This window comes from Nocardia nepalensis, from assembly GCF_048910785.1.
GTDB lineage: Bacteria > Actinomycetota > Actinomycetes > Mycobacteriales > Mycobacteriaceae > Nocardia > Nocardia nepalensis.
In genome coordinates this window covers 563293-620416 of record NZ_JBKBET010000020.1, presented here as the reverse complement: position 1 = coordinate 620416, position 57124 = coordinate 563293, and the positions used below count along the sequence as shown (strand labels likewise).

Genomic DNA, 57124 nt, shown 5'->3' with positions numbered 1-57124 from the left:
TTACGGCGATTCACCGACGAGCGTGCTGCGTCCCGGTGGGGTGGTGCGTTTCGATCCCGATAATCCCCAGCCAACGGTATTCGCCTCCGGGTTCACCATGCCCAACGGCGCCGCCTTCGACGCGAAGGGCGATCTGTACGTCGCTTCGAGTGGTGGTGTGATCCGGATCCGTCCGGACGGCAGCGTCGATGCGGACTGGACGGCGCGCGCGAAGTTCTCCGGCGCCAATGGCATTGTGGTGCGGGATAACTCGATCTACCTCAGCATGAACGGCAATCCGCTCGGCCGCATCGCGCGCTTCCCGGTCGACGATCCGACCAGCGTGACGGTGATCGCCGATTTGTCGGTCTCCCCCGGGATTGCGGACTTCGCCGACGATCTGCTCATCGACGATGCGGGCGTGCTGTACGTGACGACGCTGACCGGCCAGCTCGTCCGGGTCGATCCGAGCACGAATTCCGCATGCGCCGTGCTGACCGGCCAACCGCTGACATCGGTGGTCGCCGTGCCCGGCCGATCCGAGGAGTTCCTCGCCGGTACCGAGGGCGGCGCGATCCTGCGGATTCGATTGTCGCACTGAGCGAATGGGTCACCGGACGGGTGTCCACGGTGGCGCGGGATTCTCCGCGCCCGGTCCCGGCCGCACCTCGACGTCATGCGGCCGCAACTCCTCGCCGCAGCATTCGCACACCACTTTGGCGTGGGTGACCTTGCCGCAGGTGTGATGCACCAATTCCGTCGGCGTGCCATTGATCAGGCCGGTGTGCTTCTCGCCCCACGCCAAGATCGCCGCGATGACCGGATACAGGTCGATGCCGGCCGGGGTCAGGCGGTATTCGTGCAGCGTGCGCGACGGCCCGGAGGCGTATTCGCGGCGCTCCAAGATGCCGTAGTCGACTAGTCGGTTCAGCCGCTCGGTCAGGATATTGCGCGCGATGCCGGTCTTGCGCTGATAGTCCTCGAAGGTGCGGGCGCGGAAGTAGGCGGCACGCAGGATCGCGATCACCCAGCGCTCGCCGAGTACGGCCCCGGAGCGCTCGATCGCGCAGTTACTCGCCAGCAGATCGTCGTGTTTCATCGATTCCACGATAGCCGTTGCAATTCGCAACTACGTCGCCTAGGTTCTAGTTGCATGTTGCAACGACGCGCCTGGGCGCTCCTGGCCATCTGCGGGAGCGCGTTCCTCGCCTTCTTGGACACCTCGATCGTGAACGTGAGCTTTCCGGATATCGCGGCGTCCTTCCCGCAGGCCTCGCGCGCGCAGCTGAGCTGGGTGCTCGACGCGTACTTCATCGCCATGGCGGCACTGCTCGTCCCGGCCGGTGGACTCGCCGACCGGCTCGGCCACAAGCGCCTGCTGCTCTGGGGCACCGGCCTTTTCGTGCTCACCTCGATTGCCTGCGCGGCGGCGCCGAACTGGCAGCTACTCGTCGGCGCTCGGTCGTTGCAGGGGGTGGCCGCGGCGATCATCGCGCCGGTCTCGCTGGCCCTGCTGCTGCCCGAATTCCCCAACGAGCGCCGCGCGGCGGCGGTCGGCATCTGGGGTGCGGCGGCGGCGCTGGCCGCGGGGACCGGCCCGCCGCTGGGCGGATTTCTCATCGATATCGCGGACTGGCGCTGGATCTTCCTGATCAATATTCCGGTCGGGCTGCTGATCATCGCGGCGGGCCGGGCGGGGCTGCGAGAAAGCGAGGAGGACAACGCAACCGGACTGCCCGACCTATTCGGCGCGGCATTGTCCGCCGCCGGACTCGGACTCCTGGCACTTGCGATCATTCAGGGCGGCAGCTGGGGCTGGGTCAGCCTCGACACCATCGCATGCTTCGCCGCGGCGGCCGTGCTGATCGCTTGGCTGGTGCGCCGCTGCCTGGTGCACCAGCAGCCGGTGGTCGAGCCCGCCCTGATGCGCATCCCGAGCTTCGCCATCGGCAATCTCGGCACCCTGCTGTTCGCCATGGCCTTCTTCTCGATGATCCTCGGCAATGTCCTCTTTCTCACGGGCGTATGGCAATACAGCATCCTGAAGGCGGGCTTGGCCGTGTTGCCCGGACCGCTGCTGACCACCGTGGTCGCCATCCCCGCGGGCCGCATCGCCGACCGCTTCGGCCATCGCATGGTGATCATCCCCGGCACCATCGTCTACGCCATCGGACTGCTGGTGCTGCGCGGTAGTGGCGCCGATCCCGACTTCCTCACCACCTGGCTGCCCGGCCAATCCCTGGTCGGCATCGGTATCGGGTTGGCCTTCCCGGCCCTCGGCGCGGCCTCGGTCGCGGATGTTCCCGCGGATCGCTATGGTTCGGCCAGCGCCGTCGGGGCCGCCTTCCGCCAGTTCGGCGCGGTACTGGGCACGGCGCTGCTGATCGCCATTATCGGCACACCCACCACATTGCATGCCGCGCTGGACGCCTCCGACCGAGCCTTCTTCCTCGGCATCGCGGCCGCGCTCGCCGCCGGACTCGTCGCGCTGGCGCTGCGCCCGGTTCGCGCGACGGTCGATATTCCGGTCGCCGCCGAGGCGGTCGCCGCGAGTCCAACCGTCACAGCCGAGCCGATGATGCCATGATCACGCGCAACGAAACACTCGCCACCGCAACGGCATCCATACTGCGGGCCGTTCGCGCGATCGTGCGCACCACGCAAGCGCTGGCGCCCTCCGGCCGCCGTCGACTCATCCTGGAACTGCACGTGGCCGTCAGCCGCGCCCTATCCGACCTGGCTCTGGACACCCCGGACGACTTCCCGGCAGCCCGCGCCCGCGACCCGGAAATCCCTTGGGAGCTTTGGCATTACGTGTCAGCCGACCCCTGGGGGTGATCAGTCCTCGACGAGATCGGCGGGCGCGGCCTGCCGCCACGAGTCCAGCAGGATGTCGCGCAGTTCGGTGCTGTCCTCGATGGCGGACAGGCGAGCCCGAACCCAGGACGAGGATGCCTCGTGCGGCGGGACCCAGAATTTGTGCGGTTCGGCGGCGATGAGTTCTTCGCGGTCGTGTTTGGGGCAGCGGACCGCGAACGAGGTTTGATCGTCGGGGATGGTGACGAACATTTTGCCTGCCACGTCGAAGGTGGGGTGATGCCAGCGTTCCTTCTCCACGGTCTTGGGAAAGGACAACGCGATGCGGCGCACGTCGTCAGCGTCTAGCACGGTTCGGGCCTCCGGTTCGGAAATCGGACTTCTATCGTGCAACACCGTGGTGGTGGATGATTCCGCTAGGTGACGGCCTCGGTGATGCGGGTCGCGATCGCGCGCAGCCGGTCCACCAGCACCGGCGGTTCGTGAACCCGGAAGTCCGCGCCGAGATCGATGAGGCGGTACGCCAGCCAGGTCGGGTCGTCGTCGCGGATGACGTCCAGTAGGCAGGAATCGTCGTCGATGGCGGCGATATCGCCGGGCGAATCGCCCAGGCGGCCCGCGACCCGACCGATCGGGGCCTGGATCGTCACGCGGACGCGGAAAGATGGGGTGTACCAATTGGTTCGGCGGCCCGCGACATAGGCGGCCGGGTCGGCGGCGGGCAGCGATCGCGGGGTGCAGCGGGCACCGGTGGGCTGGGGCCGTTCGATGCGGTCGACGCGGAAGATGCGCCAGTCGTCGCGATCCACATCGTGGCCGACGAGATACCAGCGGCGACGGGATGGGACGAGGCCGACCGGTTCGACGTGGCGGCGGGTTTCGGCGCCGGATTCGCCGCGATACCCGAAACGCACACGCTCCCGGTTGGTTACGGCCGCGGCCAACGCGGTCAGCACCTCCGGATCGACGGCGGGTCCATCGTCGGTGTGCGGCACCAGGGCGGTGCCGAGCACACGCACCCGGCGGCGCAACTTCGCGGGCAGCACCTGTTCGAGTTTGGCGAGCGCACGGACCGAGGCATCCTCGATGCCCGTGATGGCCGATCCGGCGGCGGCGCGCAGCCCGACCGCGATGGCGACCGCCTCCTCGTCGTCGACCAGCAGCGGTGGCATCGCGGCGCCCGCCACCAGCCGATAGCCGCCGCTGGCGCCCATTGTCGCCTCGACCGGATAGCCGAGTTCGCGCAGGCGGTCGATATCGCGGCGCACGGTGCGATCGGTGACGCCGAGGCGGTCGGCGAGTTCACTGCCGGGCCATTCGCGTGGCGTCTGCAGCAGTGAGAGCAGGCGCAGCAGGCGGGCGGGGGTGTCGTTCATGATTTTCAGGATTCTAGACAAGTAGGACACAGATGGTCCTAGATGGCTTCTAGTGTCGCTTCTGTACCGAGCACAGCTGAGGAGACATACCGATGAATGACATCCGCCCCTTCCGCATCGACATTCCGCAGGCCGACGTCGACGATCTGATTGACCGGCTGGCCCGCACCCGCTGGTCGGCACAGCTGCCGGGCAAGGGCTGGGAGCGCGGCGTGCCGGTCGAGTATCTGAAGGAACTGGCCGAGTACTGGCGCACCGGATACGACTGGCGGGCACAGGAGGCGGCGCTGAACGAGTTCCCGCAGTTCATCACCGAAATCGAAAGCCTGGACGTGCATTTCCTGCATGTGCGTTCGCCCGAACCGGATGCGCTGCCGCTGATCCTGACCCACGGCTGGCCGAACTCGTTCGTCGAATTCACCAAAACCATTGGTCTGCTGGCCGATCCGCGCGCGCATGGACTCGATCCGGCGCAGGCGTTCCACGTCGTCGTCCCATCGGTGCCCGGTTTCGGGTTCTCGGAAGGGCCGAAGGACACCGGCATGACCGTGCGTCGCGTGGCCGAGATGTGGGTCGAGCTGATGGACCGGCTGGGCTATGACCGCTACGGCGTTCAAGGCGGCGATCTCGGGGCCTATGTCGTGCCCGAAATGGCCCGCGTCGCCCCTGATCGTGTGGTCGGTGTGCACATCGACGGCGGCATCGGCATGCCGACCGAGGCCGATGTGCCGACCATGACGCCGGACGAACGCGCCGAATGGGATCGGATGCAGGGTTGGATGAGCGGCGGCGTCAACCACCACACGCTATTGCGCGCCGCGCCACAGACTTTCGCGCACGCCTGGACCGATTCCCCGGTCGGCCTGCTCGCCTGGCTGATGCAGAAATTTCATGAATTCACGCCCATGGCCGAGCTCGCCGAGGATGTCATGGACCGCGACCACCTGCTGACCAATATCAGCCTGTACTGGTTCACCGATACCGCGGGCACGTCGTCCTGGCCGATGTACGACGGTCTCGGTGACGGCGGATTCGTCTGGCCCACCGGGCAAAAGCTGGTGCCGACCGGCGTCTACGCGGGCGGCTCCGCACTCATGCTGCGACTCGCCGAGCGCGACAACATCATTGCGCACTGGCCCGAGGGCAATACCGGAAACCATTTCGTATCGATGGAACTGCCGGATATGCACGTCGCCGATATCCGCGCGTTCTTCGGCAAGGTGCGCTGAGCGCTCAGCCGATCCGGTGCGCGATCTCGCCCGGCGCCACGGCCCCCGGGGCAGCGGGGGTCTGGCCGGCCGCAGGGGCCGCCTGCGGCTTATCGGCCGCGGTGGCCGGGGCTGGTGCGGGCGCAGGAGCGCCGGCCTCGGGCGCCGGGGGCGGCGGCGCGACCACCGGACGATCCGGCACGAAGAACATCCCGACCGTCGGCGTCATCACGCAGTGCGCGAACGGGTAGTCGATCATGCCCCACATCGAGGCGATGACCGTGCCGGGACCGCTGGCCACGGTCTTCGACAGCGTCGGCAGACCGTATTCGGTCCGGTCGTCGAGGGTGCTGAGGCCGCTCGCGCCGGTATTGACATTCAGCCAGGCCACCACCAGACCGGAGGACAGCGGCGAGCCCGAATGCGCGGGTGTCGCGCTGAAGCGCAGGGTGCCGGGCAGCGGGTCGACGGCGCCGTTGGGGTTGGCGCCATCGGTGGAGGCGGCGGCGATGATCGTGGTGACCGGGCCGATGCTGCCGCAGCCGAAGGTCGGCGCGGCATAGGCGAACGGAGTGAAAGCGGCTGAGACATTGCGCAATTCGGCGATATCGACCAGCTTGGTGAACTGGTTGAGCGCGCCGACGCCCGCCTGTGCGGCCGGATCGGGTCCGGCGGCGGTGGTGAGTTGTTCGAGTCCGGCGTCGACCGGGGAGGGCTCGGCGGCCGCCGTGCCGGTGAGCGTCAGAACCGCACCGATGCCGAGAGATGTCAGTGCCGCGGCGGCGCGTGCGATGGATCTGCCGTTCACTCGTTCTCCTCGATACCGAACACGGGGATAGCCCCGACCCACGTGCAGCAACGTACCAGGTCGCCGGTCATGCCGCCCAGAGAGTCGCGAGCAACCGCAGGCCCCGCGCGCGACACGGCGACGGCGCATACCCGACCCGACGCTGTGACCCACTCGACAGGGCGAGATTACCGGGGGGTAGGTTTGACCCGGACGTACGAGACACACCGGGAGATGTGTATGAAACTAAGTCTGACGCCGGACGAGGTGAGCTTCCGCGACGAACTGCGGAACTTCTACCGCACCGAGATCCCCGCCGACATCCGTGACCGCGTCAAATACGGCCATGAGCTGTCCCGCGAGGACATCGTCACCACCCACAAAATCCTCAACGACCACGGTCTGGCCGTGCCGAACTGGCCGGTCGAGTGGGGTGGCAAGGACTGGACGCCGATCCAGCGCCACATCTGGCAGGACGAGATGCAGCTGGCCTCGGTGCCCGAGCCGCTGACGTTCAACGCCCAGATGGTCGGCCCGGTGATCGCGCAATTCGGCTCGCAGGAGATCAAGGAACGCTTCCTGCCGCCGACGGCCGCACTGGATATCTGGTGGTGCCAGGGCTTCTCCGAACCCGACGCCGGATCCGACCTGGCCTCGCTGCGCACCACCGCGGTACGCGACGGTGACTCCTACATCGTCAACGGCCAGAAGATCTGGACCACGCTCGGTCAGTACGCGGACTGGATCTTCTGCCTGGTCCGCACCGATCCGACCGCGAAGAAGCAGGCGGGCATCTCCTTCCTGCTGTTCGACGTGAAGTCTCCCGGTGTCACGATCCGCCCGATCAAGCTCATCGACGGCGGCTATGAGGTCAACGAGGTCTTCTTCGAGAATGTCCGGGTGCCCGCCGACCAGCTGGTCGGCGAGGAGAACCAGGGCTGGACCTACGCCAAGTTCCTGCTCGGCAACGAGCGCACCGGCATCACCGGTGTCGGCCGCACCAAGGTCAAGCTCGGTGTCGCCAAGGAGTACGCGCGCCAGACCAAGTCGGGGGCTGGCACGCTGCTCGAGGATCCGCTGTTCGCCGCCCGGTTCGCCGAACTGGAGAACGAACTGCTCGCGCTGGAACTCACCCAGCTGCGCGTGGTCTCGAACTCCTCGGACGGCAAGCCGAATCCGGCCTCGTCGGTGCTCAAGCTGCGCGGTTCCGAACTGCAGCAGGCCGCGACCGAGCTACTGCTCGATATCGCGGGCCAGGACGCACTGCCGGTCGGCGCCGATGACATCGCCTCGCCCGGTTGGGCGCAGCGCAGCGGCCCCAGCTATCTGAATTACCGCAAGACCACCATCTACGGAGGCTCCAGCGAGGTGCAGCGCACCATCATCGCCTCCACGATCCTCGGATTGTGAGGCGCAGCCATGGATTTCGAACTCACCGATGAACAGGCCATGCTGCGCGACACCGTTCGCGACCTGCTGGGCCGCAACTACGATCCCGAGACCCGCCTGAAGGTCACCGACACCGAACTCGGCTGGAGCCGCGATGTCTGGAACCAGCTGGCCGAACTCGGCGTGCTCGGCCTGAGTTTCACCGAGGAGGACGGCGGCGTCGACGCCGGTCCGGTGGAGACGATGGTCGTGCTGGAGGAGATCGGGCGTCGGCTGGCGCCCGAGCCGCTGCTGGACGCGGTGCTGGTGCCGGGGGGTCTGGTCGCCCGGGTCGGCAGTGCCGAACAGCGGCAGCGGATTCTGCCCGAGGTCGCCGGCGGCACCAAGCTGCTGGCATTCGCGCATACCGAGCCCGGTGTGCGCTGGCCGTCCACCGAACTCGCGACCACCGCTGTGCAGGAGGGGGATTCGTGGGTGCTGACGGGACTGAAGAATCCGGTTCCGCATGGTGACAGCGCCGATGAGCTGGTGGTCAGCGCGGTGCTGCCGAGCGGCGGCATCGGACTGTTCCTGGTCGGCCCCGATGCCGCCGGAGTACAGCGCAAGTCGTATCGGACGGTCGACGGTCAGCGTGCCGCGCAGCTCGAATTCGACAAGGCCCCAGGCGAATTGCTCGGTGACAATATCGATGCCGCCGAGGCCGTGCGGGAGACCATCGGACATGCCCAGGCCGGGCTGTGCGCGGAGTCCATCGGTGCGATGGAGGAGGCGCTGCGGCTGACGACGGAATACCTGAAGACGCGCAAGCAGTTCGGCGTCACGCTGTCGAAGTTCCAGACGCTGACCCAGCGGGCGGCGAATATGTACGTCTCGCTGGAACTGGCGCGCAGCATGAGCCTCTACGCGAACGCGTCGCTGGCCGACGGCGCCAACGATCCGGTAATCGCCTCGCGGGCGCGACTGCAGGTGGGTCGCTCGGCTCGGCATATCGGCCAGGAGGCGATCCAGATGCACGGCGGTATCGGTGTCACCGCGGAATACCCGGTGAGCCACTACGTCGCCCGGCTCACCGCGATCGAGCGCACGCTCGGCGGTGGGCTGGAGCATCTGCGGGTGCTCAGTGACCGGGTCGGTGACTACGACCTGCCGGAGCTGTAGGGCGCGGTAGATACGAACGGCGGCGTGTGCGATTGCATGCGCCGCCGTTTGCTATTCGTCGTCGCCGTACGGGCGGCGTGTCGTGGTCGGCGACTCGTCGCTCGGCTCGGCGGTGGTCGGACGCGGCCGGGTGGTCGGCGTCGACTCGATCTCGGTGGTGGCGACCGGCGGCGGCCCGAATGACGGGGTGGCGGACAGTGTGGAGGTCTGCGGACCGTGGGTCGTGGACTCCGGCGAGGTCGAGGGATCGGTGAAGCCGACCGGCTTGCGCGGCGGTCCGGGGGGAGCGACCTTCCAGCTGGGCGATGGTGGGATGACCACCTTCGGTACCGCCGAGGTGGTGGTTCCGTAGCGCACGGCCGGGACCGGGTCGTTGGCGGACTTGATCGGTGGCGGTGCGACGTAGGTATCGTGCTTGCCGAGCCCGCAGGCGCCGATAAGCACGAGCCCGAGAGAGACCGCGCCCACGGCGATCGCCGGACCTGCGATCTTGGCCCTGCTGCTCTCCATCGGTGACACTCCTCGTAGTTCGAGTGGGGCTCACAATAATCGAGGCCGGTCGGCCCGGCCAGGTGAGAACACGCTGGGCACGCGCGATGCCAGCGCATATTTAAACATCGGTAGTCCAGATATCGAATTGGTCTCTTCGGCGTGTCGCGGGCACGTGTCGTAGTCGAACCACGTGCCGTGGCCGTAGCGTGTTGTGATCAAAGTTACGCGTGAGACGCCAGTACCTAGATGAGAGACGCGCGGTGCAATTCGCGCGACGGCAATACTCTGATCGGCGTCATCGAGGAGTTGATGATGGGAGCTTACTCGACAACTCCGTTGCGAGCCTCCGCCACGACCGCCGAGTCGGCGGCCACGGAAACCTCGCAGCAAGTCGTGTCGAACCCGCCGGTGCGCACCCTGTCCGCAACCCTGTTGCGGATAACGGCCTGGCTGATTTTCATCGGCGGCATCGCCGGAGCAGTGCTCGGCATCGCCGGACTACATGTCGAAATCACCGTTGCCGGACTGATTCTGGCGTGCACCGCCGGATTGGTCCTGCTCAAGCTGCGCGCCGACGGGGCCGGCCGGACCAACTGAATCGCGCGTCGCCGCGACACGGCGGCGCGGGAAAATTGCGAGCGCGCAGGGCCTTCGGGCTCTAGCGTGATTCGGATGAGGATCGAGATCACCGCCGATGCCGCGCGGTACCGGTCGGTCACCTTGGCCTTCCTGCTGCGTGATCCGTTGCGGCACACGGTGATCACCACGGGCGTCGCCAACCACCTGACCGGCATGCAGGCCGACGCCGAGCTGTCGCGATTCCTGTCGGTGCACGATGACGACGCGACGGTGATCGGCGCCGCCATGCGCGCGGCCGGACGCGGGATATATCTCGGCGAGCTGCCCGCGGGAAGTGTTGCGGCCGTTGCCGATGCCATGGCCGAGGTCGCGCCGGGTGTGAACGGTGTCGAGGGAGCGATCGACGACGCCACCGAATTCGCCGGGCACTGGGGGAAGCGGCACGGCGTGGATTTCGTGGAGGTGTACTCGACCCGCCTCTACCGGCTCGCGACACTGGATTTCCCCGATGTCGCCGGATCGCCGCGCCGCGCAACCGAATCCGATGTGGCGCTCTGTGTCGGCTGGACCGAGGCGATGCGCCTGGAGGCCGGTATGCCGCCACCGAGCCTGACCGCCATCGCCATCCGGAACCGGATAGCGACCGGACGCTGGTGGCTCTGGGAACGCGACGGCCGCCCCGTCTCCCTTGCCGCGCACCAGGTTCCGGTCTTCGGCTGGTCCCGGATCGGCCCGGTCTACACCCCGCCCGAGCAACGCGGCCACGGCTACGCCAGCATCCTCACCGCCCATGTGGCGCGCACTCTGCGCTGGAAAGGCCTGAACGTCTGCCTGTTCGCCGATATCGCCAACCCCACCTCGAACAAGATCTACCGCGCCATCGGTTTCGAACCCGTCCGAGATTTCCGGCACTACCAGTTCACCCCGGCCATAACCCTTCGGTGATCGCTGGTCGAACCTTTTGCGCTTCTTCAGGTTTCGACAAGATCAACGCTGAAGTCTGTGGCCATGACAAATTTCGCCGCACGGTCCAGCACACTTCTCGTTAGATGCGGCATCGTCGCCGCCGCCACCTCGCAGACCGGATAGCTATGTGCGACATAGCCACTGCGTGTGCGGCGCCCGTCAGGGGGCGGGCGTGATGACCCACTCGAAGGCGGAGGCTTCGGAGCGGGCGCCTTCGGCGGTGCGGGAGCGGTTGGGTTCGGCGAGTTCGGCCAGTAGGTCCTCGGTGAGGTCCACCATTGCGGCCAGGACCGGTGGGGTGAACCAGGCGGGGCGGGTGGCGAAGAGGATGTCCTCGGTGGCGGTGTTGCCGCTGGCGCCGGGGGCGAAGGGGCAGCCGCCGAGGCCGCCGAGCGAGCCGTCGACCATGGTGGCACCGGCTCGCAGGGCGGCGAGGGTATTGGCGACGCCCATGCCCCAGGTGTCGTGACCATGGAAGACGATGCGGCGCTGCGGGGTTCGATCGCGCACGGCCGAGATCAGTGCGGACACCTGGGCCGGGTGGGCTTGGCCGAGGGTGTCGGCGATGACGATATCGGCGGCGCCTTCGGTGCGCGGGTCGTTGGCGATGGCCAGCACTCGCTCCGGGTCGACGGGGCCGTCGAAGGGACAGGTGAAGCTGGTGGCGAGGCAGAGTTGGATCTCGCCGCCGGTCTCGTGGGCCAGGCGGACGGCGTCCGGCATGACGGCGACGCTGTCCTCGGTGCTGCGGCCGATATTGGCCTTATTGTGCGCATCCGAGACGGAGAAGCAGTACTGGAAGTTGCGCACGCCCGCGGCGGCGGCCTTCTCGATATGGCGTGGCGTGGCCACCCAGACCCAGCAGTGTTGCAGCTCTTCGGGAGTCAGCGCGTCGATCAACTCCATGGTGTTGGCCATCGGCGGCACCAGATCGGCGCGGGCCATCGAGCCGATCTCCAGCGCGGGCACGCCGAGGGCGAGCAGGCGGCGGACGATGTCCACCTTGCGCTCGACCGGCAGCACCTTTCCGGTCAGCTGCAATCCGTCGCGCAGCGTCACATCGCGCAGCATCACTCCTCCTCCCGTGCATCCCGGACCGGCGGCGCCTGACGCACATGCGGCGGGACACACATCACGCCGCCGCAAGGCTTCTCGTTACTCGCCGGGGTCGGGTGCACCGTCGGCCGGATATGGCCGGGCCCATGCAATTCGCGTGCGTTGCGTCCCGGCGGTCGACGCCTGCCGTATACCCGTCGCGTCATGCGGCCTCCACTCCGTTGATACCGGCGCGCATCACGCCTCCAGCCCGTCGATATCGGCCGCGCTCATGCCGAGCAACTCCGAGAGCACCTCGCGAGTGTGCTCACCCAGATCCGGGCCGACATTGCGGATGGGCAGGGATTGTTCGCCGATCACCGGCACGATGCCGGGGAAGCCGACCGTCTTCGGTTGCGGCGCACCGACATCCACCGGAAAGGGCTGAATCATATTGCGCGCCTTGTACTGTTCGTCGGCGACGATATCGGCGGCGGTGTAGATGGGGCCGCAGGGGATGGCCGCGGCCTCCAGCAGTTTCAGCGCCTCGTCCCGGGTGTGCCGCACGGACCATTCGGCAATGCACGCGTCGAGTCGTTCGCGATTGCGCCAGCGCCCGGCATTGTCCTGCAGCTCCGGATCGACGGCCAGGTCGGGACGGCCGATCACCTCCATATAGCGCTGGAAGATGGCATCCCCGTTGCCGCCGATAATGATGCTCGCGCCGTCACTGGTCGGGTAGGCATTGCTCGGCGCGATGCCCTCCATCCGCCCACCCACCCGCTCACGATTGATGCCGTACGCGAGATAGTCGGGGACGAGCGATTCCATCACCGACAGAATCGCCTCGTTCAACGCCACGTCGATAATGCGTTCCCCCAGCGGAATCGACGCGGTCGTGCGTTCGCGCTGGAACAGCGCCATCACCGTCCCGAAGGCCGCGTAGATGCCCGCGATCGAATCACCGATGGACACACCCACCCGCACCGGCGGCCGATCCGGATCGCCGACGAGTTCGCGCAGACCGCCGACGGCCTCCGCGACCGCGGCGAAACCGGGCCGCGCGGCCAGCGGTCCGGTCTGGCCGTAGGCGGAGATCCGGGTGATCACCAGATCCGGATTGACCTCGTTGAGCACCTCGGGGCCGAGGCCCCACTTCTCGAGCATGCCCGGCCGGAAATTCTCCAGCAGCACGTCACAGTGCCGCAGCAGGTCCAGGACGATGCCCCGGCCCGCCTCGGTGCGTAGATCCAGCGTGATCGACTTCTTGTTGCGGTTGATGGTGCGGTACAGCATCGAGGTATCGCCGCCGTAGAGCCGCCAGTTGCGCAGCTCGTCTCCGGCCTTCGGCCGCTCCACCTTGATCACCTCGGCACCGAAATCGCCGAGGATGCGACCAGCGGTCGGCGCGGCGATGTAATTGCCGAGTTCCAGGACGCGAACCCCGTCCAGCGGGCTGATACTCATGGGATCAGTCTGTACTATCGGGCCGCTACCGACTGCTTGCAGGTGGCTCGAAAGGGCCGGTAGCGATTGCTTGCAGGTCGCTCGAAAGGGTCCGCCCGGCAACAGACCGACCTCGCACTCGGCCGCAGCCCGGTTGGCAGCCGCACGGCCCCTCAACTGCCGCAGCACAATCGGAGGCACCACGGCTGCCGTGCGGTCGCCGTCACAACGCGAGCGGCGAAACTTCCTCGATGATCGAGTAGTGCTCGGCATTGCCGTGACGCACCGTGCTCTCGGCGCCGTCGACACCGACCGGGATATCGCCGGCGAGGGTGATCCGGGTCAGCTTTCGGGGCTGGCCGTCGTAGTCGTCGACCGCGTAGTGCTGGGTGGCGCGGTTGTCCCAGATGGCGACGTCACCGGGCTGCCAGTTCCAGCGGGTGGTGTTCTCCAGCCGGGTCACCCGGTCCTGGAACAGGCGGAACAGGGCCTGGGACTCGCTGGTGGAGACGCCGACGAAATGCTTGACGAAGTGCCCGACCAGCAGCGCGCGCTCCCCGGTCTCCGGGTGCACCCGCACCACCGGATGCTCGGTCTCGTAGAAATCGGACTGGAACTCGGCGCGGTAGGCGTCGGTGTTCGGGGTGCTCCGGTCGACATTGGTGGCGGCGTAGTCGTAGATATTGGTATGCACCACGCGCAGGTTCTCGGCCAGGCGCTTGAGCGGTTCGGGCAGCGACTCGTAGGCGGCGACGGTGGAGGCCCAGGTGGTCGATCCGCCATAGGACGGCAAGGTGACCGCGCGCAGGATGGAGGCCTTCGGGATCCGGTCGACGAAGGTGACGTCGGTGTGCCAGCTATTGGCGCGGCCGTACTGGGAGTCGATGGCCAGGCTCTTGACACCGTGCGAGGTAACCGTCGGGTGCGGGGTGGTCGGCGTACCGAGCAGCTGCGCGAACTCATACTGCCCGTCCTCGGTCAAATGGTCCTGACCACGGAAGAAGATGACCTTGTTCTCGAGCAGCGCGCGCCTGATCACCTCAACAGTGGCCGCGTCCACATCACCGCCGAGCCGCACGTTATCCACCCGAGCCCCGATGCGCGCGCCGAGCTTGGTCACCGTGGCGGTTGCGTAGTCGACCGTCATAGGTACCACCTTCGCTGGTTTGAAATCCGCTGATACGCCCCCGAGCACACCACCCACCCGCCCACCCCAACCAGCATTTCCGTCGCCCTGATCCCAACACCCCACCCCCGAGCCCGTCGACCGCAGTCAAATAGCCGCTCCCCACCCCCCGAACCACCTTTGACTACCCTCGCCGGCACCTCAGCCCCTGGGCCCGGGTGCGTCGGTCGAGAGGAGTCGAATGGCGGCTCCCCGCTGCGCCCATTCACTACCACCATTCGACTCGCCTCGAAACGCTCGAGAACGCAACCACAGCCAGTCGACCGAGCTGGAAGCCACGGGCCTGCCCACCCGACTGCGGAAGGTAAGTCGGGTACGGCACACGACGCGCCCAGCACTGCAACGGCAAAACCACGGAACGCCAAACCATCCGGGGTCCGGCACCCCGAGAAGTCGGTGCAGAACAACAGGACCTACCGCAGCCCACCCAACCCGAACGCCACCACCCACCCCCCTCAGTTGGACGTGTGATCACGTGGAATCTGTGGCGGCATCGCCCGAGAAGCCCCCGCCACCAGTGCCACCTGATCTTGATCGCCCACTTGTAGTGCTGGCCTCGGCAGGGGAGGGGAGGGTTAGCTGATGTGTTCTCGGAGGTAGGCCAGGTCGTCGGCGACGCCCTCGGCGGGGGTCTCCAGAACCACTGGGGCGTCCGCGGTGCGGCATACCTCCGCGAGCAGTTGTGGGTCGATCGTCCCGTCGGCGAAGTTGGCGTGTCTGTCCGCGCCCGAATTGAACTCGTCGCGGGAGGAATTCAGGTGCACGAGGTCGATGCGGCCGGTGATGGCCTTGATCCGCTCGACGACGCCGACGAGATCCTCACCGCCCGCCCAGGCGTGGCAGGTGTCCAGGCAGAAGCCGGCGCCGAAATCGCCGACCGCGTCCCAGAGCCGGGCGATCGAATCGAAATGCCGTGCCATGGCGTGGTTGCCGCCCGCGGTGTTCTCGATCAGGATCGGCACCGCGAAGCCGCCCTTCTCCTGCTGACGTTCGAACAGCTTGCGCCAGTTGTCGATTCCGGTGTCCAGCTCGGCGTCGGAGCGGACATGCCCGCCGTGCACGACCAAGCCGAACGCGCCGAGATCGGCGGCGGCCTTCGCCTGCTGCGCGACCGCGTTGCGCGAGGGCATGCGCAGGCGGTTGTTCAGGCTGGCCACATTGATCTGATAGGACGAGTGCACCACCACATCGATCGGACTGGCGAGGATCTCCTCGGTCCGCGGATGCGGGGTCGGCTTATCCCAGCTCTGCGGGTCGACGACGAACAGCTGGATGACATCGGCGCCGAGTTTTTCACCGAAGCCGATCGGATCGCTGTCGAGCCGGACGTGTGCTCCAATGCGCATGGGGCCGAGCCTATCGACTACCACCGACAGCGTCTGCGACACGGTCTCGGGGACCCGGCGAAAGGCCGGGACGGACGGCAACGAACATGTTGCGCCGGGGCCGCTCGAACAGATACATCGGTAGGATCCAGGTGCTCGACCCGAAATGGGGGGTGAATCCACTGTGCTGCGAACTGGCGACGTTTTCGCTGGCTACACCATCAAACGTGTACTCGGCCAGGGCGGTATGGGCACCGTATTCCTGGCCCAGCATCCGCGCCTGCCGCGCCTGACCGCGCTGAAACTGTTGAAGCGCGAACTGTATACCGATGCCGAGATCCGGCACCGTTTCGAGCGGGAGGCCGATCTGGTCGCCCAGCTCGACCATCCGAATATCGTGACCGTCTACGACCGCGGCGCCGAGGACCAACAGCTCTGGATCTCGATGCAGTTCGTGCCCGGCGCGGACGCCTCCTGCGCCGATGTCAACGTGCTCGCGCCGGGTCGCGCGGTGCAGATCATCGCTGATACCGCCGCCGCCCTGGATTTCGCGCACGCCAACGGTGTACTGCACCGCGACGTGAAACCGGCCAATATCCTGCTGGCCAAGGCGCCGATCGGACAGCCGGAACGGGTGCTGCTCACCGATTTCGGCATCGCGGGCATGCGCGACAACGATTCCACGCCGAGTTCGCCGGGAACCATTACCGCCACCCTGGCTTACGCGGCGCCGGAGCAACTGACCGGCACGCCGGACTATCTGGCCGATCAGTACTCACTGGCCTGCTCGCTGTTCTGGATGCTGACCGGGGCCGCGCCGTTCCACGGGATAAATCCCATGGCCGTCATCAACGGCCACCTGTACGGCTCGGTACCGTCGCTGCGCGGCTATCGGCCCGACGTGCCCCCCGGGTTGGACGCGGTGCTGGCGCGGGCGATGGCCAAACGGCCCGCGGACCGGTTCGACAGCTGTACCGAATTCGCCGTGGCGGCCCGGCGGGCGCTGGTGTCGTCGGCGGCACACCCGCATCAGGGCAACGGGCACCCGTATCGCCCGCCGGCGGGCTTCGGCCCCGAATCGCGTGCCGGCACCGAACCGCCACACCATGCCGTTGCGCCCCGGAATCCGGTGCCATCTGAAAACGCGGTGCCGCCCAACACTTCCGAGCGAGTCGGGAGCAGCAGGACCACCCGGCCGACCGAGCCGACCAACCGCTCCGAGCCGCAGTCGCCGAGATCGCCTCAGCCACGCCTGCCGCTGCCGCCGCGACGGTTGGCGCGACCGGGCACCATCGCCCTTCCCGACATCCCACGCCGCCCGGGGAGAACACCTCCGGGCACCGCACCGCGGCCTCCGCCATAGCCGTGCGTTGTCCGGCGTCGCACGCGATATCGATAAGTCGACGATAACCAGGGCTTAAGCGAATCCTGCTATGGTTTCGATGTTTTCCGTGGTCAGGTGGTCCTGATCGCGCATTCTTATGCTGTACGCCAGTGCACCGGTGGGTCCCGGTGGCCGGCGGGAAGTGGAGCAGACATGCTGGCCAGCGGTGAGGTATTCGCCGGTTATGTCATCGATCGGCAATTGGGTCGCGGTGGCATGGGTTCGGTATACCTGGCGAAGCATCCGCGACTGCCGCGGATGACGGCGCTCAAGCTGCTGAACCGGGAGATGTTCTTCGATAAGGAGGTGCGGGCACGGTTCGAGCGGGAGGCGGATCTGGTCGCACAGCTCGATCACCCGAATATCGTCACCGTGTACGACCGCGGCCTCGAGGACGAGCAGCTGTGGATCTCGATGCAGTACATCGACGGCATCGACGCCGCATCGGTCGATCCGAAGTCGCTGCCGCCGGAGCGCGCGGTCCAGATCATCAAGGAGACCGCGGACGCGCTCGATTACGCCCACGGCATGGGCGTGCTGCACCGCGATGTGAAACCGGCGAATATCCTGCTGGCCCGTTCCGGCGGCGGGCGCGGTGAGCGGGTCTATCTGACCGACTTCGGCATCGCGCGCCTGCGCGACGACACCGGACATCTCACCCAGACCGGCACCTTCACCGCGACCCTGGCCTACGCTTCGCCCGAACAGCTGACCGGCGCCTCGCTCGATCACCGCTCGGACCAGTACTCGCTGGCATGCTCGCTGTTCTGGCTGTTCACCGGGTCGGGTCCGTTCGCGGCGACCAATCCGGCCGCGGTGATCCAGGGACATCTGCAGGGCACGCCCCCGGCATTGAGCAGCGTCCGTCCCGGGCTGCCCTACCAGCTGGACGCGGTGATGGCGAAGGCCATGGCCAAGCGGCCCGATGACCGGTTCGCCTCCTGCACGGAGTTCGCGGTGGCGGCCAAGCACGCACTCACCAATCCGAGCGTCCCGTCGATGCCGATCGTCGGCGGACCGCGCCCGGGCACCGGACCGGCGATTCCGGTGACGGGTGGCCCGCGGCCTACCACCGGGCAGCCGATGCCCGTGACCGGCACGCCGCATCCGGTGACGAACGGGCCGTACCCGCAGACCGCCGGGCCGTATCCGCAGACCGCCGGGCCGTATCCGCAGACCAGCGGACCGCAGACCATGCAGCCGCAGCCGTTGCCGCCGACGACCGTCAATCCCGCCGCGCAGGGCACCCCGCGTCCGCAGCCGGTGCAGACCGCGCCGACGCAGCAGCAACCGCATCCGAGCAATCCCTACAACCAGCAGCAGCCACTCGGGTTCGCGGCCCCGCCCCGGCCGCCGATGAGCGGACCCCGACCGGCCGCACCGCCGCAGCGCAAATCGAATGTCGGGCTGATCATCGCGCTGTGTGTCGGTCTGGTCGTGCTGTTGGTGATCGTGCTCGCGATCATCGGCGCGGTATCGAGCGGCGGTTCGTCGACATCCGGCGGCAGCAGCACGACGACCTCGTCCAGTTCGTCCAACGGTGGCAGCGGCTCGGTCGACGCCACCGCCGCCGCGATCAGCAAAGAGTTCCCGCGCATGGTGCCCGCCAGTGAGTCGGATTCGGTCGGCTACAACGGCGCGAAGTGCAATGCCCACAAGACCGGCGATCTGACCCTGCCGACCCCCGGTACGCCGGACTTCGGGGCCTGGGCCGCGCAGTGGGATTGCTACGGCGGCGGCGACAACGACGACCCGTTCTACACCATCTACGTCTACAAGAACGCCTCCGACGTGCAGAAGGTGCTGAGCAATCTGCCATCGGACGCCACCAAGTCGACCGATACCAATGGCGGAAAGTCCTACACCAACTACAAATTCGTCAACGACGGGCCGAAGATCGTCACCGCGTTCACCGGTGACAGCAAGCGCGCCCAATTCCTGATGTACGCCGACGGTCTGGCGGGCGCACAGGACGCGGTCCTGCGCTGGTGGCGCTCGGCCCCGCTGAACTGATATCGAGGCACTGAACCGGGCGCGAGCGAAAATCGCTCGCGCCCGGTTCTGTTCGGCCCGTACAGTTCACGGCATGTTCGGCCACACCATCGCTCTGGAGTCCGCGGTCGCGGGCGCGATGGCGGCTGCCCTGGCAGCGTCCGCAGCAGCGGCTGCGGCGCACCTCGACGGCGCCCGAAGCTGACCTTCCCCGGGATGTCCCGGGACCTCTGACGGGGAAGGTGGCCCGTCGCAGAGAGGTCCCCCGGCGACCGCGCGGTCGCCGGAAGTCATTCCTAGTCAGGGAAACTCATGTCCAAGAAGACGTATGTGCGGACCAAGCCGCATCTCAATATCGGCACCATGGGTCATGTCGACCACGGGAAGACCACGTTGACCGCGGCCATTACCAAGGTGCTCGCCGAGCGCGGCGGCGGCAGCTTCGTGCCGTTCGAGCGGATCGACCGGGCGCCGGAGGAGGCCTCGCGCGGCATAACCATCAATATCGCGCACGTCGAATACGAAACCGCCACCAGGCATTACGCGCACATCGATATGCCGGGCCATGCCGATTTCGTGAAGAACATGATCACCGGTGCGTCCCAGCTCGACGGGGCCATCCTGGTGGTCTCGGCGCAGGACGGCGTGATGCCGCAGACTGCCGAGCATGTGCTGCTCGCGCGTCAGGTCGGGGTGGAGCACATCGTGGTGGCGCTCAACAAGGCCGACGCGGGGGATCCGGAACTGCTCGACCTGATCGAGCTGGAGGTGCGGGAGCTGCTCAGTGCCCAGGGGTACCCGGGTGCCGAATTGCCGGTTGTGCGGGTCTCGGGTCTGCGTGCGCTGGAGGGTGATTCGCGGTGGACCGCGGCACTGCTCGAGCTGCTGGACGCCGTGGACACCCACGTGCCGACGCCCGTCCGCTACACCGACGCGCCGTTCCTGCTGCCGGTGGAGAATGTCCTGACCATCACCGGTCGGGGCACCGTCATCACCGGTGCGGTGGAGCGCGGCCGGATCCGGCTGGGCGACCGGGTGCAGCTGTTCGGCGGCGAGGAGCTGACCTCCGTCGTCACCGGGGTCGAAACCTTCGGCCGGACGATGGAGTTCGCGGAGGCGGGCGACAATGTCGCGTTGCTGCTGCGCGGCGTGCAGCGCGGTCAGGTGCGTCGCGGTCAGGTCGCGGCGGCGCCGGACAGCATCGCGGTGCACAGTCGGTTCACGGCGCGCGTGTACCTGCTGGGTACGGCGCAGGGCGGTCGGCGCACGCCGATCGGCACCGGCTACCGTCCGCAGTTCTACGTGCGCACCGGTGACGTCGTCGGCAACGTCACGCTGCCCGACGGCATCGCGGTCGCCCGCCCGGGCGAAACCATCGACCTGACGGTCGAATTGGGCCGCCCGGTTCCGCTGGAGTGGGGTCTCGGCTTCGCCATCCGCGAGGGTGGGCGGACGGTCGGCGCGGGCACCGTGCTGACCGTCGGCTAGCGACCGAAGGGGTGGGGCGCGGTGCGATGACCACACCGCGCCCCACTGCACCTGACCGTCGTTTGCCAGCCCGATCCGGTGTCGGGCGTAGCGGCCGGATCGCGCCGTCGAGATCTGACCGTCGCTTGCCACAGACGGTGACGGCCTGATCTGGTGTCGGGCGTAGCGGCCGGATCGCGGCATCGAGGCCTGACCGTCGCTTGCCACAGACGGTGACCGCCCGAGATCCGGTGTCGGGGCCGGATCGCGGCATCGAGCGGTGGATCGGGCAGCGCCGTTGATTGGAAGTCGAGTAGTTCGCTACTCATGCTGGTCGATTGCTGCGCGGCGCACCATGGGACCGGTGCTCGGGTGCGCGGCCATGCCTGATGGAGGTCGGGCCGCGCGGTGAAAGGAGCGTCGATGACAACCTATTCAGACAAAATCGCGGCGGCGGATATCGAGTTCGAAGAGCGGATCCCCGAGGACCGCCGATGGGAAATCTGGAACTCGATCAATGCGCTGGTCACGCGTCGGATAGCCGAGAATGTGCGCCGTCGTGAACGGGCCGCCGAGGACCGCTTCCTTGCCGACGGCTTACAGGAGCCGCTTTTGGACCAGGTGCGCGCCAGTGCGCGCGGCGCCGACGCACTGCGGCTGGCTGCCGAACGCGCACGGACCGGGACACTCGACGTCAGCGAATTGCCGACAGTAAGCGCGCAGGATCCGACACAGCACGTATCGGTGGGAATGCTCGACTATCCGTTCGCCACGAACCGTGATTTCGAAGGACCGGCGACGCGGATCTTCTCGATTCCCTACGACTTCTCCTGGTCATGGCACGATCAGCATGGCAGCGCGCCGTTCAACCAGATCATCACACGCAGCAGCGGCCGTGCCGCACTCGACGCTCGGGTCGGTAACGCCCCGGGTGCGACCGGCAGTTTCGTCGCAACTCATGCGGGCTATGGGGTGAGCCTGCGTTCGGATCACCGTGTCGCCTGCATGGCCCGCTCGCTGCGGTCCACACACGACGTCGGCGCGGCGAGCGTCGGATTGAATGCCGACGCGACCGTCGAAGCCGGATGCGAGATGACGGTCATGCAGAACGGTCACCTGGTCACCATCGCCGTCGATAAGCGTTTCCGTGGTCGAATCAGCGGCTCGGTCGGCCATCCCACCGAGAACTACAACTACGACAACGGCGGTTTCGGCACGGGCGAAACGATCGAGGTGTTGTGGACCATGGAGGCCGACACCAACTACGAACTCAATGTCGGCGCCTGGGTTTTCGCCGAGACGCAGCACGGCATCGGGGGCGCCGGAGCGCAGTCGCTGATCGACGCGAAGATCATTCTGATGAGCCTTTGGCAATGACCTCCGTGGGTCGCCCGCCGGGGATTCGGGGGTGCGGGGCCGGGCGCTGAACCTTGCCGGCCGCACGCCTCTCGTAGTACTGTCCAGACACGTGTCCATCACGTGTGTGGACAGATATCCCAGGAGGATTTCCATGACCCTGGTCAAGCCGCTGCGGGTTTCCGGAGGCGATCACGAGCACGGGCATCTCGACGAATTCCGGGTCGACCCGCTGGCGCTGATGCGGCGGGTCCGTGCGGAATGCGGGGATGTCGGGGCCTTCGATCTGGCGGGGCGGCACGTGATTCTGCTGTCCGGTGCCGAGGCCAACGAATTCTTCTTCCGGTCCGGCGACGAGGATCTCGATCAGGCCGCGGCCTATCCGTTCATGAAGCCGATTTTCGGCGAGGGCGTGGTCTTCGACGCGAGTCCGGAGCGGCGCAAGGAGATGCTGCACAACCAGGCGCTGCGGGCCGAGCAGATGCGTGGGCATGCCGCCACCATCGGGCGCGAGGTCGAGCGGATGCTGGCGGGCTGGGGTGAGGAGGGCGAGATCGATCTGCTCGATTTCTTCGCCGAGCTGACCATCTACACCTCATCGGCGTGCCTGATCGGCAAGCGTTTTCGCGATGAGCTCGACGAGCGCTTCGCCCGGCTCTACCACGATCTGGAGCGCGGCACCGATGCGCTGGCCTATGTGGATCCGTACGCGCCGATCGAAAGCTTCCGCCGCCGCGACGAGGCCCGCCGCGAACTGGTCGAGCTGGTGCAGGGCATCATGGATGGCCGCGCCGCGAATCCGCCTGCGAGCAAGGAAGATCGGGACATGCTCGACATCCTGATCTCGATCGAGGACGAACAGGGGCAGCCGCGGTTCAGCGCCAGCGAGATCACCGGGATGTTCATCTCGATGATGTTCGCGGGCCATCACACCACCTCCGGCACCGCGGCCTGGTCGGTGATCGAATTGCTCAGGCATCCGGAGGAATTGCGCCGCGTCGTCGACGAACTCGATGAGCTCTATGCCGATGGTTCCGATATCAGTTTCGGTGCGCTGCGCCGGATTCCGAATCTGGAGGCGGTGGTCAAGGAGACGCTGCGACTGCATCCGCCGCTGATCATTTTGATGCGGGTGGCCCAGGGCGAATTCGAGGTGTGCGGACATCGCATCGCGCCGGGTGATCTCGTCGCGGCGACGCCGGCCATCTCCAACCGGATTCCGGAGGACTTCCCGAATCCCGATCTATTCGATCCGGAGCGCTATATCGATCCGAATCAGGAAGATATCGTCAATCGCTGGACCTGGATTCCGTTCGGCGCCGGACGGCATCGCTGCGTCGGCGCGGCATTCGCGCTCATGCAGCTCAAGGCCATCTTCTCGATACTGTTGCGGGACTGGGAATTCGAGATGGCGCAGCCGTCGGACAGCTATCGCAATGACCACAGCAAGATGGTGGTGCAGCTGCAACAGCCGTGCGCCGTCCGCTACCGCAGACGGCGAAAGGCCTAGGAGAACGACCGGTTACCCGAGTGTGAGCGGGAAGATTCTGCGCCCCAAGGTGTTCCGGATTCACTTGTAGTGTGAAGACATGATCACGCTCAAAAAGGAAGATGGCGCCGCTGATCTCAACGGCATCACCAAGCTGACGGTCGGGGTGAGCTGGGACCCGTCGGGAGGCACCAGCGGTGGTGCGCTCGGGATGCTGCGCCGCAAGCGCGGTGTGGACCTGGATCTGATCGCCATTCTCATGCAGGGCTCCGAGCCGGTGCGATTCGCCGGTCTCGACTCCCTCGACCCGCTGGGCAATGGTTCGGTCCAGCACACCGGTGACGAGCAGACCGGCGCCGCCTCCGGCGACGACGAAGCGGTGCATGTCACCTTCGCGAATGTGCCCGAGGCCATCGACGCCATCATCTTCGTGGCCGCCGCATTCAAGAAGGGCTCCTCGTTCGAGAAGGCCAACAACATCTCGTTCAAGATCTACGACGCGACCGGCGGCAGCACCCAGCAGGTGGCCGATATCTGGCCGTCGTTGCTCGGCACGGATAACGCCAATGCCGTGGCCAAGGCGTTCCGCAACGGCGGAGCCTGGCAGCTCGAGGTGCTCAATCGCAAGGGCAAGATCAAGCAGGGCGATAAGCAGGCCCTGCTGCACTTCGCCATGGCGTAGGCGAGCAGCCGGAGCTCGGACGACGAGCTCCGGCCGTCATTGCTACAGAACGGATTCGACCGCGGTCACCACGGCCGCGTCATCGGGCGTGGTCCGCGGCCGGAACCGGCCGACTACCGCACCGTCACGGTCGATCAGGAACTTCTCGAAGTTCCACTGGATATCACCGGCCGCGCCCTCGGCATCCGCGGTTTCCACCAGTGCGGAGTAGAGCGGGTGCCGCTGCTCGCCATTGACATCGGTCTTCTCCAGCAGCGGGAAGTCGACGCCATAGGTGGTCGAACAGAACTCCGCGATCTCCTCGGCGGTACCCGGCTCCTGGCCCATGAACTGGTTACAGGGCACCCCGACCACGCTGAAACCGCGGTCGCCATAGGTCTTCTGCAACTCGACCAGTCCGGTGTACTGCGGCGTCAGCCCGCACTTGGAGGCCACGTTGACCAGCAGTACCGCTTTATCGCCGACCAGTTCGCCCAGTGTGGCCGGGTCGCCGGAGAGGGTACGTAGTGGAATGTTGCGGATATTCATTCGTATCGCACCTGCCAGTTCTTGATTCCATTGATCCACCCCGACCGTAACCGTACCGGATCGGCGACCTGGCTGATCTTGGGCATCACATCGGCAATGGCATTGAACATCAGGTCGATTTCCAGTCGCGCCAGGTTCGCCCCGACGCAGTAGTGCGCGCCGGTGCCGCCGAATCCGACATGCGGGTTCGGGTCGCGCAATACGTCGAAGGTGAACGGATTCTCGAAGGCGTCCTCGTCGAAATTGGCCGAGCTGTAGAAGATGCCCAGCCGCTGGCCCTTCTCGATCTGCTGCCCACCGAGTTCGGTGTCCTCGGTCGCGGTGCGCTGGAAGGCGTTCACCGGGGTGGCCCAGCGGACGATCTCATCGGGTGCGGTCCGGGGACGCTGCTCCCGATAGAGCTCCCACTGGTCGGGATGGTCCACGAAGGCCTTCATGCCGTGGGTGATGGCATTGCGGGTGGTCTCGTTGCCCGCGATGGCCAGCAGGATGACGAAGAACCCGAACTCGTCCGAGCCCAGCGCCTCGCCGTCGACGTCGGCATGCACCAACTGGCTGACGATGTCGTCGACCGGACGGGCGCGCCGCTGTTCGGCCATGTTCCAGGCATAGCCGAGGATTTCGGCGAAGGCCGTATTCGCGTCGCCGTATTCCGGATCGTCGTAGTTCAGCGTCTGATTCGACCATTCGAAAAGCTTGTGCCGATCCTCATTCGGCACGCCGAGCAGTTCCGCGATGGCCTGCAGCGGCAGTTCGCAGGCGACCTGCTGGACGAAGTCGCCGCCGCCGGTTCGCTTGGCCTCGTGCACGATTCGCGCCGCGCGTTCGGCGAGCGCCGCCCGCAGGCCCTCCACCGCGCGGGGAGTGAATCCCTTGGAAACGATCCGGCGGATCTTGGCGTGTTTGGGCGCGTCCATATTGACCAGCAGGGCGCCGGTGAGTTCGATCTGTTCCGGTGTGACATCGTCGGGCAGCCGGATGATCGCGCCCTTCTGCGCGGAGGAGTAGATCTCCGGATTGCGCGAAATCTCCTTCACGTCTTCGTGTTTGCTCACCACCCAGTACCCGCCGTCGCGGAAGCCGCCGGAGGTCGCGTCGGGCTGTGCGCACCACCACACCGGCGCGGTGCGGCGCAGGGTCGCGAATTCCTCGACCGGCATGCGGTTTTCCCACAGCGCGGGATCGGTGAAATCGAAGCCTGCCGGGAAAGCGGGCGCTGCCATAGCTACCTCCTGGGTGAAAATCGTTTCAGCGCAACCTGAGTCGGCGCATGAGCCGTAGGGTCGTCAGCGTGGTCTTCAGCTGCTTCTCGTAGGGGAGTCCGGCGCGGGCCGCCATCACCTGGCGCTTCTGTACGCCGATATTCACGGTGTCGGTGTACTTGAGCAGGCCGTGGTCGCCGTGCCTGGTGCCGACGCCGGACTGTTTGACGCCGCCCGACGGCGTGGACTTGGCGGCGTAGGTGGTTACGAAGCCGTCGTTGATATTGATATTCCCGGCTTCGAGCTGGGCGCCGATGCGGTTGGCGCGGGCCAGGTCTCGGCCCCAGACGCTGGCATTCAAGCCATAGGCCGTGTCGTTGGCGAGCCGGATCGCCTCCTGCTCGTCGGTGAACCGGTAGACGCTGACCACCGGGCCGAAGGTCTCCATGGTCGCGTGCGTCATCTCGGGGGTGACGTCGGTGAGCACTGTCGGCTCGTAGAACGCCGGGCCGATATCCGGTCGTGCGTTGCCGCCGGTCAATACCTTCGCGCCCTTCGCGCGCGCATCCGCCACGTGCGCCGCGACCCGCTCCATATGCTGCACCGATACCAGCGAACCGAATTCCGGTGTGTAGTCGTAGGCCGCGCCGATCTTGGCATTCAATTCTTCTGCCGCCGTGACCAATCGGCGCACGAATTCGTCATAGAGCCGGTCCTGCACGTAGATCCGTTCGATGTGCATACAGGCCTGTCCCGAATTCGCGAATACCGCGAATGCCGCACCGGGGATGACCTCGTCCAGATTCGCGTCATCCAACACGATCATCGGGTTCTTGCCGCCGAGTTCGAGGCTGCAGCCGATCAGATTGCGGCCCGCGCCCTCGCCGACCACCCGGCCGGTCGCGGTCGACCCGGTGAACATGACGAAGTCGGCATTGTCGATCAACGACGGACCCACCTCGGGGCCTTCACCGCATACGACCTGGAACAGCCCCTTCGGCAGCCCCGCCCGATACAGCAGCTCCACCCCGAACAGCGCGCAGAGCGCGGTCTTGTTATCGGGTTTGAGCACGACGCCATTGCCCGCCATCAGCGCGGGCATCGAATCCGACAGCGCGATGGCGAACGGGAAGTTCCACGGGGCGATGACCGCGACGACGCCCTTGGGGCGGTGTTCCTCGGTCGAGGTGGTGATCAGCGGCACCGGGCCGCCGCGCCGCTTGGGCTTCAACACCCGGCGCGCTGTCTTGAGGTAGTGGCTGATGACCATCGGGACGTCGCAGGACTCCTCGAAGGCCATCCGGCGGGTCTTGCCGCAGCCGATCTGGATCAGGTCGGCGATGGTTTCGTGTTCGGCGAGGATCAGCTCGTGCGCGCGCTCGAACACCCGCAGGCGGCGCTGCAGCGGCCAGGCCGCCCATTCCTTCTGGGCGGCGCGGGCGGTCGCGTAGGCGGCGGCGACGTCCTCGGGTGTCGACTGCGGCAGTTCGCCGACCACGGCTGCGGTGTAGACCTCGACCATCGAATACGGGTCGGCGGTGCCGGAGGCCGCGACCAGCCCGGTCAGCCTGCCGATCAGCTCTTCGGTGATCCGGGCGGGCAGCGCCGGTGCGGCATCCTTCTTGGCTTCGGCTGTGTTCATCGGACCTTCTTCGCGACGACGGCGGATACCCTCGAATTAGAACACGTTCTCATTGTGTCTGCCAGGGGCTTCGCCCGGATGACCTGGTCGAATGCGTGCCGAAACACGCTCAATCCGCTCGATGGTCCGGTGCGCGGCCGGCCGCGAACTCCTTGGCCCAGCGGTAATCGGGCTTACCGCTGGGAGCCCGCGTGACCGCCCGCGCGATCCAGATCTGCCTGGGCACCTTGTAACCCGCCAGATGCTTGCGCACATGGCGCTCCAGCGCCGCGAAATCCACCGGTTCGGTGCCCGCGACGGACACCACCGCCGCCACCTGCTGCCCCCAGCGCTCGTGCGGTATCCCGATCACCACGGCGTCATATATGGCCTCGTGCGCCTTCACCACGCTCTCGACCTCTTCGACGAAGACCTTCTCGCCGCCGGTATTGACGACCATATTGCCGCGCCCGATCAGCGTCACCGAGCCGTCCGCCTCGACCTTGGCGCGATCGTCGGTCACCACGATCCGCGTGCCGTCGACCGTCTTGAACAGCCGCTCGGTCTTCTCCGGATCCTTGTAATAGCCGATCGGCACCGCACCGGTCTTGGCGAGCCAGCCTTCGGTACCCGGGGCGACCGGCCGTCCCGCGTCATCGACGACGATCGCGCCGCGCCCGCTCTGCACCCGGGGGCCGCGCCCGGGATTGTCGTCCTTCTGCGCGAAACCGATACCGCCGAAACCGGTTTCGGAGGAGCCGATCGCATCGGAGACCACGGCCCACGGAAACAGTTCCAGCAGTGTGTTTTTCACCGGTTGCGACAGCAGCGCCGCGCCGGAGGCGATGGCGACGAGGGAGGTGGCCTCCACCGGCGCGGCGCGGTAGGCGTCGATCAGTGGGCGTGCCATGGCGTCTCCGGTGATCACCATGATCTGTGGGCGGCGTTGTTCGACCACCTGCCACACCCGGTGCGCATCGAACTTGGGCTCGAAGATCACGGCATTGCCGGACCAGAGGGCGGTGAAGGTCGGCATCATGGCGGCGGCGTGGATGAGCGGCGGGAGTATGAACCAGGTGCCGGGTTCGCTCTGTGCGCCGACGCGGGACTGCTGGTATTCGTCGGAAACCGGTTCGCCGGTGAAGAAGTCGATGCCGCCGCCCAGTACGCGCCACATGTCTTCCTGTCGCCACATGACGCCCTTGGGGCGGCCGGTGGTGCCGCCGGTGTACATCATGAACAGGTCGTCGGCGGTGCGATCGATGGTGCGACGGGTAGGGGAGCCCGAGAGAAGTGCCTGCTCATAGGACGCGGGCAGCGTCGCCGGGATGATCGCATCGGTGTGGATGGGGGTGGGTTGCCGGTCGTCGACGATCAGCAGATGTATCGGCGGCCCATCGGCGATTGCCTGCAGCGCCGCATCGGCGTAGGTCTCGTGGCACACCAGCACTTCGAGATCGGCATTGTCGTAGAGATAGCGCAGCTCTTCCACGCCGTAGCGGTAGTTGATATTGATCGGGACGGCTCGTGCCTTGAAGCAGGCAATGAGGGTGGTCATGGTCTCGATGCCGTTGTGCATCTGAAAACCCACATGGGTACCGGGGCCGACGCCGATGGAGCCGAGATGATCGGCCAACCGGTTCGCGCGGGCGTCGAGCTCGGCGAGGGTGAGCGCGAGATCGCCCTCGATCAGCGCCGTGCGATCCGGCATCGCGTCGACCGCGTGCTCGAACAGGTCGGCGAAGTTGTGGGACATGGCAATTCACTCTCTCGGTGCGCTCATCGGACCACGGTGAGCGGCAACGGGATGCCGCGGTCGGTGAAGGTGAAGGCGGCGCCGGTGCTGATCCGGGTGATGGCCACCTCGGTCGCCTCCTTGAACGGCGCTGCGGCGAGGGCGATTTCGGCGGTCCAGCCGTGCTCGTCGGCGGTGGCCGCGCGTGCGTAGAACCGCGGATTCACACCGCGCACCATCGCCTCCAGCGGCGCGAGATGGTCGGGGTCGAGCATCGACGGCCAGGTGCGGTCGGTGCCGGCATCGCTGTGCCACGGCACCCGCAGTCGCAGCGCTTCGTCGGTGTAGGAGACTTCGATGCCGGTGTACGACAACGGGTTCCACGCTGGATGCAGTCGCAGAACCGCTGCCAGTGCGGCCGTGTCGTCGCCGAATCCGAGCGCGGTGCGGATCCGCTCGGAGGTGAGTCCGGCGATACCGGTGAATTGTTTGCGGCCGATATCGGTTGCGGCGTCGGCGGAGCGGGCGCGCACGGCGGTCATGAAACCGATGGTGAGCAGGTGGTGCTGCAGGCAGACCTCGTCGGCCATGCGTACCAGCGCCGATTTCGAGAAGTCGGCGAAGCGCAGATCGCTCAGCAGCGGACCGGCGTAATCGCCGCGGCCGGGATCGTCGGTATCGATCGGCGACAACTCCAGTTGCGCGGCCCGTGAGTTCGCCACCACCTCGGCGTTGGGCGGTGTGGGCGGCGGGATATGTGCCGGGTCGATGGTGACGGTCCACGCGCACACCGGCTTTCGGTCGGCCGGGTGCCGTGGCGGCCGGTGGATCGGCCGGACCTGGGCATGCGGATTGGTGGCCAGGGCGGTCGCGTCGAAGGTCGGATCCTCGATGTCGTGGCACATCGACACCACGAAGTCCTCGCCCAGTGGCTCCACATCCGCCAGTGCGCCGCAGTGATCGAGCCAGAACTCGCCGTGATCGCGATCGTCGACGCGGAACCGGAAGTCCATGAACTGCGGTGGCGCACCGATATCGAGTTGCAGGCCCTTGAATATCGTCGCCACGTCATCGCCGTCGAAGCCCAGTGCGGTGCGCATGCGGCGGGTGTAGATCGGACTGGCGAGCTGCCACTCCTCGATGGCGACCGCCGTCATACCCTCGCGGCCGAATGCCGCAATGGAGTGCGCCATTCCGGACCGGTCGATCAGATGCCCGCACAGCAGGAGTTCGGGCAGCAGCGTCGCCAGTTCGGTCCGCGACAGCCGGTCGAAGCTCGACATCACCACAGTGCAACCGGTGCTTCGCCGATCCGATACCAGCCCGGCAGCTTCTTGCCGGAGACCGACCGTTCGATGCGCTTTTGCATACCCGGTGTCAGCGCGTTGTTCTGGATCATCTCCATGAACAGCTGTGAGACATTGCCGAGGTCGAAAAAGTCACGTTGCCAGGACCATTGGTAGTCGCCGCCGTAGCGGAACCAGCTGCCGCCGATGCCCTCTGGGCTGTAGTTGCGGCCGTCGGCGCGCTTGTTATCGCTGACCTGCTTCCAGAAGCCGATGACATCGCCGCTGCGCTCATCGATGACGAACTGCTGGTACGGATAGGACCAGCCCTCCAGCCCCTCCATCTCCTGACCGAGTGCGAGTTCCCGGATCTCCGCCCGCCCGACCGCCATGAATTCCTGGGTGGGGCCGTAATTCCAGCCGTAGGTGGCGTCCTCGGTGTACATCTCGGCGAGCGGCTTCCAGTCGCCCTTTTCCTCGCAGCGCTGGTTCTCCAGGATCCAGCGGCGCACCATCTCGTCGAGTTCGGCGCGGTCGAAATCTGGCATTACTGTGTTCCTTTCGCGGGTTCGTCCTCGCGGATCGACAGCGCTTGGGTGGGGCAGTAGCGCACAGCGCGTTCGATATCGGCGCGCGCGTCGGGACCTGGTGTGGGGTAGAGGATTTCGACCTTGCCGCGCTTGGGCACGGTGAAGGCGGATGGCGCTTCGTCCTGGCAGACGGCGTGCCCCTGGCACAGATCGAGATCGGCGATGATCCTCACTGTGGGCTCCTGTCCTGATCATTCGAATCCGGTAACGGACGCAGCGGCGCCTCGGGCTGGACCTCGATCAGCACGAGATGCGCGCCGCGTGGCGCGGATACGACGGCAATGACCGCGGCGGCCAGATCGGTGGCGCGCAGCATGTACGGGTGGCGGGCGAATCCCCAGGTCTTCCAGTCCTCCAGCAGCGGGCCGACCACGTCGGGGGTCGAATTCATGCCCATACCGGTCAATGTCGGACCAGGCCGCACGAGTGAGGCGCGAACTCCGGTGCCCTCCAGCTCCATTCGCATCTGCTGGACCATCGCCTCCAGTCCGGCCTTGGCCGCACTGTAGGCACCCGTGCGCGGACGGGGTTCCTCCGCGCAGTCGGAGCTGATCAGGACGAAATCGCCGCGCTGCCTTCGGGTCATCCCCGGCAGTACGCGGTGCACCAGTCGTTGCGCGCCCACCAGATGCACCTGCACCTGCTGCAGGAACCGCTCCGGCGCCATCTCGTGGACCAGCGAGAATTCGATATCGCCCGCACCGGAGACCAGGATCTCGGTCGGGCCGAGGTCATCTTCGGCGGCAACGACGAACTCGTCGATGGATGCCGCGTCGGTGACATCGAGCTGGTGGGCGAAGGCTTCGCCGCCATTGGCGCGGATCTTGGCGGCCAGCGCCTCGCACTGATCTACCCGGCGTGCACCGAGTGCGACCGGGTGCCCGAGTTCGGCGAGTGCTTGCGCCGTGGCGGCGCCGATCCCGGAGGAGGCTCCGGCCACGATCGCCGGTCGGCGAACGGGATTGGGTTCGAACCGTGGCATCTACTTGGCCTCCACGACGATGGGGAGTTTGGCGAAACCGCGGACATTGGTCGAGTGCACCCGCACGATGCCGGTGTCCGCGACGTCGTAGGACCGCACGCGCGAGACGAATTCGCGCAGCGCGACACCGGCCTCCAAGCGGGCCAGATGCGCACCGAGGCAGAAGTGCACGCCCGCACCGAAGCTGGCCAGCCCGGACTTATCGGTGCGTCCGATGCGGTAGGTGTCGCCGTCGGCGAAGACCTCCGGGTCCCGATTGGCCGAACCGATCAACAGCAGCACCTTCGAGCCCGCGGGGATGGTGCGGTCGTGCTGGTCGATATCGACCGCGGCGCAGCGCGCGACCAGCTGGCTGGAGGTGTCGTAACGCAGTGTTTCCTCGACCCAGTCGGTGACCAGCTCGGGTTCCGCGACGACCTTGGCGTATTCGCCCGGATTCCGTGCGCTCCAATACAGCGCGTTGCCGAGGAGTTTGGTGGTGGTCTCGTTTCCGGCGACCACCATCAGGAACATGAAGCCGATGATCTCCTCGTCGGTCAGCGTATCGCCGTCGATTTCGGCATCCAGCAGTGCGGAAGTGAGATCCGTTGTGGGCGAGCGCCTTCGCTCGGCGACCATATCGGCGTAGTAGGTGATGAGTTTGATCGATGCCTGCGCGGCGGCTATCGGGACGTCCAGCACACCGTCCTCGCGGTGCACCACCAGATCGGCCAGCATGCGGATCTCCGCGCGGTCGACCTCGGGCACGCCCATCAGTTCGGAGATGACGTCCATCGGGAGTTTGCCCGCGACCTCATCGATCCAGTCGAAGGATCCGGTCGCGATGGCCGGTTCGAGATAGGACAGCGTCAGTTCCCGGATCCGGTCTTCCATCTCGGCCACCCGCTTGGGCGTGAAACCCTTGTAGACGAGTCGGCGCATGCGCAGATGCCGCGGATCGTCCATGGCCAGGAACGACATCACCCGGTGTGCGTGCGGACCCCAGGCCGCCGGATCCAGCGAGACCCCGTTGGCGCTGGACAGTCGCACATTGTCCCGGAAGGCCGCGGTCACATCCGCGTGCCGGGACAGCGCCCAGAAATCCAGTTCGGCGTTGTAGTAGAGCGGCGCTTCGGTGCGCAGCCGCTCATAGGTGGGGTACGGGTCCTCGTGGAACGCGTAGTCGTAGGGGTCGAAGATCAGGGGCTCCAGGGAGGCGGCCGTCATCGCGATAACCCGTAGTTCGAGAACCAGTTCTCATCGATGACCGGTGTCGCGTCACCAATGGGAGACACATAGCTGGACATGTGTCTGGACGGTACCACCGGCTCCTCGGATGCGACAGTGCTTTGCCTGAACAATCTGTCGATGTCGAGGTGAGCGCGGGTTGCTCGGACCGCATTGTGATCAGTGGTTCTCGGCGGGGTGATCAGCCGGGCCCCGGAGGTCAGTTCTGAAACGGGTTCTTGCGCCGGATCGCGCGCCGAGACTATATTCCGTACACCTGTCCAGACAGCATCGGAGCATCCATGAGCGAGCGAATCATGTGCCAGCGCACGCTGCGCATGACGGAGCCCAGCGAGGCACAGTCATGAGCGGCCTTTTGCCCGCCGACGGTTCGCGCCTGCTGATCGGCGGCAAATTGGTCACCGGCGGGGACGGCGTCTTCGCGACGGTGAACCCGGCGACCGAAGAGGTCATCGGCCAGGCCGCGAATGCGAACGGCACGGATATGGACGCGGCCATCGCCGCCGCGCGCACCGCATTCGACGACACCGACTGGTCGCGCGATCATGCCTTCCGGGCCCGCTGCCTCGAGCAGTTGCGCACCGCGTTGCAGAGCAATATCGACGAGTTGCGCGAGATCACCATCGCCGAGGCGGGCGCGCCGACGATGCTGACCCGCGGACCGCAACTGGAAGGCCCGGTCGCGGATCTGGCCTTCTCCGCGTCGCTGGCCGAAAACTACAGCTGGGAAACCGATCTCGGCACCGCGACGCCCATGGGCATCGCGAGTCACCGGGTGCTGCGTCGTGAGGCGATCGGCGTGGTCGGCGCGATCACGCCGTGGAACTTCCCGCACCAGATCAATTTCGCCAAACTCGGTCCCGCGCTCGCGGCCGGAAATACGGTGGTGCTCAAGCCCGCACCGGATACCCCGTGGTGCGCGGCGGCGGTCGGCGCGATCATCGCCGAGCAGACCGATATCCCGCCCGGCGTGGTCAATATCGTGACCTCCACCGATCACGGTCTGGGCGCGCAGCTCAGCACCGATGCGCGGGTCGATATGGTCAGCTTCACCGGCTCGACGCAGACCGGCAAATCGGTGATGGCCGGCGCGGCGACGACTTTGAAGAAGGCCTTCCTCGAACTCGGCGGCAAATCGGCGTTCATCGTGCTCGACGACGCGAATATCGCGGGAGCCTGTTCGGTAGCGGCCTTCTCGGTATCGGTGCACGCGGGGCAGGGGTGCGCGCTGACCACCCGGCTGCTGGTGCCGCGCGCGGCATATGACGAAGCGGTCCAGGCCGCGGCGGGCACACTGGCCGGCATCGTGCCGGGCGATCCGACCGATGCGCGCACCGTCTGCGGGCCGTTGATCTCCGAACGGCAGCGCGCCAGGGTCGAGCGGTATCTCGAGATAGCGCGTGCCGAGGGCGGTCGGATCGTGGTCGGCGGCGGTCGTCCGGCGGGCCGCGAGCGCGGCTACTTCGTCGAACCGACATTGATCGCGGATGTGCCCAATTCCGCGACGGTGGCCCGCGAGGAGATCTTCGGACCCGTCCTCGTGGTGATCCCCTACGACGGCGACGACGACGCGATCCGGATCGCCAACGACTCCCCCTACGGTCTCTCCGGATCCGTGTGGGGCACCGACCCGGACCGAATTCGGCACGTCACCAACGGGGTTCGCACCGGCACGCTCAGCGTCAACGGCGGCGTCTGGTACTCGGCCGATGCCCCGTTCGGCGGCTACAAGCAATCCGGTATCGGGCGCGAGATGGGCGTCGCCGGGTTCGAGGAGTACTTGGAAACCAAACTCATCGCCACCGCCGGATAGACCCGAGCACAGCCGCAGAGGAGCTGATTTCATGACCCGATTTCCGGGAAAGACCGCCATCGTCACCGGCGCCGCCCAAGGCATCGGCGCCGCATACGCCAGGGCCTTGGCCCGCGAGGGCGCGAATGTCGTGGTCGCCGACCTGAATACCGAACGCGGTAAGGCGGTCGCGGCGGAGATCACCGCGGCCGGCGGTACCGCCATCTTCGGCGAGGTCGATGTGGCCGATCCGGAATCGGCCAGCGCCCTGGCCGAATTGACCGTCCGCGAATTCGGCGCGATCGACCATCTGGTGAACAATGCCGCGATCTACGGCGAGATGAAGCTCAACCTGCTGCTCACCGTGCCATGGGACTACTACAAGAAGTTCATGAGCGTGAATATGGACGGTGCGCTGAATATGACCCGCGCGGTCTGGCAGCACATGGTCAAGGCGGGCGGCGGATCGATCGTCAACCAGTCCTCCACCGCCGCATGGACATACTCCAGCTTCTACGGGTTGGCCAAGGTCGGCATCAACGGCCTGACCCAGCAGCTCGCGTTCGAACTCGGCGGTTCCAAGATCCGCATCAATGCCATCGCGCCCGGCCCCATCGATACCGAAGCCACGAAAACCGTGACACCGAGCGTCATCGTCGACGATATGGTGAAACGCCTGCCGCTCAAGCGGATGGGCACACCGGATGATCTGGTCGGCGCCTGCCTATATCTGCTCTCGGACGAGGCGAGCTGGGTCACCGGGCAGATCTTCAATGTCGACGGCGGGCAAGTGTTCCGGTCATGAGCGACGAATTGCGGGTCGGGTTCATCGGTTTGGGAAATATGGGCGCACCGATGGCCAAGAGCCTGCTGGCCTGGCCCGGCGGGCTCACCGTCTGCGATATGCGGCCCGATGCCGTGCAGCCGTTCACCGAAGCCGGTGCGGCCGTGGCCGTTTCCGCCGCCGAGGTCGCCGAGAAGGCCGCCGTCGTTTCGGTCACGGTGCTCAACGACGAGCAGGTGCGGGCGGTGGTCGCCGGGCCCGACGGCCTGTTGCGGGCGGCCGCGCCGGGCACCGTGATCGCCGTGCACTCCACCATCAGCGACCGGACCGCCGAAGAGCTGGCGGGCGAATGTGGCGAGCACGGCGTCGAATTGGTGGACGCACCGGTCAGCGGTGGTGCACCGGGCGCCGCACGCGGCAAGCTCGCGGTCATGGTCGGCGGCAGCGATGCCGCGTTCGAGCGGGTTCGCGGCCCCTTCGGATGTTTCGCCGATCTGGTCGTGCACGCCGGACCGGTCGGTGCCGGCACCCGGATGAAGTTGGCGCGCAACCTCTTGCACTTCATCGCATTCACCGCCGCAACCGAGGCGCAGCGGCTCGCCGAGGCCGCGAATATCGATATCACCGTGCTGGGCAAGGTCGTTCGGCACTCCGACGCGGTCACCGGCGGCCCCGGCGCCATCATGCTGCGCGACCGCACCGCACCGATCGAGCCGAATGACTTCTGGCTGCCGATCCTGAGCCATGTGCGCGATCTCGGCGAGAAGGACCTCAGCCTGGCCCTGGATCTCGGCGCGCGACTGGGCGTCGAGCTGCCGCTGGCCGAACTGGCTCTCGACCGCCTCGGGCCCGGGCTCGGCGTGCCACGCGAAAGGGAAAACAATGAGTGACGCATCGCGTAGCGACAACGGATCCGCCGAGACCGTGCGCCAGCGCGGGCTGGCCAAGATGGCCGAGGTCTACGGCACCGAATTCCAGGACTATCCGGGCGAACACTTCGCCGTGACCGCCGACCATCTCTTCGCCGATATCTGGTCGCGTCCCGGACTGACCATCCGCGACCGCCGCCTGATCCTGCTCGGCGCGCTCACCGCCCAAGGCCTGATGGATACGGCGGGCATCCAGATCGGCGCGGCGCTGCGCAACGAGGAGTTGACCGAGGCGCAACTGCACGAGATCGCGCTGTTCCTCTGCCACTACGTCGGCTGGCCCAATGGGACCAAACTCGACCTGCTGGTGGGAACGATCGTCGCCCAACAGAAAAAGGCGGCGCGCAAGCAGGCCGAACAGGCGGGGAAGTCCGAATCGTCCGAAGACGCTGACCCTTTCGAGCGACCTGCAAGCAGTCGCTAGCGGACAAGCTCCGGCGATCCGGTGCAGTCTGATCAAGCCCCCTCCGAGTAGAGCAGTAAGGAACGCGAACATGTCTGATGCCGCAAAGATTCGGCCGCTGCGTGCCAGCGCGATCTCCGCGTGGGATTTCGAGGCCGACGTCGTCGTCGCCGGATACGGCATCGCCGGTGTCTGCGCCGCCATCGAGGCCGCGCGTGCGGGCGCCGAGGTGCTGATCCTGGAGCGCACCGGCGGCTGGGGCGGTGCGGCGGCCATGGCCGGCGGGTTCATCTACCTGGGTGGCGGCACGCCCTTGCAGCGCGCGCTCGGCTTCGAGGACACGCCCGAGAATATGGAGAAGTTCCTGCAGGCCGCGCTCGGGCCCGGGCAGGACAAGGCCAAGATCGCGGATTACTGCCAGAACAGCGTCGAGCACTACAACTGGCTGGTCTCCTGCGGTGTGCCGTTCAAGGAGGCGTTCTGGGGCGAGCCCGGCTGGGAGCCGCCGCACGACGAGGGACTGATGTACTCCGGCGGCGAGAATGCCGCGCCGTTCAACGCGATCGCGAAACCCGCTCCGCGCGGGCATGTTCCGCAGATGGCCGATAAGAAGATCGGCGCCAAGAGCGGCGGCTACATGCTGATGAAACCGCTGGCCGCCACGGCCGAAAGTCTCGGCGTCCGTGTCGAATACGACACCAGGATCCGGCGGTTGGTGGTCGACGACACCGATCGCGTGGTCGGGCTCATCGCGACGCACTTCGGCAAGGAGGTCGCGATCCGCGCCGAGCGCGGGGTCGTGCTAGCCACCGGCAGCTTCGCCTATCACAAGCAGATGATCGAGGGCTATGCGCCGCGGCTGATCGGGCGGCCCGCCGCCGCCATCGAGGAGCACGACGGCATCGGCATCCTGGTCGCCCAGGCGCTCGGTGCGGAGTTGGCGCATATGGACGCCACCGAGGTGGCGTTCTTCGGCGATCCGCAGATGTTGGCGCGCGGCATTCTGGTCAACGGCCGTGGCCAGCGCTATATCCCGGAGGACACCTATCCGGGGCGCATCGGTCAGGCGACACTCATCCAGCAGGAGAATCAGGCCTATCTGGTCATCGACGAGGAGTCGCTCGAGGCCGCGCTGGCCACCGTCACCTCGACGCCGTTCTTCCGGCAGCCGCCGACCTGGGTGGCGGAGACGGTTGCGGAATTGGAGTCCGATATGGGCCTGCCGGAGCGGACACTGCAGGGCACCGTCGACTGCTACAACCTGCACGCGGCCGACGGCAAGGATCCGCTGCTCGGGAAGAAGCCGGAGTGGGTCAAGCCGATCGGGACCCCGCTCGCTGCGTTCGACATGCGGGGATTCACCGCGGGTTTCACCCTCGGCGGATTGCGCACCGACCTCGATTCGCGGGTACTGCACGTCTCCGGTGAACCCATTCCCGGCCTGTTCGCCGCGGGCCGCTGCACCTCCGGACTGTGTGCCGGAGGTTATGTCAGCGGCGCGTCCCTCGGTGACGGCAGCTTCTATGGCCGACGCGCAGGTCGCGCCGCCGCAAAGTAGGATCCAGACACATGTCCGAAGGCGAGTCCATCATCCTCGAGGCGACCCGGCGTCGCCTCACCGAGAAGCAGGCCGACACCGTCGACAAGCTCACCAAGGCCGCGGTGGAAGTGCTTGCGCGCGAAGGCTTCGCGGGGATGACCATCCGCATGGTCGCCGCGGCGGCCGGGGTCGGCACCGCCACGGCATACACCTACTTCTCTTCGAAGGAACACCTCGTCGCGGAGATCTTCTGGCGTCGCCTGTTCGCCAATTCGGCCCCGGTCAGCGACGATCCGGACCCCCACGTCCGGGTCGTCGCCGAACTCCGCAATATCGCCATGCTGGTCGCCGACGAACAGGAACTCTCGGGTGCGGTGACCAGCGCTTTGCTCGGCCGCGATCCGGACGTGGCGCACCTGCGCGCCCGCATCGGCATGGAAATCCGCAAACGCCTCATGCGCGCCCTCGGCCCGGAGGCCGACCCGGACGTAGTCGAATCCCTGGAACTGCTCTACGCGGGCGCACTCGTCCGTGCGGGCATGGGCTATGCCTCCTACTCCGAAATCGCCGACCGCATCGAGAAGTCGGCGCTGCTCATCCTGAAGTAGTGGACTCGCTCAGCCGAGGCCGAATACCGCCGGATCGTGCGCGAGTTCGCGGAAGTAGCGCGCCCCGTCCGGTACCAGCCGCCGTTCGGTCAGGTCGAGTAGACCGCCGACGCCGACGATCTCCGCGGAGATTGTGCCGTCCGCCTTGCGGATCTCCTGGATGGTCTGGTGGGTCTTCCCGTCCCAGACGAAATCGCATGTGACGGTGACCTCGTCGTCGACGAACAGCTCCTGTTTGAAGGTGAGCGTCGCCTTCAGTGCGATCGGGCCGACCCCCGCCGCGAGCAACTTCTCCTGGGTCAGGCCGCCCTGTCGCAGACACGCCCAACGCGCACGTTCGGCGTACTGCAGGTAGACGGCTTGATTCATATGTCCGTTGCCATCGATGTCCTCGGGCGCCACGGTGATCGAGAGAGCGAACGTCATGGGCCGACGGTAGCGGCGGGGTCCGACAAGAATCCGCGACTCAGGCCTTGATGAAGTCGAGGATGTCGGCGTTGAGCTGCGCGGCGTGGGAGATCATGATGCCGTGTCCGGTGGCCGGGTACTCCTTGTAGGTATTGCTCGGGATCAGGTCCTTGATCACCCGGCCGCACAGGTCGATGGGGGCCGAGGCGTCGGCGTCGCCGTGGATGACCAGCGTGGGCAGCGTGATCGCGCGCAATTCGTCCCGGAAATCGGAGGTGTAGATCGTATTCATGATCTCGTCGGCCGCCAGCAGCGAACAGTCCATGCACTTGCGGACCATCCACGCAATCCGCGCGGAGGACACCTGGTTGCCCAGATGCGTCGCGAAGAACGCCTGGGCGTTCTGCTCCATCCACAGCGGACGGTCGGCGGCGCGGGCCGCGTTCACCGCGTCGAAGACGGCCTTCGGCACGCCATTGGGGTTGTCGTCGGCTTGGGCGAGGAAAGGCATGGTCACCGAGACCAGCGCGATCCTGCTGATCCGGTCGCCGCCGTGCCGGGTGATGTAGCGGATGAGCTCACCGCCCGCCATCGAATGCGCGACCACCGTGACCTCGCGCAGATCGAGATGTTCCAGGAAGGCGGCCAGATCCTCGGCCAGGGTGTCGTAGTCGTAGCCGTGCCCGACCCAGTCGGACTTGCCGTGCCCACGCCGGTCGTAGGACAGGCAGCGCAATCCCTGCTTCGACAGCGGCAGCATCTGCAGTTCCCATGAACTGCTGCTCAACCACCCACCGGCCATGAACAGCACCGGCTGTCCGGTACCCCAGTCCTGGTAGTGCAGCGTGGTGCCGTCGTGCGATTCGAAGTAAGGCATCGGATTCTCCAATCATCAGGTGCCTCACCATCATTGCGGCCACTGATCATGAAGTCGATTACCTCTCGGGTAAGCGCCATGGCGTAAGGGCTTCGATGACACGCCGAGAGTTGGGGGAGGTCCCTGATGGCGCGGGCGGGCGATCGCAGACAGACTGATTGCATGACTTCCCACGCCCTAGGTGCCGACCTGGAGAATTCGGCTGCCGCGACTGCGGTCGCGGCCCGCGCCATCGACCTGGTGAAGGTCTACGGCTCCGGAGATACACAGGTCAGGGCATTGGATGGGGTATCGGCCGAATTCGCGAAGGGGGAGTTCACCGCGATCATGGGACCCTCCGGATCGGGTAAGTCGACCCTGATGCACTGTCTGGCGGGTCTGGACAGCGCCAGCGCCGGAACCGTGCGGATCGGCGACACCGACCTCGCCGGACTCTCGGACAAGCAGATGACGCGGCTGCGGCGCGACCGCATCGGATTCGTCTTCCAGGCATTCAACCTGGTCCCGACGCTGACCGCGCATGAGAACATCACCTTGCCGCTGGATATCGCCGGACGCAAGCCCGACCAGGACTGGCTCGATACGGTGCTCAAGCGGCTCGGGCTCACCGACCGGCTCACGCACCGGCCGAGCGAACTGTCCGGCGGTCAGCAGCAGCGCGTGGCGTGCGCGCGGGCGCTGGCCGGCAAGCCGGAGATCATCTTCGGTGACGAGCCGACCGGCAACCTCGACTCCCGCGCGTCGGAGGAGGTGCTCACCATCCTGCGTGCGGCGGTGGACGAATTCGGGCAAACGGTCGTCATCGTGACCCACGAGCCGCATGCCGCGGGATACGCCGACCGGGTGATATTCCTCGCGGACGGTCGCATCGTCGACGAGTTGCGCGATCCGACCTCCGAATCCGTGCTCGACAAGATGAAGTCGCTGGAGCAGGCGTGAGTGGCAAACCGATGCGCAAGGTGGTCTTGCGCAACCTGGCCGCGCACAAGGTGCGACTAGCGCTGACCCTGCTCTCGGTGGTGCTCGGAACCGCCTTCATCGCAGGCTCATTCGTCTTCACCGACACCCTGCAGCGCACCTTCGACGGCATCTTCGCCAATCAGGCCAAGGGCGTCGACGTGCGGGTGAGCCCGCAAAAGCAACAGGCCCAAGGCATTCCGCTGAGCGTGGTCGGCGATATCGCGAAGATGGACGGGGTGCGCGCGGTCGCACCGAGCGTCAACGGTCCGCTGGTGCTGCTGTATCCGGACGGCAAGAAGGCCGTACAGACCGGTGGCGCACCGACTTTCGGCCAGTCCTACATTCCGCCGGAGAAGGCGGTCGCCGAACCGGATAAGTTCGTCCAGGGCGCGCCACCCGCGCACGAAGGCGAGATCGCGCTCAATACCGGTGGCGCCGAACGGGCGGGTCTGCATGTCGGGGACAAGACCAAGGTACTGGTCCCCTCGCACGGCGGCCCGATCGACGTCACCCTTACCGGCATCTACGGAGTCCCTTCGGACACCGGCGGTTTCATCGGCGTGCTGTTCGACGACACGCAGGCGCGCAAGCTGTTCACCGACGGGTCGCATGTCGCCTATGTCGATATCGCGGCCACCGGCATGCCGGGCGACGAGTTGCGCGACCGGATCGCCAACGTATTACCGGATTACAAGGTGCAGAACGGCGATCAGGTGCGCGCCGATCTGAAGAAGGAAGTCTCCAACGCGCTCAACTTCATCAACTACTTCCTGCTCGCCTTCGGCGCGATCGCGCTGATCGTCGGCACCTTCATCATCTACAACACCTTCTCGATGATCGTGGCCCAGCGGCTGCGTGAGCTGGCGCTGCTGCGTGCGGTGGGCGCCAGTCGACAACAGGTGGGCCGGTCGGTGGTGACGGAGGCCTTCGTCATCGGATTGATCGGCAGCGCAATAGGTTTGGCGGCCGGCGTCGGTCTGGCCTTCGGGCTCTCGGCCCTGCTCAACGCGTTCGATCTCGGATTGCCGACGGGCTCGTTGACGGTGCTGCCGCGCACGGTGATCGTCGGACTGCTCGTCGGGATGCTGGTGACGGTGGTCAGCGCCTATGCGCCCGCCCGCCGCGCCGCCAAGATCCCGCCGGTGGAGGCCATGCGCGAGGAATTCGCCTCGACCGGAGAATCGCTGCGGGTCCGGACCGGGATCGGCAGCGCGCTCGCCGTCGCCGGGGTGGTGCTCGTCGTGCTCGGTGCGCAGAAGACCGGCGGCAATGCCGCATTGACCGTCGGGATCGGCGCGCTCGGCTTGATCTTCGCGGTGCTGCTGGCCGCGCCCGCGCTGTCGCGTCCGGTGGTGAGCGTGCTCGGTGTGCTGCTGCGGCCGTTCGGTCCGATCGGGCGGATGTCGCGCAATAATGCCGCGCGCAATCCGAGGCGCACGGCCGCGACGGCTTTCGCGCTCACCCTCGGTCTGATGCTGGTAACCGCGATCGGCATGCTCGGCGCATCGGCGAAGGCCAGCGTCAGCGTGCTCGTCGACAAGGGCGTGAAGGCCGACTATGTGCTCGCCGGACCACAGATGATCGGTGTGCCGCTCGGTGCGGGTGAAGCGGTGCGCAAGTCGGTGCCGGGTGTGGCCGATGTGGTCGGGCTGCGCGGTGTCACCTTCAAGGTCGGCGATGACCAGTTGGTCGGCACCGAATTCGATGGCGTGGCCGATAACGCCCTGAACTACGACGTGATCAAGGGCACCCGCACCCTGGGCGACCACCAGGTGATGGTCTCGCAGGACGAAGCCGATAAACGCGGCTGGAAGGTCGGCGACCAGGTCACCGTGACCAGCCTCGGGTTCAAGAAGATTCAGGTCGAGGTGGTCGGCGTCTACAAGAAGACGCCGCTGCTCGGCCCGATAGTGGTGTCGCCGGTCCTGTACGAGGAGGTGATGCCGGTCAACTTCCGGACCAACCTGTTCATGTTCGTCAAGGCGAAGCCGGGCGCCGATCTGACACAGATGCGCACCGACCTGGAGAACGCCACCGAGCAATTCGTCGTGGTCCAGGTATTGGACCGGGAGGAGTTCAAGGGCGCGCAGGGCAAGCAGATCAATACGCTGCTGGCCATCCTGTACGGACTGCTCGCGCTCGCGGTGGTGATCGCCATCCTCGGCATCGTCAATACCCTGGCCCTATCGGTGGTGGAGCGGCGTAGGGAGATCGGCATGCTCCGCGCGGTCGGCATGCAACGGGCGCAGGTCCGCCGGACCATCTATCTGGAATCCATGCTGATCGCGGTATTCGGCGCGATCGTCGGCATGCTGCTCGGATTGGGTCTCGGTGTCGGCTTCCTACGCACGCTGCGCGACCTCGGCCTCGACGAGATCGCCATCCCGTGGAACCAGTTGGTACTCGTACTCATCAGCTCGGCCGTCGTCGGCGTCCTCGCGGCCCTGTGGCCGGGTATCCGGGCCGCCCGGACCCCACCGCTGGCCGCCATCGCGGATCTATAGGTCTACCTGGGGAAATAGCGGGCTGACCACGCCGCCGTCGGCGCACCGTATGCGTCGCTCGGCGGCGTGGGTCCGAATTCGACACAGAAGTCGGCGGCCAGGCGCTCGATGACCGGACCGGCGTCGAGCGCGGTCCGCCACTCGTGCGGGATGGCGCGGCGGCCGTAGCGGGCGCCGAGGATGCTGCCGCAGATGGCCCCGGTGAGTCGCTGCCCTGGCATCCGGCCGTCCATGCGTGCGGCCAGTTCGATGGCGGTCGATGTCTCGGCATGCGCGTCGTACCTGGTGAGTTCGGTACGGGCCAGGTCCAGTGCGGCACCGAGTTCGGCGCCATGCGACAGCCCGGCGATGATCGCGGCCATGGTGCCGGCGGGCAGCCAGCCGCTCGGGTTGCCGTGGGTGAGTGCCGCCGCGTCACAGCCCAATTCGAAGATCTGCTGGATGGTCATTCGTCGGTCCAGCCCGCACGGGGCGACGCGAACGACGGCCGAGCAGCCCTTGGAGTCGTTGATGGGTGCGGTTCTGGTGCCGCCCGCGGCACCGAGGCGGAATCGACGCCGTCGACGAACTGCATGGCGATCCACAGCTGTTCGTCCTCGATGCCCCGGTCGTGGACGGTGATGATATTCGGATGGTCGAGTGTCGCGACGAGATTCGCCTCGCGCCCGAATCGGGCGCGGATCTCGTTGTCGCCGAATAGATCTCGGTGCAGCAGCTTCAGTGCCGTCAACTTCGGCAGGCGGGGGTGATGTGCGGCGTATAGCGCGCCCATGCCGCCGCGGCCCAGCTCTCGTTCGATCACATACTCCGCGAATACGTCACCACGGCGCAGCATGCGGCCCCCTCCGGCGAGTCGAAATCGCAGAGCAGCCTATCGGAGATGCGAGATGTTGTGTCTGTCCGGTCACAGTGTGCTGAGCCTGCCTAACGACTGATGCTACGTTAAACGGAGGTAGTTACTCCGTTTAACGCCTGATTACGGCCTGGGGATCGATGGGTAAGGAGGCCGCTGGCGATGGTGGCAGCGGGTCTCGGTGGTCCGAGCGTGGGTTTTTCGCCCGTGTTCGGCGGTATCGCCGAGAAGATGAGGGCGGCGGTGCACGGCCGCGGCGGCGAGGCGGTTGGGCAACTCGCGCTGATCACGGTGCTTTATCTGGGCTATCGGATCGGGCGGATGGTCACCGCGGACGACACCGTGCGCGCGCTCGCGAATGCCAGATCCATGCTGAGCATCGAGGATGCGCTCGGGCTGCCGGAGGAGACCACGGTGCAGGGCGTGTTCCTGCATCGGGATTTCCTCGCAGTGCCGGCCAACTTTTATTACGCCACAGCACATTTCACAGTTGCGGTCGGTGTGCTGTTGTGGCTGTGGGTCTTTCGGCCCGAGCACTACCGATGGACCCGAAATCTGATGGTGGCATTGACCGCGGCCGCGTTGGCGGTGCACATGCTGATGCCGCTCGCGCCGCCGCGCATGCTGCCCGAATACGGATTCGTCGACCTCGCCGCCGTGCACGGCCAATCCGTCTACGGCTCACCGGATGCCGGCGGGCTCTCGAACCAGTTCGCGGCCATGCCCTCGCTGCACGTCGGGTGGGCATTGTTGCTCGCCTTCGCCGTGGTGGCCGCGACCCGTGGCGCCTGGCGGTGGCTGGCGCTCGCCCATCCGGTGCTCACGACGGTGGTCGTTGTCGGCACCGGCAATCACTATTGGCTCGACGCGGTTGTCGCGGTCGTCCTGCTGGGGTTGGCGTCGCTGCTGCATCCGCTGGTCGTGCCCGCATCGGCCACCGCGTGGGGTGCCATGGGCCCGGTCGGCCCGCAACTGCTCCCGACGCGCTGACCGGCGCGAATGAGCTAACCAAGATCAACTCGGACGTACCATCGACAGGCTGTCTTGTTTGCCCCGCTCAGACAAGGAGTCCGACCATGGATTTTCTCACCGCGCTCGACTCGATTCTCGAGGTCGGCATCAAATTCATATCGCTGATCCAAGGCGTGGCCAGCCTGTCATCGGGCAGCTGAGTCAGGCGTTTCGGCTGGCCCAGGCTTGGATGTCGCCGCGGTCGAGGGCCAGCGCGAGTAGCTCCGGGAACTTGTCCGGGGTGCAGGCGAAGGCGGGAATGCCGAGAGCGGCCAGGGCGGCGGCGTTCTCGTGGTCGAAGGCTGGGGCTCCGTCGTCGGAGAGAGCGAGCAGGACGACCACCTGGACGCTGGATTCCCGCATCGCGTTCACCCGGCGCAGCATCTCTTCGCGGATGCCGCCCTCGTACAGGTCGGAAATCAGGACGAAAAGGGTGTCGGCGGGGCGGGTGATGAGCGCTTGTGAGTAGGCGATGGCGCGGTTGATATCGGTGCCGCCGCCGAGTTGGGTGCCGAAGAGCACCTCGACCGGATCGGTGAGTTGGTCGGTCAGATCGACGACCTCGGTGTCGAAGACGACAAGCGAAGTCCGCAGCGAGCGCATAGAGGCGAGCACAGCGCCGAAGACCGAGGCATAGACCACGCTGGAAGCCATCGAGCCGGACTGATCGATGGCCAGCACCACGTCGCGGCGCACCGCCTGCGCCTTGCGGCCGTAACCGATCAGGCGTTCGGGGACGACGGTGCGATGTTCGGGCAGGTAGTTGGCGAGGTTCTTGCGGATGGTGCGGTCCCAGTCGATATCGCGCAGCCGCGGGCGGGTGACGCGGGCGGCTCGGTTCAGTGCGCCGGAGACGGCGGCGACGGTTTGTGCGGCGATGCGTTGTTCGATCTCGCGGACCACCTTCTCGACCACCATTCGCGCTGTCGCCTTGGTGGTTTCGGGCATGACCCGGTTGAGGCCGAGCAGGGTGCCCACCAGGTGCACGTCGGGTTCCACCGCTTCGAGGAGTTCCGGCTCCAGCAAGAGTTGGGTGAGGTTCAGGCGATCGACCGCGTCGCGCTGCATGACCTCCACGACGGTGGACGGGAAATAGGTGCGGATATCGCCGAGCCAGCGCGCCACCTTGGGTGCGGAGCCGCCAAGACCCCCGGAACGCTTGCCCGAGTTCTGGTCGTCGCCGGTGTTGTAGAGGGCCGATAGCGCACGGTCCATCGCCTCGTCGTCGGCGGAGCCGAGTCCGCCGAGGGACTGCTCGGCGGCGCTGCCGAGGACCAAACGCCAACGCCTGGATTGGGTTTCATCGATCGCGGTCATTCGGCCACTCCGGAGGATTGATAACGGCGCGAAGCCGCCACGTCGGTACTGGTGGTTGGTGAGCTGAGCGATCGTGTTCGGCCGTTCATTGGGCCGTTCGGGGTGAAGCCGTCCGCGTGTAGTCGCGGTACTTGTGCGTGACGGTTTCGGTCGCTCATTGGGCTGTTCGGGGTGAAGCCGTTCGCGTGTGGTCGTGGTACTTGTGCGTGACGGTTTCGGTCGCTCATTGGGCTGTTCGGGGTGAAGCCGTTCGCGTGTAGTCGTGGCGCTTGTGTGTTGCGGCTTCGGTCGCTCATCGGGCCGGTCGCGGATAAGCCGATCACGGGTAGCTGCGGTACTGGCGCGTTGTGGTGATCCGAGACTCCGTGGATGGGAATGGTGCTCATACCGGCACCCCCAGGATGTCCGCGACGGTGCGCATGGCGACGAGCCCACGCTCGGGATCGAAAGCGGTGCCGTCGTCGGTGCGCGATGCGAGAGCGCCGCCGTCGCGCACCGCTTGGCCGATGGCGCGGCGCTCACCGGATTCGAACGCGCCGAACGTGCGGCGGAGCAGGGGCAGGATTTCGACGAACATATCGTCGCCGAGGCCGCGGAGCCAATCGTCGATGAGGCGCAATAACTCTCGGTCGTGGACGAGTAGCAGTCCGCGACCGCCCAGGAAGCCGTCGATCCAGGCGGCCTTGGCGGCGGCGGTATTGCCGATCGAGAGGGCGGCGGAAAGCCTGCGCGCGGAATCGTTTTCGTCGATGCGTCCGGCATCGGCGAGCAATCGGACCGCGCGGCCGACGAGGGCGCCGTGCACGTCGTCGCGGTCGGCGAGGCGGCGCAGGGCGGCGAGCCATTCGCCGGTGGCCCAGTCGTCGTCGCGGGTGTGGATGGCGGTGTGCGCGGCGTCGACTTGTGTGCGGAGTTGTTCGGCGGCCTCGGTGTCGAGGCCGGTGACCGCGCCGGGCAGGCCCGCGCAGATGCGCACGAGCAGACCGTCGGCGACGTGGGCGAGCGCCTTGGTGTCGGTGCCGCGCACGTCGCCGTAGCGCAGCGTGCGGGTCAGGCCGGGGAGGGCGGCGAGCAGGTGGGTCACGTCGTGGTCGAGTGCCGCGGCGGATTCCAGGCGGGTGATCAGGCCGTCGGTGGCGCCACCGAGGTCGGCCAGCAACGCCACTTCCAGTGCGGCGGTGAGATCGCCGACGGTGCTGTCCGCGCGGCTCGCGGTGTCGAGGATTTTGGCTTCGGCCGCGGTGCGGATGGTGGTGCCCCAGCGGGAGGCCTCGATGATCGAGACGGCGAATTCGGGTCGCCATTGCAGCGCCCAGCTCTCCCGGAAGGTGCCGGTACTGCGTATCTCACCGGTTGTCGGTGTACCCCAGTCGATTCCGAGCACCCGCAGCCGATGTAGCAGCCGGGAGCGCTCGACCTCGCGTTCCTTGCGCAGGTCGAGATCGAGATTGCGAGATAGGGCTTCCTGCTTTAGCCGCAGCGTGCGAATCCGGGCACGTAGGTCGGCATCCAGCGGGACGGTCGGGGTGCCGTCGGGTACACCGCCCAGCGCCTCGCCGACCACCAGTTCGGTCGCGACGAGCCGCAGCATCGTCTCCTCGCCCGCGCACATCACCGACCGCACCGCCTCGGTGACCTCCGACAGTCCGGCCAGTGGCCGGGCGCGCAGCACCGCGAGGGTATCGGCGAGCCGGACGGCTTCGATGATGTGCGCACTGGAGACCGGCAGATCGTGGGCGCGCAGCACCCCGGCCACCTTGGTCAGCCAGCGCGCGATCGGCTGCTCATGCTCGGTGAACAGGTGGTGATACCAACCCGGCGAGGTAATGCCCGCCCCATACCCGGAGGTCGTCGCCAGCCGCGAATGCGTCCACGGCACCCACGTCACCGTCGCCTTGACCTTCGGAAGTCCCTTGAGCAGCTTGGTATCCGCCGTCGCCGGCCCGAGCTTCCCGGTCAACGCCGGTGCATGCCAGGCCCCACACACCACGGCGAGCCGCTGCGCCCCCTCCTTCAACGCCTTGCGCATCGTCTGCCGCATGTACGCCTCGCGCCGCAACGTGTGCGCGTCGATGGCTTCTGGTCTGATCCCCTGTTCGGCGGCATCGCGCAGTGCGCCCATCGCTTCGGTGATCGCCTCGAAAGCATCGGCGTCGGCGACGGATTCGACCACCGCGTCCCACCAGCGTTCGGCGTCGTCGTAGCCGCCCGCGGCCGCCAGCTCGGCCAGCGGATCGATGCGATCACCCGGTTCGTCTTCGGCGGCGAGTACGGAGGTCGCGGGCAGGTCGCAGAACCGCACCGGCACCTTGTGTTCGACCGCATACCGCAGCGCCTGCCATTCCGGCGAGAACACCGCGTACGGCCAGAACGCGGCCTTGGCGGGAGAATCGGGCACATAGGCCAGCAGTGCGACCGGCGGCGACATCCCCTCGGCCGCAACGTAGCCGACGAGCGGATCGGCATCGGCCGGACCCTCGATCAGAATCGCGTCGGGTCGGTATCTCTCGAGCGCGGTGCGCAGCGATCTGGCCGAGCCCGGGCCGTGGTGGCGGATGCCGAATACCCTGGTCACGGGACCATTCTGTGCGGTCGCATTGCGGATTTCCGTAGCCGGGTCGTCGGCTTCGGGCGTGTGTATCTCTGTCACTGTGTTACCCCCGGCTCAACATGTCGCGGCAGCGGACTCGCTTCGGCCGCAACCTCATCCGGTGACCTCGCGGCACGCGCGGTAGAAGTCGGACCAGTCGGGGCGTTCGCGGACAACGGCCTCCAGATATTCGGTCCAGATGACCGCGTCGGCCACCGGATCCTTGATGACCGAGCCGAGGACCGCGCCCGCGATATCGGAGGCGCGCAGCGTGCCGTCGCCGAAGTGGGCCGAGAGGGCGATGCCGTTGGTGATTACCGAGATCGCCTCGGCGGTGGACAGGGTGCCGGACGGGGATTTGAGTTTGGTGCGCCCGTCGGTGGTCATGCCGGAGCGCAGTTCCCGGAAGACGCGCACCACGCGGCGCACCTCCTCGGCCGCGGCGGGCACGGTGGGCAATTCGAGTGCGGAGCCGAGCTGTTCGACCCGGCGGGTGACGATGGCGACCTCCTCGTCCTCGCTGGCGGGCAGCGGCAGCACCACGGTGTTGAAGCGGCGGCGCAGCGCGGAGGAGAGGTCGTTGACGCCGCGGTCGCGGTCATTGGCGGTGGCGATGACATTGAAGCCCTTGGCCGCCTGCACCTCCATGCCGAGTTCCGGTACCGGCAGCGTCTTTTCCGACAGCACGGTGATCAGCGCGTCCTGCACATCGGACGGGATGCGGGTGAGTTCCTCGATGCGGGCGATGGCGCCGCGGCGCATCGCGGTCATCACCGGCGACGGCACCAGTGCACCCTCGCTCGGCCCCTCGGCGAGCAGGCGCGCGTAGTTCCAGCCGTACCGGATCGCCTCTTCGGCAGTACCCGAGGTGCCCTGCACGAGCAGTGTCGAGGCGCCACTGATCGCGGCCGAAAGGTGTTCCGATACCCAGGTTTTCGCGGTGCCGGGCACACCGAGCAGCAGCAGCGCCCGATCGGTCGCCAGGGTCGCGACCGCCACCTCCATGAGCCTGCGCGGTCCGACATATTTGGGGGTGACCACCGTGCCGTCGTCGAGCGTGCCACCGAGCAGATAGGTGACCACCGCCCATGGCGAGAGCTGCCAGGACGGTGGACGTGGCCGATCATCGAGCGCGGCCAGTGCCCGCAGTTCGTCGGCAAAAGCCTGTTCGGCGTGCGGGCGCAACAGCACCGGTGTCGTATCGGTGGTGGTTGTCGTCGTCACTGCAACTCCTCGAGCATCATCGAGCGGTGGTTGAGGTCATGGGCGAGCTGATCGAAGGCCCGCTCCCAGTTGGGATCGCCGCACCGACGAGCCACCACGGTGGCCGCCCGCGCCGCGTTGACGGGTAGGTGCACGGCCGCCGCGGACAGCAGCGACCGATGCGCGCTCGGGCTGCTGCCGTGCGCCTCGGGGCGTTTGGCCGCGGCACGCGCGCGTTCGAACAACAACAGAATCAGATGTTGAGCAAGGGGTTCCGGCCACGGATGGCCCATCGCGGGCAGTAGCGCCTCCAGCTCCGAGAGCCAGGCGCCATCGAGTTGGAGTAGATGCTGGGTGCGATCGGGCAGCGGCAGCAATGCGAATAGTTCGCGTCGCCGCAGCATCGCCAGATCGGTCGGCACTCCGGCGTCGAACAGCGCGCGTGCCCAGGCCGGATCACGGTGTGCCAGTGCGGCATCCACCCAGCCGTCGAAGAGCGGCTGACGGAACCGGTCGACGATCTTGGCCCGCGTGGCCTTATCCGGTGCGCCGAGCGCGGACTCCCAGTGCGTCAGCGGTGTCGCGGCGACGAGTTGCCGCAGTCGCCCGGCGCGCAGATCAGGTGCGCCGTCCCATCGGTAGGTGAACTCCGCGGTGCGGTCGGTGATGCCGTCCCTGCGATCGGCGTTATCGAGTTCGTCGGGGACGCGGACAACCAGATTCGGATGCAGCAGCAGATGTTCGACCGTGACCCAGGCGCTGGCCCGTCGCGTCATGCGCTGCGCGAATGCCGAATCCGGCAGCAGCGGTAGCAGTCCGGCCGCGATCCGCCGGACATCCGATCGCCGATCGTCCAGCGCCGTTTCCAGCAGTGGTTCATCGGCGGCCGAAATCCCTTCGGCGAGTATGGCAAGCAGCTCCGCCTTCAGCGGACCGGACTCCTTCGGCCAGGACGCGGCCAGTGCCGCCCGCGCCGCGTCGGCATCTCGACGACGCAGTTCGGCGAGCCATTCCCGGCGCTCGGGCGGCTGGCCGAACTGCCAGCTCTGTTCCGTCGGCGCATCGGAATGCTCCTGTCGCACCAGATCTCGCCAATCCGGATGTTGATCGGCGAGCCAGCGGCCGCGGGTTCCGGCCAGGCGCAGCAGTGGCTCGCGCAGCTCGGTATTCGCCTTCGCCTGCTCGAGCAGCAGCGCGCACAGCGCGTCCGGGGCGCGGTAGCCGGATGGTGTTGCGGCGGCGAACCATTCGGGTAAGAAGGGGGATCGGTCGCGCAGCAGCCGGGACAGGCGGGCGGCCGCGGCCCGAGGCAGAAGTCGCCGAGCGTCGTCCTCAGCCGGTTCCGGCCTGGAAGCCGTGGCGACGGATACACCGCCGCGTGCGAAGGCGCCACGCAGCGCCGCCGATTCGAGCAACACCAGTGCGGGGTCGGTGCGCAACCGCGTCGCGACGGCCGCGACCGGGGCCTCCAGCCGCGCGGGATCCAATGCCCTGCGGGCCGTGCCGAGCAATGCCACCGAGGTCAGATCCTCCGACGGCGGCGCGGCCGGCGAATTCGACGCGGCGCGCGTCGCGAGTTCCGCACTGCCCACATCGACGATCTCACCCGCGGTGAACGCCGAGATCGGAACCAATCCGGCAACGCCCCACTCGGCGGCCAGCGTCACCGGATGCCCACCGGACACCCCGAGCAGCCGCCATGGCTGCTCAGTAGCCGCAACCGGTAGCGCTGTCCCGTCGGATTCGGCGATGTACCAGCCGTTTTCGGTCCAAACCGGCACCACATCGGTGAGCAGCATCGGACGCGATCGCAACCACGGATCACCGCCCAGCGCCTCGGCATGCTCGTCCAGCGCGGCGGCGATCGTGCCCTCGGCAACCGGCAGCGTGGTGAACGGTTCGGCCGCGCCGTGCCGCTGGCCCCACAGGGCCCGCAACGGCGCACCGCCCGGGTAGTAGTGCAGCTCCGCGTCGGCCATCATGCCGGGCAGCGGCACCTCCGCCGAGAAGTTCGGCGCACCGAAGGAGTGTTCCAGCAGCACCGCCCAGCGCCGAGTCTGCCTGCCGTACAACCAGGTTCGACGGGTGTAGAGCCGCTCCTCCTCGCTGGTACGGATGCCGAGGACCTGCCATTGATCCCGGACCGGGGGTTCGGCGCGCACGGTCTCGGTGTGCGTCGGATAGCCGATATGGGTGCGGATGCTGGCCCGCAATTCGGGGGACAGCTCGTCGAGACGACGGTGCGCGGCGATCAGCAGATGCAGCCTGGCGTATTCGGCGAGCACCACATCGGGCCAGTCCGCCCGGCTCACGACCGTGGTCGGCAGCTGTCGCAGCGCGGCGGCGACGCCGGGCGCTTGTGCGTCGACCATGCGGGCCGCGATCGCCTCGAAGGCACGGAACGAGCGATCGGTCTGTGCCAGCCCGGTGCGCACCTGATCGCCGAGCCAGATGTCGAGTTCCTCCAGACCCGCGGTAACTCGCACCCGTCGCTGTTGGGCGGTCGCCGGATTCGCCATGCGTGGGGTGTCATCAGCGGGCTGTGTGGCGCGGGCCGCGCGTGCGTTGATCCATTCCGCGGCGAAGTCCGCGATTGTCGATGCTTCCGTGACCGCGCCGCCCGACCAGGTCAGCAATAGCGAGAGGGCGTGCTTACACGGAAATTTGCGGCTGGGACACGAGCATTTGTACGCGGGCCCCGCCAGATCGACGATCGTCTGATACGGCTTGGCTCCACTGCCTTTGCACAGGCCCCATAGAGCTGTGTCCGACCGGCCGGTGCCCTGCCAGCGCCCGGCGAGCTTGCGCGCGGCGGCGAGCGAGCTCGCATCCGGTGCCAGCGCATTGACCTGGTCTTCGGTCCAGGGCGCGGTCATCTCGACTGCTCCCGCCTGGCTCATCCGGCGGCTCCGGATCGAGTATGCGTCATATCTTCCCCCGTTTCTCGGTTGACGGATTTCTACCGCAGCCCACCGACAGCTTGTGGTGAACAGGCACTTTTCCTGGAATACGCTGCGCGGACGCCATATTCGAAGACCTGAGAGCCTTGCGTTGGTTGTCCGATTCTGGCATTCTGTCCTGTTCGGCTCCGACCGAGCCACCCAAATCGGGTGACACACCATCGAGCTGCCCGCCGGGGTTGGCGAGGGGTGGACATCGAGCGGGGCCCAGCCCGTTCGATGGCCATACCATCCCCGCGGGCAGATTCGCACCGCCACTGCTCGAGTCGCTCGAACCGGCACCGCTGTGGGCGAATTCGACGCCATCGGGTAGCGTTTCGCTCAGCTTTCGACAGTGATACCCGTTACGGGGTTGGAGGACTTGCCGCGGTTCGGTGGTGTAGGGGGTTACCCATGCGTTCAGATCCGGGAGCCGATCCTGCGACGACCGTGCCGCGCCTGACCGAGGTGGTATCCCGGCGGCTCACCGCTGATCCGGCGGTCACCCCCGATGTCGCGCACGCCGTGCTCCGCGCCCTCGGCGGCGGCGAATCCGATGATCTGGCAACCGAATTCGACGGCTCGGGAATCTTCCTGCGCGCGATCCGGGTGCGCGGCTTCCGTGGCATCGGGCCGGAGGCGACGCTCGAGCTGCCGCCCGGCCCTGGTCTCACGTTGGTGGTGGGACGCAACGGAAGTGGTAAATCCAGTTTCGCCGAGGCCGCCGAACTGGTGCTCACCGGAAGCAATCGCCGTTGGGACGGCCGGTCGGCGGCCTGGCGCGAGGGCTGGCGCAATCTGCACGACGGTGATTCGGCCCGCATCGAACTCGAATTGCTCACCACCGGGCCCGATCCCGAGCTGTCCATCGCCAAAGAATGGGCGCCACAGGCGGATCTGGGCCAGGCACACTGGACCGAACGGCGACCCGACTCCGCGCCAACGGATTTCGACGGTGCCCGCTGGGCGGGGCTCCTGGAGCTATACCGTCCCTTCCTTTCCTATAGCGAACTCGGCGCACTCGTCGACGGCAAGCCGAGCGACCTGTTCGACGCATTGCATCGGCTCCTCGGCCTCGATGAATTGACCGTGGCGCAGGAGCGAATTCGCACGCGGCGACTGGAACTCGAACGCGCCGCACGAGATTCGCGCCAAGAACGCGTCGAACTGGTCGCCGCGTTGGAGACGGTGGCCGACGACCGTGCGGTCCGGATGGCGGCGCTGCTGCGCCCGGATCGGCCCGATCTCACCGCGATCGGTCGTGAGGTGCTCGGCACGGCTGAACATCCGGTCGGTCCGGATGGGTTGCGCGCGATCGTGCGCCTCGCCTTGCCCACCGGTGCCGAGGTCGAAGCGATTGCCGCGCGCCTCGAACAGTGCCGTGCGGTGCTGGCCCGCGATTCGACCGCCGACGCCGAGGCCGACCTGCGGGTGCTGGAGTTGCTGCGCCGGGCCCGCGATCACGTCGCCGCCAGCGGGGAATGCGCATGTCCGGTGTGCGGGCGCGGTGATTTGGACGCGGCGTGGTTGCGCGGCGCGCAGGCATCGATCGCCGAGCTGACCTCCCGGGTCGACGCGCTCGCGACGGCACGGAACGCGCTGCGACAGGCCGTCCGCGACGCTCGCGCACTGCCGGAACATATTCCACCGGAGCTGGATTTCGATCCGCGCAATCCACCCACCGTCGACACCACCGCGGTGCGCCGAGCCTGGACAGACTGGGCGGCGCTGACCGGTGCCGACTACTCCCCGGAACTACCCGATCGACTGCGCGGTGCGCACGCGCGCCTGGTCGACGAGCTCGAGCTATTGCAGCAGGGCACCCGCAAGGAATTGAACCGACTCGACGAGGTGTGGTCGCCCCTGGTGCCGCGAATCACCGGCTGGCTGGACGGGGCACGCGCGGTCGTCGCGAACGGCAGTGAACTGCGCACCCTCAAACGCGCCGAGGATTGGCTCAAATCCGCGACGGCCGGGTTGCGCGGGGAGCGAATGGCCCCGCTGGAGACCACGGCGCGCTGGGTCTGGCGCACGCTACGTCAGCAGAGCAATGTCGAGCTCGGCGCGATCCGGTTGCAGGGCAACGCCGGAACCGCGCGCCGGGTACTGCTCGATGTCACGGTCGACGAGGTGGACGGCGCCGCGCTCGGGGTGATGAGCCAGGGCGAGCTGCACGCCCTCGGCCTTTCGCTGTTCCTGCCGCGAGCGACCGTGGAGGACAGTCCCTTTCGCTTCGTCATGATCGATGATCCGGTGCAGGCAATGGATCCCGCCAAGGTGGACGGTCTGGCCAGGGTGCTCGAGGTGATGGCGTGGACGCGGCAGGTGATCGTCTTCACCCATGACGAGCGGCTGGCCGAGGCGGTGCGCCGGATGCAGCTCGACGCCAGCGTGCTCGAGGTGCAGCGCCGCGAGCGCTCGGTGGTGGAGGTGCGGGTATCCAGCGACCCCATCCGCCGCTACCTCGATGACGCGCGCTCCCTGGTCCGAACACCGCAACTGCCCCCGGCGATCGCCGACGAATTGGTGGCCACCTGCTGCCGGTCGGCCGTGGAAGCGGCGAGCTTGGCCAGGGCCCGGCGCAACCTCCTGGCCGCGGGCATGGACCATCGCGACGTCGAGCGCCATATCGAAGGCGCGCAAACCACGCGCGCGATGGTCGCGCTGGCGGTGATGGGTATCGACGGACGAGTCGACGACCTCAACAAACACCTTGCCCGCGAAGGGAAATGGGTTGTCGACGCATTGCGCAATGCCACGGCAGGCGCACATGTGCCGATCGGACGCAGCATGCGCGACCTGATAGCGGACACCGAGAAGTTCGTCGCTTGGTTACGTCGATGAGCCGGCGCTGTGCCTCGGCGGCGCGGGGGCGGCGCAGGTGAGCGGGCCGGGTGGTGTGGAGGGGTGGGATCGACAGGGTGGTGGGGATCAACAACGCGCGGAGGATCAACCGCGTGGTGGTGATCGGGAGGGCGTTGCTCGTCGCGAGGGTGTTGGTGGTCGAGAGGGCGTTGCTGGTCCGGAGGGGGCTGGTGGCCGGAAGGGGGCTGGTGATTGGCGGGGTGCTGGTGGTCGGGAGGGAGCGGGTGGCCGGGAGGGGATTGATGATTGGCGGGGTG

51 protein-coding genes (1 of these 51 cut by a window edge) are annotated in these 57124 nt (G+C 66.9%); 25 read left to right on the top strand and 26 right to left on the bottom strand.

Annotation, left to right across the window (positions count from 1 at the left end; translation table 11 throughout):
- Positions 1 to 580, top strand: the 3' portion of a protein-coding gene (locus tag ACHQ4I_RS14040) for an SMP-30/gluconolactonase/LRE family protein (protein ID WP_420772143.1). Its footprint begins 353 nt before the window's first position; 580 of the gene's 933 nt are visible here — the last part of the coding sequence; its start codon lies off the left edge, out of view; it ends in the stop codon at positions 578 to 580.
- A gap of 9 nt (positions 581 to 589) precedes the next feature.
- Here the strand turns inward: ACHQ4I_RS14040 and ACHQ4I_RS14035 are convergent, their stop codons facing one another.
- Positions 590 to 1078 (bottom strand): winged helix-turn-helix transcriptional regulator, encoded by a 489-nt coding sequence (locus ACHQ4I_RS14035; RefSeq protein ID WP_420772142.1) that lies wholly within the window; start codon positions 1076 to 1078, stop codon positions 590 to 592.
- Between the two features lie 54 nt (positions 1079 to 1132).
- Between ACHQ4I_RS14035 and ACHQ4I_RS14030 the strand changes: the two genes are divergently transcribed.
- Both ACHQ4I_RS14030 and ACHQ4I_RS14025 read left to right on the top strand, forming a co-directional pair.
- A complete protein-coding gene (locus tag ACHQ4I_RS14030; protein ID WP_420772141.1) occupies positions 1133 to 2566 on the top strand; it encodes an MFS transporter in 1434 nt (477 codons plus the stop codon).
- Positions 2563 to 2817: a hypothetical protein gene (locus ACHQ4I_RS14025; protein ID WP_420772140.1), complete on the top strand. Its 255-nt coding sequence runs from the start codon at positions 2563 to 2565 to the stop codon at positions 2815 to 2817. The genes ACHQ4I_RS14030 and ACHQ4I_RS14025 overlap by 4 nt, the downstream gene beginning before the upstream one ends.
- Here the strand turns inward: ACHQ4I_RS14025 and ACHQ4I_RS14020 are convergent, their stop codons facing one another.
- Both ACHQ4I_RS14020 and ACHQ4I_RS14015 read right to left on the bottom strand, forming a co-directional pair.
- The gene (locus tag ACHQ4I_RS14020; RefSeq protein ID WP_420772139.1) at positions 2818 to 3147 is read right to left on the bottom strand and encodes an MmcQ/YjbR family DNA-binding protein; all 330 of its coding nucleotides are present in this window, start codon (positions 3145 to 3147) and stop codon (positions 2818 to 2820) included.
- Positions 3148 to 3212: 65 nt separating this feature from the next.
- Positions 3213 to 4172 carry a helix-turn-helix transcriptional regulator gene (locus tag ACHQ4I_RS14015; RefSeq protein ID WP_420772138.1) on the bottom strand — a complete coding sequence of 320 codons (960 nt, stop codon included), beginning with the start codon at positions 4170 to 4172 and terminating at the stop codon, positions 3213 to 3215.
- Between the two features lie 92 nt (positions 4173 to 4264).
- Here ACHQ4I_RS14015 and ACHQ4I_RS14010 point away from each other — a divergent pair, with 92 nt between their 5' ends.
- Positions 4265 to 5401, top strand: a complete 1137-nt coding sequence (locus ACHQ4I_RS14010) for an epoxide hydrolase family protein (protein ID WP_420772137.1) — start codon at positions 4265 to 4267, stop codon at positions 5399 to 5401.
- A gap of 4 nt (positions 5402 to 5405) precedes the next feature.
- Here ACHQ4I_RS14010 and ACHQ4I_RS14005 read toward each other — a convergent pair whose 3' ends face one another.
- A complete protein-coding gene (locus ACHQ4I_RS14005; RefSeq protein ID WP_420772136.1) occupies positions 5406 to 6188 on the bottom strand; it encodes a hypothetical protein in 783 nt (260 codons plus the stop codon).
- A 219-nt stretch (positions 6189 to 6407) separates the two neighbouring features.
- Between ACHQ4I_RS14005 and ACHQ4I_RS14000 the strand changes: the two genes are divergently transcribed.
- Positions 6408 to 7577: an acyl-CoA dehydrogenase family protein gene (locus tag ACHQ4I_RS14000; protein WP_420772135.1), complete on the top strand. Its 1170-nt coding sequence runs from the start codon at positions 6408 to 6410 to the stop codon at positions 7575 to 7577.
- A gap of 9 nt (positions 7578 to 7586) precedes the next feature.
- A complete protein-coding gene (locus ACHQ4I_RS13995; RefSeq protein ID WP_420772134.1) occupies positions 7587 to 8714 on the top strand; it encodes an acyl-CoA dehydrogenase family protein in 1128 nt (375 codons plus the stop codon).
- A gap of 51 nt (positions 8715 to 8765) precedes the next feature.
- On the opposite strand, the gene ACHQ4I_RS13990 is transcribed toward ACHQ4I_RS13995, so the two are convergent.
- Positions 8766 to 9224, bottom strand: coding sequence for a hypothetical protein (locus ACHQ4I_RS13990; RefSeq protein WP_420772133.1), 459 nt, complete (start codon positions 9222 to 9224; stop codon positions 8766 to 8768).
- 228 nt (positions 9225 to 9452) lie between these two features.
- Here ACHQ4I_RS13990 and ACHQ4I_RS13985 point away from each other — a divergent pair, with 228 nt between their 5' ends.
- Together ACHQ4I_RS13985 and ACHQ4I_RS13980 are read left to right on the top strand one after the other, a co-directional pair.
- On the top strand, positions 9453 to 9803 hold the full coding sequence (locus ACHQ4I_RS13985; RefSeq protein WP_420772132.1) for a hypothetical protein: 351 nt from the start codon (positions 9453 to 9455) through the stop codon (positions 9801 to 9803).
- Between the two features lie 75 nt (positions 9804 to 9878).
- A complete protein-coding gene (locus ACHQ4I_RS13980; protein WP_420772131.1) occupies positions 9879 to 10730 on the top strand; it encodes a GNAT family N-acetyltransferase in 852 nt (283 codons plus the stop codon).
- Between the two features lie 180 nt (positions 10731 to 10910).
- Here ACHQ4I_RS13980 and ACHQ4I_RS13975 read toward each other — a convergent pair whose 3' ends face one another.
- From ACHQ4I_RS13975 to ACHQ4I_RS13960, 4 genes are all read right to left on the bottom strand, one after another.
- Positions 10911 to 11822, bottom strand: coding sequence for a hydroxymethylglutaryl-CoA lyase (locus tag ACHQ4I_RS13975; protein ID WP_420772130.1), 912 nt, complete (start codon positions 11820 to 11822; stop codon positions 10911 to 10913).
- 222 nt (positions 11823 to 12044) lie between these two features.
- Positions 12045 to 13253: a CaiB/BaiF CoA transferase family protein gene (locus tag ACHQ4I_RS13970; protein WP_420772129.1), complete on the bottom strand. Its 1209-nt coding sequence runs from the start codon at positions 13251 to 13253 to the stop codon at positions 12045 to 12047.
- 202 nt (positions 13254 to 13455) lie between these two features.
- The gene (locus ACHQ4I_RS13965) at positions 13456 to 14379 is read right to left on the bottom strand and encodes a TauD/TfdA dioxygenase family protein (protein ID WP_420772128.1); all 924 of its coding nucleotides are present in this window, start codon (positions 14377 to 14379) and stop codon (positions 13456 to 13458) included.
- Between the two features lie 614 nt (positions 14380 to 14993).
- Positions 14994 to 15764 carry a deoxyribonuclease IV gene (locus tag ACHQ4I_RS13960; RefSeq protein ID WP_420772127.1) on the bottom strand — a complete coding sequence of 257 codons (771 nt, stop codon included), beginning with the start codon at positions 15762 to 15764 and terminating at the stop codon, positions 14994 to 14996.
- A 145-nt stretch (positions 15765 to 15909) separates the two neighbouring features.
- Between ACHQ4I_RS13960 and ACHQ4I_RS13955 the strand changes: the two genes are divergently transcribed.
- The 6 genes from ACHQ4I_RS13955 to ACHQ4I_RS13930 all read left to right on the top strand — a co-directional run bounded on the left by ACHQ4I_RS13955 (position 15910) and on the right by ACHQ4I_RS13930 (position 24113).
- A complete protein-coding gene (locus ACHQ4I_RS13955; RefSeq protein ID WP_420772126.1) occupies positions 15910 to 17106 on the top strand; it encodes a serine/threonine-protein kinase in 1197 nt (398 codons plus the stop codon).
- Positions 17107 to 17280: 174 nt separating this feature from the next.
- Positions 17281 to 19140 (top strand): serine/threonine-protein kinase, encoded by a 1860-nt coding sequence (locus ACHQ4I_RS13950; RefSeq protein WP_420772125.1) that lies wholly within the window; start codon positions 17281 to 17283, stop codon positions 19138 to 19140.
- Between the two features lie 291 nt (positions 19141 to 19431).
- Positions 19432 to 20607 carry an elongation factor Tu gene (gene tuf / locus ACHQ4I_RS13945; protein ID WP_420772124.1) on the top strand — a complete coding sequence of 392 codons (1176 nt, stop codon included), beginning with the start codon at positions 19432 to 19434 and terminating at the stop codon, positions 20605 to 20607.
- 402 nt (positions 20608 to 21009) lie between these two features.
- Positions 21010 to 21963, top strand: coding sequence for a hypothetical protein (locus tag ACHQ4I_RS13940; RefSeq protein WP_420772123.1), 954 nt, complete (start codon positions 21010 to 21012; stop codon positions 21961 to 21963).
- Positions 21964 to 22096: 133 nt separating this feature from the next.
- On the top strand, positions 22097 to 23452 hold the full coding sequence (locus ACHQ4I_RS13935; RefSeq protein ID WP_420772122.1) for a cytochrome P450: 1356 nt from the start codon (positions 22097 to 22099) through the stop codon (positions 23450 to 23452).
- Between the two features lie 79 nt (positions 23453 to 23531).
- Positions 23532 to 24113: a TerD family protein gene (locus ACHQ4I_RS13930; protein ID WP_420772121.1), complete on the top strand. Its 582-nt coding sequence runs from the start codon at positions 23532 to 23534 to the stop codon at positions 24111 to 24113.
- 42 nt (positions 24114 to 24155) lie between these two features.
- Here the strand turns inward: ACHQ4I_RS13930 and ACHQ4I_RS13925 are convergent, their stop codons facing one another.
- The 9 genes from ACHQ4I_RS13925 to ACHQ4I_RS13885 form a co-directional block, all read right to left on the bottom strand.
- Positions 24156 to 24641: a glutathione peroxidase gene (locus ACHQ4I_RS13925; protein WP_420772120.1), complete on the bottom strand. Its 486-nt coding sequence runs from the start codon at positions 24639 to 24641 to the stop codon at positions 24156 to 24158.
- The gene (locus ACHQ4I_RS13920) at positions 24638 to 25864 is read right to left on the bottom strand and encodes a cytochrome P450 (RefSeq protein ID WP_420772119.1); all 1227 of its coding nucleotides are present in this window, start codon (positions 25862 to 25864) and stop codon (positions 24638 to 24640) included. Before ACHQ4I_RS13920 ends, ACHQ4I_RS13925 begins: the two co-directional genes overlap by 4 nt.
- A 25-nt stretch (positions 25865 to 25889) precedes the next feature.
- On the bottom strand, positions 25890 to 27485 hold the full coding sequence (locus ACHQ4I_RS13915) for a succinic semialdehyde dehydrogenase (protein ID WP_420772118.1): 1596 nt from the start codon (positions 27483 to 27485) through the stop codon (positions 25890 to 25892).
- Between the two features lie 109 nt (positions 27486 to 27594).
- Complete coding sequence (locus ACHQ4I_RS13910; protein ID WP_420772117.1) at positions 27595 to 29220, bottom strand: acyl-CoA synthetase; 1626 nt, start codon at positions 29218 to 29220, stop codon at positions 27595 to 27597.
- A gap of 23 nt (positions 29221 to 29243) precedes the next feature.
- Positions 29244 to 30482: a hypothetical protein gene (locus ACHQ4I_RS13905; RefSeq protein ID WP_420772116.1), complete on the bottom strand. Its 1239-nt coding sequence runs from the start codon at positions 30480 to 30482 to the stop codon at positions 29244 to 29246.
- Positions 30482 to 31033, bottom strand: a complete 552-nt coding sequence (locus ACHQ4I_RS13900) for a nuclear transport factor 2 family protein (protein WP_420772115.1) — start codon at positions 31031 to 31033, stop codon at positions 30482 to 30484. Before ACHQ4I_RS13900 ends, ACHQ4I_RS13905 begins: the two co-directional genes overlap by 1 nt.
- Complete coding sequence (locus ACHQ4I_RS13895) at positions 31033 to 31248, bottom strand: ferredoxin (RefSeq protein ID WP_420772114.1); 216 nt, start codon at positions 31246 to 31248, stop codon at positions 31033 to 31035. The genes ACHQ4I_RS13900 and ACHQ4I_RS13895 overlap by 1 nt, the downstream gene beginning before the upstream one ends.
- Positions 31245 to 32057 (bottom strand): SDR family oxidoreductase, encoded by an 813-nt coding sequence (locus ACHQ4I_RS13890; RefSeq protein WP_420772113.1) that lies wholly within the window; start codon positions 32055 to 32057, stop codon positions 31245 to 31247. Before ACHQ4I_RS13890 ends, ACHQ4I_RS13895 begins: the two co-directional genes overlap by 4 nt.
- Positions 32058 to 33263, bottom strand: coding sequence for a cytochrome P450 (locus ACHQ4I_RS13885; RefSeq protein WP_420772112.1), 1206 nt, complete (start codon positions 33261 to 33263; stop codon positions 32058 to 32060). It lies immediately after the preceding gene.
- A 364-nt stretch (positions 33264 to 33627) separates the two neighbouring features.
- Between ACHQ4I_RS13885 and ACHQ4I_RS13880 the strand changes: the two genes are divergently transcribed.
- The 6 genes from ACHQ4I_RS13880 to ACHQ4I_RS13855 all read left to right on the top strand — a co-directional run bounded on the left by ACHQ4I_RS13880 (position 33628) and on the right by ACHQ4I_RS13855 (position 39340).
- Positions 33628 to 35097 (top strand): aldehyde dehydrogenase, encoded by a 1470-nt coding sequence (locus ACHQ4I_RS13880; protein WP_420772111.1) that lies wholly within the window; start codon positions 33628 to 33630, stop codon positions 35095 to 35097.
- Between the two features lie 31 nt (positions 35098 to 35128).
- Positions 35129 to 35881: an SDR family oxidoreductase gene (locus ACHQ4I_RS13875; RefSeq protein ID WP_420772110.1), complete on the top strand. Its 753-nt coding sequence runs from the start codon at positions 35129 to 35131 to the stop codon at positions 35879 to 35881.
- The gene (locus ACHQ4I_RS13870) at positions 35878 to 36750 is read left to right on the top strand and encodes an NAD(P)-dependent oxidoreductase (protein WP_420772109.1); all 873 of its coding nucleotides are present in this window, start codon (positions 35878 to 35880) and stop codon (positions 36748 to 36750) included. Before ACHQ4I_RS13875 ends, ACHQ4I_RS13870 begins: the two co-directional genes overlap by 4 nt.
- Positions 36743 to 37213 (top strand): carboxymuconolactone decarboxylase family protein, encoded by a 471-nt coding sequence (locus tag ACHQ4I_RS13865; RefSeq protein ID WP_420772108.1) that lies wholly within the window; start codon positions 36743 to 36745, stop codon positions 37211 to 37213. Before ACHQ4I_RS13870 ends, ACHQ4I_RS13865 begins: the two co-directional genes overlap by 8 nt.
- A gap of 70 nt (positions 37214 to 37283) precedes the next feature.
- On the top strand, positions 37284 to 38750 hold the full coding sequence (locus ACHQ4I_RS13860; RefSeq protein ID WP_420772107.1) for an FAD-dependent oxidoreductase: 1467 nt from the start codon (positions 37284 to 37286) through the stop codon (positions 38748 to 38750).
- 11 nt (positions 38751 to 38761) lie between these two features.
- A complete protein-coding gene (locus tag ACHQ4I_RS13855) occupies positions 38762 to 39340 on the top strand; it encodes a TetR/AcrR family transcriptional regulator (RefSeq protein WP_420772106.1) in 579 nt (192 codons plus the stop codon).
- Between the two features lie 9 nt (positions 39341 to 39349).
- Here ACHQ4I_RS13855 and ACHQ4I_RS13850 read toward each other — a convergent pair whose 3' ends face one another.
- Positions 39350 to 39766: an acyl-CoA thioesterase gene (locus ACHQ4I_RS13850; protein WP_420772105.1), complete on the bottom strand. Its 417-nt coding sequence runs from the start codon at positions 39764 to 39766 to the stop codon at positions 39350 to 39352.
- Positions 39767 to 39806: 40 nt separating this feature from the next.
- Positions 39807 to 40625 (bottom strand): alpha/beta fold hydrolase, encoded by an 819-nt coding sequence (locus tag ACHQ4I_RS13845; protein WP_420772104.1) that lies wholly within the window; start codon positions 40623 to 40625, stop codon positions 39807 to 39809.
- 162 nt (positions 40626 to 40787) lie between these two features.
- Here ACHQ4I_RS13845 and ACHQ4I_RS13840 point away from each other — a divergent pair, with 162 nt between their 5' ends.
- Positions 40788 to 41564, top strand: coding sequence for an ABC transporter ATP-binding protein (locus ACHQ4I_RS13840; protein ID WP_420772103.1), 777 nt, complete (start codon positions 40788 to 40790; stop codon positions 41562 to 41564).
- A gap of 11 nt (positions 41565 to 41575) precedes the next feature.
- Positions 41576 to 44089 (top strand): ABC transporter permease, encoded by a 2514-nt coding sequence (locus ACHQ4I_RS13835; RefSeq protein WP_420772688.1) that lies wholly within the window; start codon positions 41576 to 41578, stop codon positions 44087 to 44089.
- 2 nt (positions 44090 to 44091) lie between these two features.
- Here ACHQ4I_RS13835 and ACHQ4I_RS13830 read toward each other — a convergent pair whose 3' ends face one another.
- Together ACHQ4I_RS13830 and ACHQ4I_RS13825 are read right to left on the bottom strand one after the other, a co-directional pair.
- On the bottom strand, positions 44092 to 44601 hold the full coding sequence (locus ACHQ4I_RS13830) for an ADP-ribosylglycohydrolase family protein (protein ID WP_420772687.1): 510 nt from the start codon (positions 44599 to 44601) through the stop codon (positions 44092 to 44094).
- Positions 44535 to 44924: a protein kinase domain-containing protein gene (locus ACHQ4I_RS13825; protein WP_420772102.1), complete on the bottom strand. Its 390-nt coding sequence runs from the start codon at positions 44922 to 44924 to the stop codon at positions 44535 to 44537. Before ACHQ4I_RS13825 ends, ACHQ4I_RS13830 begins: the two co-directional genes overlap by 67 nt.
- A 180-nt stretch (positions 44925 to 45104) precedes the next feature.
- On the opposite strand from ACHQ4I_RS13825, the gene ACHQ4I_RS13820 reads away from it, so the two are divergent.
- Complete coding sequence (locus ACHQ4I_RS13820) at positions 45105 to 45932, top strand: phosphatase PAP2 family protein (protein WP_420772101.1); 828 nt, start codon at positions 45105 to 45107, stop codon at positions 45930 to 45932.
- 183 nt (positions 45933 to 46115) lie between these two features.
- On the opposite strand, the gene ACHQ4I_RS13815 is transcribed toward ACHQ4I_RS13820, so the two are convergent.
- The 4 genes from ACHQ4I_RS13815 to ACHQ4I_RS13800 all read right to left on the bottom strand — a co-directional run bounded on the left by ACHQ4I_RS13815 (position 46116) and on the right by ACHQ4I_RS13800 (position 53939).
- The gene (locus ACHQ4I_RS13815; protein WP_420772100.1) at positions 46116 to 47270 is read right to left on the bottom strand and encodes a VWA domain-containing protein; all 1155 of its coding nucleotides are present in this window, start codon (positions 47268 to 47270) and stop codon (positions 46116 to 46118) included.
- 382 nt (positions 47271 to 47652) lie between these two features.
- On the bottom strand, positions 47653 to 49845 hold the full coding sequence (locus tag ACHQ4I_RS13810; protein ID WP_420772099.1) for a DUF5682 family protein: 2193 nt from the start codon (positions 49843 to 49845) through the stop codon (positions 47653 to 47655).
- Positions 49846 to 49974: 129 nt separating this feature from the next.
- Positions 49975 to 51084: an ATP-binding protein gene (locus ACHQ4I_RS13805; RefSeq protein ID WP_420772098.1), complete on the bottom strand. Its 1110-nt coding sequence runs from the start codon at positions 51082 to 51084 to the stop codon at positions 49975 to 49977.
- Entirely contained in the window at positions 51081 to 53939 is a 2859-nt protein-coding gene (locus ACHQ4I_RS13800) for an SWIM zinc finger family protein (RefSeq protein WP_420772097.1), read from the bottom strand. Before ACHQ4I_RS13800 ends, ACHQ4I_RS13805 begins: the two co-directional genes overlap by 4 nt.
- 477 nt (positions 53940 to 54416) lie before the next feature.
- Here ACHQ4I_RS13800 and ACHQ4I_RS13795 point away from each other — a divergent pair, with 477 nt between their 5' ends.
- A complete protein-coding gene (locus tag ACHQ4I_RS13795; protein ID WP_420772096.1) occupies positions 54417 to 56846 on the top strand; it encodes an AAA family ATPase in 2430 nt (809 codons plus the stop codon).
- Between the two features lie 50 nt (positions 56847 to 56896).
- Positions 56897 to 57124: hypothetical protein (locus ACHQ4I_RS13790; RefSeq protein WP_420772095.1), on the top strand; the 228-nt coding region annotated here is incomplete at its 3' end.

Coding starts and splice junctions, on each gene's coding strand:
- ACHQ4I_RS13900 (WP_420772115.1), bottom strand. CDS start 31,033: ATGCCAGATTTCGACCGCGCCGAACTCGACGAGATGGTGCGCCGCTGG.
- ACHQ4I_RS13795 (WP_420772096.1), top strand. CDS start 54,417: ATGCGTTCAGATCCGGGAGCCGATCCTGCGACGACCGTGCCGCGCCTG.
- ACHQ4I_RS13910 (WP_420772117.1), bottom strand. CDS start 29,220: ATGTCCCACAACTTCGCCGACCTGTTCGAGCACGCGGTCGACGCGATG.
- ACHQ4I_RS13975 (WP_420772130.1), bottom strand. CDS start 11,822: ATGCTGCGCGATGTGACGCTGCGCGACGGATTGCAGCTGACCGGAAAG.
- ACHQ4I_RS13860 (WP_420772107.1), top strand. CDS start 37,284: ATGTCTGATGCCGCAAAGATTCGGCCGCTGCGTGCCAGCGCGATCTCC.
- ACHQ4I_RS13905 (WP_420772116.1), bottom strand. CDS start 30,482: ATGTCGAGCTTCGACCGGCTGTCGCGGACCGAACTGGCGACGCTGCTG.
- ACHQ4I_RS13995 (WP_420772134.1), top strand. CDS start 7,587: ATGGATTTCGAACTCACCGATGAACAGGCCATGCTGCGCGACACCGTT.
- ACHQ4I_RS14035 (WP_420772142.1), bottom strand. CDS start 1,078: ATGAAACACGACGATCTGCTGGCGAGTAACTGCGCGATCGAGCGCTCC.
- ACHQ4I_RS13925 (WP_420772120.1), bottom strand. CDS start 24,641: ATGAATATCCGCAACATTCCACTACGTACCCTCTCCGGCGACCCGGCC.
- ACHQ4I_RS13815 (WP_420772100.1), bottom strand. CDS start 47,270: ATGACCGCGATCGATGAAACCCAATCCAGGCGTTGGCGTTTGGTCCTC.
- ACHQ4I_RS13890 (WP_420772113.1), bottom strand. CDS start 32,057: ATGCCACGGTTCGAACCCAATCCCGTTCGCCGACCGGCGATCGTGGCC.
- ACHQ4I_RS14030 (WP_420772141.1), top strand. CDS start 1,133: ATGTTGCAACGACGCGCCTGGGCGCTCCTGGCCATCTGCGGGAGCGCG.
- ACHQ4I_RS13825 (WP_420772102.1), bottom strand. CDS start 44,924: ATGCTGCGCCGTGGTGACGTATTCGCGGAGTATGTGATCGAACGAGAG.
- ACHQ4I_RS14015 (WP_420772138.1), bottom strand. CDS start 4,172: ATGAACGACACCCCCGCCCGCCTGCTGCGCCTGCTCTCACTGCTGCAG.
- ACHQ4I_RS13955 (WP_420772126.1), top strand. CDS start 15,910: ATGGGGGGTGAATCCACTGTGCTGCGAACTGGCGACGTTTTCGCTGGC.
- ACHQ4I_RS13875 (WP_420772110.1), top strand. CDS start 35,129: ATGACCCGATTTCCGGGAAAGACCGCCATCGTCACCGGCGCCGCCCAA.
- ACHQ4I_RS13880 (WP_420772111.1), top strand. CDS start 33,628: ATGAGCGGCCTTTTGCCCGCCGACGGTTCGCGCCTGCTGATCGGCGGC.
- ACHQ4I_RS13990 (WP_420772133.1), bottom strand. CDS start 9,224: ATGGAGAGCAGCAGGGCCAAGATCGCAGGTCCGGCGATCGCCGTGGGC.
- tuf (WP_420772124.1), top strand. CDS start 19,432: ATGTCCAAGAAGACGTATGTGCGGACCAAGCCGCATCTCAATATCGGC.
- ACHQ4I_RS13865 (WP_420772108.1), top strand. CDS start 36,743: ATGAGTGACGCATCGCGTAGCGACAACGGATCCGCCGAGACCGTGCGC.
- ACHQ4I_RS13870 (WP_420772109.1), top strand. CDS start 35,878: ATGAGCGACGAATTGCGGGTCGGGTTCATCGGTTTGGGAAATATGGGC.
- ACHQ4I_RS14010 (WP_420772137.1), top strand. CDS start 4,265: ATGAATGACATCCGCCCCTTCCGCATCGACATTCCGCAGGCCGACGTC.
- ACHQ4I_RS13960 (WP_420772127.1), bottom strand. CDS start 15,764: ATGCGCATTGGAGCACACGTCCGGCTCGACAGCGATCCGATCGGCTTC.
- ACHQ4I_RS13885 (WP_420772112.1), bottom strand. CDS start 33,263: ATGACGGCCGCCTCCCTGGAGCCCCTGATCTTCGACCCCTACGACTAC.
- ACHQ4I_RS13985 (WP_420772132.1), top strand. CDS start 9,453: ATGAGAGACGCGCGGTGCAATTCGCGCGACGGCAATACTCTGATCGGC.
- ACHQ4I_RS14000 (WP_420772135.1), top strand. CDS start 6,408: ATGAAACTAAGTCTGACGCCGGACGAGGTGAGCTTCCGCGACGAACTG.
- ACHQ4I_RS13850 (WP_420772105.1), bottom strand. CDS start 39,766: ATGACGTTCGCTCTCTCGATCACCGTGGCGCCCGAGGACATCGATGGC.
- ACHQ4I_RS13950 (WP_420772125.1), top strand. CDS start 17,281: ATGCTGGCCAGCGGTGAGGTATTCGCCGGTTATGTCATCGATCGGCAA.
- ACHQ4I_RS13845 (WP_420772104.1), bottom strand. CDS start 40,625: ATGCCTTACTTCGAATCGCACGACGGCACCACGCTGCACTACCAGGAC.
- ACHQ4I_RS13920 (WP_420772119.1), bottom strand. CDS start 25,864: ATGGCAGCGCCCGCTTTCCCGGCAGGCTTCGATTTCACCGATCCCGCG.
- ACHQ4I_RS13820 (WP_420772101.1), top strand. CDS start 45,105: ATGGTGGCAGCGGGTCTCGGTGGTCCGAGCGTGGGTTTTTCGCCCGTG.
- ACHQ4I_RS14025 (WP_420772140.1), top strand. CDS start 2,563: ATGATCACGCGCAACGAAACACTCGCCACCGCAACGGCATCCATACTG.
- ACHQ4I_RS13965 (WP_420772128.1), bottom strand. CDS start 14,379: ATGACGGTCGACTACGCAACCGCCACGGTGACCAAGCTCGGCGCGCGC.
- ACHQ4I_RS13930 (WP_420772121.1), top strand. CDS start 23,532: ATGATCACGCTCAAAAAGGAAGATGGCGCCGCTGATCTCAACGGCATC.
- ACHQ4I_RS13915 (WP_420772118.1), bottom strand. CDS start 27,485: ATGAACACAGCCGAAGCCAAGAAGGATGCCGCACCGGCGCTGCCCGCC.
- ACHQ4I_RS13980 (WP_420772131.1), top strand. CDS start 9,879: ATGAGGATCGAGATCACCGCCGATGCCGCGCGGTACCGGTCGGTCACC.
- ACHQ4I_RS13935 (WP_420772122.1), top strand. CDS start 22,097: ATGACCCTGGTCAAGCCGCTGCGGGTTTCCGGAGGCGATCACGAGCAC.
- ACHQ4I_RS13855 (WP_420772106.1), top strand. CDS start 38,762: ATGTCCGAAGGCGAGTCCATCATCCTCGAGGCGACCCGGCGTCGCCTC.
- ACHQ4I_RS13940 (WP_420772123.1), top strand. CDS start 21,010: ATGACAACCTATTCAGACAAAATCGCGGCGGCGGATATCGAGTTCGAA.
- ACHQ4I_RS13835 (WP_420772688.1), top strand. CDS start 41,576: ATGCGCAAGGTGGTCTTGCGCAACCTGGCCGCGCACAAGGTGCGACTA.
- ACHQ4I_RS13970 (WP_420772129.1), bottom strand. CDS start 13,253: ATGAGTATCAGCCCGCTGGACGGGGTTCGCGTCCTGGAACTCGGCAAT.
- ACHQ4I_RS13840 (WP_420772103.1), top strand. CDS start 40,788: ATGACTTCCCACGCCCTAGGTGCCGACCTGGAGAATTCGGCTGCCGCG.
- ACHQ4I_RS13800 (WP_420772097.1), bottom strand. CDS start 53,939: ATGACCGCGCCCTGGACCGAAGACCAGGTCAATGCGCTGGCACCGGAT.